Consider the following 56,617-nt stretch of genomic DNA (forward strand, 5'->3'; position numbering starts at 1 on the left):
TACGGAAGTTAAGCTCTTCAGCGCCGATGATAATTGGGGGGCAACTCCCTGTGAAAGTAGGACGCTGCCAGGCGGTAAAAGCACCCATGTTGTGGGTGCTTTTTTGGGTTTTCAACAATGTAATGGCTATAGAGAAAACATTATACCCTTGTATCTGGCTGCTGCCCCAGGGTGATCACAACAAGAACCAGGGGTAAGGGCTTCGGCAGGTAATATGAAACGCACTTGGCTGACCTGGTTTTATTAAAAAGTAAAAAACGGAAACCAGCAAACAAAAGAGCCCCTTCAGAAGCTGGGCTCGTGTCTTTTCTCTACTCTAACGTTCTATTCATTTCATCGACTGAAAATGGCTTGTCTGGTTCGGGGGTCTCATCCATGCTGAATACCCCATCTCCTCCGCACACGGTACAATGGTATTGCCATTCTTCATCATCCATAAGAAGGCCGGATCCATCGCAGGCTTTGCAAATACTGTCTCTGTTCATTAGGGTCAGCTCCTTTTCACTCATTTCTTTTTACGAATCCAACGCTTTTTGTGTTTAGGTGGTAACTTCTTTCATTTTTACTTTTGCTCTTTCCTTCACCCAGTTAATAAGACCGCCTTTGAGTATAATTTCAATTTGGCGAGGAGATAGGGCATGTTTTACTTCTATTTTTTTATTTTGTCCTTCAATCACGCCATAGAGAGGCTTGTTATTTTTCAGGGAATCAATGATATTGGAAAAGCGAATGACATCACCTTGTTCAATATTGTTGTGGTCCTCTTCATGCACAAAGGTCAACGGTAAAATACCAAAATTTACAAGGTTTTGCCAGTGGATTCTGGCAAAGTCTTTCACTAAGGCAACACGCATGCCAAGATACCTAGGGGCGAGAGCAGCATGTTCCCGGCTTGACCCTTGCCCATAATTAAATCCCCCAATGATCATGTGTCCTCCTTGAGGTTTTACTCCCTTAGCCCGGTTATAATAGGTATCATCTACAATCTCAAATGTAAATTTGCTGATTTCAGGAAGATTGCTTCGATAAGGGAGAACTCGTGCACCTCCAGCCAATATTTCATCAGTAGAAATATTGTCTCCCATTTTTAGCAAAACGGGGAGTACCAGCTCATCTGGCATCGGATCCATTTCAGGAATGGAGGCAATGTTAGGGCCTTTGTGAAGCTCAACTTCTCTTGCTTCTTCAATAGGAATAGGTTCTTGAAGTCCCGCGTCTTGAGAAGGGTGTCGAGGTTCTTTGATTTTGGGATATTTTTCTTCCAGTGTCCTCGGATCAGTAATCTCTCCTTTTAAGGCTGAGGCTGCAGCTGTTTCAGGACTGCATAAAAAGACACTGTCCTCACGTGTTCCTGAACGGCCAGGAAAATTCCTTGGTGTGGTTCTTAGGCTGTTGCGTCCTGTGGCTGGTGCTTGGCCCATGCCTATACAGCCATTACAGCCAGCTTGATGAAGGCGGGCTCCAGCTGATAATAAACTTGCAATGTGCCCCTCATTAACCAGGTCGGTTAATATTTGCCGGGAAGAAGGATTAATATCAAAGGAAACCCCTCTAGCGATTTGTTTGTCTTTCACAATTTCAGCAACCACTGCAAAGTCCCGGTAACCCGGATTTGCAGAGGAGCCAATATAGGATTGGTAAATCGGTTCTCCAGCGATATCGCTGACAGGCACCACTTTCCCCGGGCTTGAGGCTTAGCGATCAATGGTTCAATCTCAGACAAATTTATCTTCTCGTGAATGTCATAGTTTGCTTTTGAATCTGCTGATAATTCAACCCAATCGCCCTGTCTGTTTTGTGTCTTTAAGTAACGCTTAATTTCTTGATCCGAAGGGAAAACGGTGGAGGTGGCACCAAGCTCAGCCCCCATGTTTGCAATAACATGGCGATCCATTGCTGTTAAATTCTTTAAGCCGGAACCGTGAAACTCAATGATTTTCCCGACTCCCCCTTTCACATCATGGCGGCGCAGCAGTTCAAGGATCACATCTTTGGCACTGACCCAGTCTCTAAGTTCTCCAGTTACTTCAATCCCCCAAATTAAAGGCATTTTTAAATAGAAAGGTTCCCCGGCAATGGCCATTGCCACATCAATTCCGCCAGCTCCCATAGCAAGCATGCCCATGGAGCCGTTTGCACAAGTATGGCTGTCTGAGCCCAAGAGTGTTTTTCCCGGTTTGGCAAGCCGCTGCATGTGAACAGGGTGACTGATCCCATTGCCAGGCCGGCTGAAATAAAGACCGAATCTGCGAGCGGCGCTTTCTAAAAATAAATGATCATCAGGGTTTTTACTGTCTTCTTGGATTACGTTATGGTCAACATATTGAGCGGAAGCTTCGGTTTGTGCCCGGTCCAGATTCATTGCTTCTAATTCAAGCATGACCATTGTACCGGTTGCATCCTGTGTGAGTGTCTGGTCGATTTTCAGGCCAATTTCCTCTCCTGCTTTCATCGTACCTGAAACAAGGTGAGCTTTGATTAATTTTTCTGCAGCCGTCATAGCCATAAAAATACCCTCCTGCCAAGTAATAAGATAGATCATATTACTTCATATATTTAGCAGAAGGTGTGGAATTATACTTTGGTAATCAGACGCAGAAGTGAATATATACAAAAACTATATCCTTTAAGGTTATCTTTTGGTTAAGTGGAGGTTTTTGAAATGCATCCAGCTTTTCTGCATCAAAGCAGCAATATCTCCTTCATATTTGTTTTTCTCTTGGAGGGTACAAGAAGTATTTACTTTTTCCCTAAGCTTTATTATCGTGGAAATATCTGAATGACTTAAATGATCAAATGGTCTAAATTTCATATACTTCTCTTCCTTTCCCGCAATGCAGTGTGGTAAATATCCCATTCTTTTTCTTCTAGAGAGTAGAGTTCTACCATGCTTCTGGCGTTTTCTTTTTGTTTTTGTATGGTTTGCAAAGCGTGTATTTCCTCATTTGTAAATAGTCCTTTATCAGCTTTCATCCTTAATACTCCTTTCAAAACAGGAATGAATAATGCTTTTGCTGTCAGGATAGGCATTTGAGAAGGCGTATATACATAATGGAGTCATAATAGGAAATAACTGGGTGGTGATGATAGAGGAAAATCGTGAAAGCTAAAAAGAGGAGGTGAAAAAAGTGAAAAAAGCCAAGAAGAAGTTTAAGCTTCCAACCCAGGCAGATGCAAAGGGGGAAATTGGAGTAAGAACCGGATCAAGCAGTAATCAGCCTTTTACTCGCACAGAAGAGATAACCGGGGATTCAGTCGATGCACACCGGGAGATCGAAGTGGCAAATGAGGATATTGCGAAAGATGAGATTATGCAGGTTTATAATAATTCATAGGACCTGAAGGGACACCGGCAATCGCGCCGGTGTTTTATTTGTATTATCAGTGAACAAAATAAAAACTGCTTCCGTAAAGAAGCAGTTTTACAATTATTTATTTGATGTGTTTTTTTCCGGTTTGTTATCCCAGCTTTCAATATTTTTAAGCCCTTCAATGCTGTTTCGGTAAAAGACAGGATCATCTCCTTGGTCTCGCTGGGTTTGGTAATCTTTCAGTGCTTTAAAAGCAATTCTTCCCAGGATAGCGATGGCAATAAGGTTAACAGTAGCCATCATTCCCATAAATAAATCAGCCATGGACCAGATTAATTCTAATTCACTCATCGCACCGACCATAACCATAATAAGAAACGCAATTCGGAAAAGAAGAAGATAAATCGGCTTTTCTGATATAAACTCCACGTTTGTTTCTCCGTAGTAGTAGTTACCAAGCAGTGAACTAAAAGCAAAGAAAAAGATTGCTATTGTGACAAACAGTGAAGCCCAATCCCCAATGTGGCTGTCATGGCTGCTTGTGTCAGCTGTATGCCTTCCATTTCGCCCACAGTATAGATATCGGTAAGGAGAATAAGGAAAGCAGTAGCACTGCAAATAACGAGAGTATCAATTAATACACTGAGAGACTGAATGAGTCCTTGTTTGACTGGGTGAGAAACATAAACGGTAGCTGCAGCGTTTGGCGCACTTCCCATCCCGGCTTCATTAGAGAAAAGGCCGCGCTGTACTCCGTTCATAATAGCTGCTCCCAAACCACCTCCGACAACTTCCTGAAGACCGAAAGCATTGCTGAAGATCAAGGAAAACACAGCAGGAAGCTCAGTAATATTAATGATCATAATGATTAACGAAACAAGAATATAAGCGATGGCGAATACAGGAACAATCACTTCTGCGACAACTGCAATCCGCCTGATCCCGCCAAAAATTATGATACCAATTAAGAGGGCGACGATCATTCCAACCCATACAGGACTAATCCCATAGGCGCCGACAAAAGCATCTGTAATCGTATGTGTTTGAACGGCGTTAAAAATAAGCCCAAAGCAAAGAGTGATTAAAACGGCAAAAAATAGACCAAGCCATCTTGCTCCCAAGGCCTTTTCTATGTAATAAGCCGGCCCGCCGCGAAATCCGTCTTTGTCTTTTACTTTATAAATCTGAGCCAACGTACTTTCAATAAATCCTGTAGCAGCACCAATTAAGGCGATGAGCCACATCCAAAAGATAGCCCCTGGCCCACCTAATGAAATGGCAACAGCTACCCCGGCCAGGTTTCCTGTACCTACTTGCAGCCGTGCTTATGGCAAATGCCTGAAATGGCGTGGTTCCTTTGCGTTCTTTGAACGCTGTACGGTCTGTTCCTTTAAAGAGCTGGCGAAACATTTCACCTAGCAAACGAAACTGAACAAATTTTGTGGCAAAGGTAAAATAAAAACCTAGAATAAGAAGAAGGGCTATAAGTATGTAAGTCCAAAGGAGATCGTTTCCCAGCCCTACAAGCTCTCCAAGCCACGTATCATTCCTGAATAAATTTTCCATCTGATCAACCTTTCCTAATATAGTAGACAACCATTCTTCCAAAATCACCCGGAATTGACAAGGTTTATTAGGATAAGAGGAATACAGGCTGAGCGGAGCAAGAACTGTTTTTAGAAATCATCTATTAAATTCCCCTTATTTTGAGCAAATAAACCATATATCATAATTTAAAATCGTAGGTATTGACAAAAAAGTGTTGCTTTTGACTAGGAATTTGGATAGAGTAAAAAAGTGACTGAAACAGAAAACTGGTCAGTTAAGAGGAGTCTGTCCTTATGCTACAAAACAAAAGAGAGATGATTGTGAAAGCTGCTGCTTCCTCTTTTTCCATGTTTGGTTACAAGAAAACGACAATAGATCAAGTGGCTAAGTTGGCTAACATAGGAAAAGGAACAGTTTACACTTCATTTGAAAGTAAGGAAAACTTGTTTGAAGCCGTGCTCGAACAAATACTGCAAGAAATTCAGCATGTATTTGATAATTCCATTGACCCTGAGAAGGAAGTAGAGGAGAACATTTCCGTTGCACTATATGAAATTCTTACCTATAGAAAACAGCATCAGCTGCTGTTGAAGCTAAGCCAGGAAGTATCAACGATTGGTTCAGCAAATGCGAAACAGGCTTTGGAAAAAGTGGAGAAATTCATTATTGAGTGTATTCAAAGGCTGCTTGAAACAGCGAAAAACAATGGAAAGATCAATGTAGATGATCCTCACATCACGGCGTTTGTAATTTACAAGCTGTATATGGCTGTGACTGTGGAATACTCTGAAATTTATGAGCCATTAGGAAAAGATGAAATTGTACGGTTATTTAATAAACATTTAACAAGAGGCATTTTAAGTAAGAACAGATCACAAAGTCTATCATCAAAGCAATAGGGCATTAAGATCTTCCTGTTGCTTTTCCTTTCTTTGGATAAGAAAACGAAGTGAAATTTTTTTAGACTAAAAATGACCAATTGAATGAAATGGTCAAAAATGGAGTGGGGAATTATGAAAGGGTACACTGGAGAACTCAAAGGCATCATTACATCTAAGAAATTGTTCATTGCAATCATTGGCATTATTCTAATGCCTTTGTTATATGGAGGGCTTCTCATTTGGTCGTTTTGGGATCCATATGGTCAATTAGAAAATTTACCTGTAGCTGTTGTTAATGAGGACACAGGAGCGGAGGTTAACGGAGAAAAAATAGAAGCTGGGAATGATTTTGTTAAAGAATTATCCAAGGATTCTTCTCTTGCCTTTGACTTTGTATCAAAGGAAGAGGCCCAAAGAGGATTAAAAGACCATTCCTATTATTTTTACGTGGAAATACCGAAAACATTTTCTGAAGAAATTGGCTCGGTTACAGAAACATACCCAGCCCAGGCAAACATTTATTATGATATTAATGAAGATTATAACTATGTATCTTCTCAAATTGCCGAAACGGCTATTGAAGAAATTGAGCAGGAATTGTCTGGAGCCTTAACAGCAGCCTATGTTGAAATTGCAAACGATGCTTTTAGTGAGCTTACTCAAGCTGTTTCTGCCTTACAAAAAGGGTCACTTGATGTTGCGGAAGGGAACCAAAAAGCCGAAGAAAATATAAGATTACTAAATGAGGGCCTGGTTTCTTTGACGAAAGGTTCAGAAGAGGTCGATAAGGGAGTTTATGAAGCAGCTTCGGGAAGTAATCAGCTTCTGACTGGAGCAGAGGAGGTGCATTACTACCTCCATGAGTCAGAGGAAGGAAAAGAAATAAAGGAAGTATTTGAATTAGCAGCAGAGAAAACAGAAAAAGGTATTGTTCTGCTTGAAGACTCAGATGCTGAAGAAATAGGTGACTCCTTTAAAAAGGTAAACAATCATCTGGGGGAGATCCATGGGCTCCTTGCACAGGCAGATGACTCTATTCATGATATCACTGTAAAGGCAAGCGAGGTTCAGCAAAGGACAGAGGAGATTTATGAGGAGATAGATAAGGTACTTTATACCGTGGAAGGTCATGCGTCCAGTCTTACTTCCTCAATTGATGAAATCTCGACAGCACTACTAGAATGGGAGGAGTTTACTAAAAAGATTGAAGGAAAGATGGAGGACCCACTGAATGCACTGGAGGATATTCATTATCTGCTGAAAGAGTTACCATCTCTCCTGGATGAGGAGTACCCGGAATGGAGAGAAAGCGAGGAGTTAACAGCATGGTACAACAATATTACCATGCTTTTACCTGAACATGAGGGAGAGGAAATACAGCAGGCGTTCCAATCGATGCAGGAGCAAGTGCGAGAAATTGAGGAAGGCATGGCGACAAAAAAGGAAGAAGTAAATCAAGTATTAGCTTCAGTTGAAGAGGATGCTGCTGAGTACCGTAATACGATCAGTCATTTTAATAAAGAAATCCAGCAAATGAGTGACGAACTGATTTTATACCTTGAAGATGTCCAGGGAGTTATTCAATCAGCTCAATCTTCACTGCCCCACAGTTTAAATGAAGGACAGATGGAAGAAGAATTGGAGGTCATGAATGATTCAGTGCTGGAAGTACTATATGATGTGCACCATGGGTTGTCAGATATTGAATCCTTTTATGAAGGGGTTGTTGTAGCGGAAGAAGAAGCGTATGAAGGAATAAAAGCTTTAAACAATGGTTTACAGGCTCTTGAGACAGGTTCAACAGAGCTATCGAACGGGCTTGGGGAGGCAGAAGAGGGTGGCATTGAACTCGCAGAGGGTCTCAATGAGTTACGTGATGGATCTGAAGATTTAAATGCCAGCTTAACAAATTTAAGTGACATGTTGATGGATTATACACCTTCTGAAAACCAGGAAAAAATGGTAGCAAATCCTGTCCAGTCAAAAAGCCCCTCTCCAGCTGCTGATTATTCTTATGGAGAAGGTCTCACTCCTTACTTTTTGTCTATTGGCCTGTATGTGGGCGGTCTCACACTTTCTATTATTTACCCTTTTCGTACCCCGTTGGCTTCTCATGAAAATGGGTGGCAGTGGTTTCGCGGGAAGTTTGGAGTTGCTGTAACAGTCGGTATTTTACAATCTATGCTAGTGGCTGTATTCTTGCTTTTTATTATTGGCCTGTCTGTTGAAAATACTGCTGGGTTTATTTTATTTAGCCTTTTTACAAGTATTGTATTTGTTTCGATCGTCTTTTGTCTCGTGGGTATACTGGATAACCCAGGTCGTTTTATAGCTATCATTCTCCTGATTCTTCAGCTTGGCGGAAGTGCAGGGAGCTTCCCGGTTGAACTGCTTGCCTCTCCCTTGCAGAGTCTTCACGGTTGGCTTCCCATGACCTATTCCGTACTGGGGTTTCGAGCGTCTATCTTTATGGATTCTACTCCGCTGTTAGTAGAAAGTGTCTGGAGGCTTTCTATAATGATGGGAGCTGTTCTTCTTGCTTCCACCTTCTTTTATCTAAAAAATACAAAAAACTTTGCTTGCCATTTTTGCCCCATGAAGATAAATCATTTGATAGAGCTGCCTGATTCAAGGCGGCTTTATTTTTTGACTAGCAAGGTATTTGGAGAGGGGGCCTGCATAATCTGAACCTTCTAAAAAAGAACAGCAATAGCTGTACTCATTTCACTCCTTTTGTGGGGAGACATGAAATAGGGAGAATAATGATATAAGTCATAGGAAGCAAGGAGTGCCATAGTCTTAAATCATACAAATGTCATAGTTTGAGTTTGATCGACAGGATGTAATGGTATAAGGAGGATGTAATAAGAATGAGGGCCTAAAGGAAAAGGGAGCAGGCTGATATAAGAGGGCCTGGTTCTATAGATTTGAGGCGTCAATGGGACCTCATTCTTAATTTTCGACCTAGCTCAGGTAAAACCAAGGAGCTGGATACTCCTTGATTTTATAAACTAGTAACTTCAAACCAAAGGAGGTCATAAAATGGGTGCAGTACAAAAAACAGCCTTAGTGCTGGTCATCATTGGTGCAGTCAATTGGGGACTTGTTGGATTCTTTGGATTTGATCTTGTAGCTGCAATATTTGGCGGCCAGGAAGCTATTCTATCCCGCATAGTGTATGCGGTTGTCGGTTTGGCTGGGTTGTACAGTATTTCTATACTATTTACTGAAAAATCCTTTGAAAAAAGCCCGCAAACGCAAAATAATTAAGTAGTTTGTATGAGGAGAACGTTCCCGTGTTAAGGGACGTTCTTTTTACGTAATTGATATTCTACCTATTATATTGTCTATTTACATAAAAGTTAAAAAGAAGTAGATAGCACTAATAATCAGTCCCAAGGCAGCAAGACATCTCGCAATAATTTTTAAGTTGTACTGAGCAGGGTCATTAATTTTCCCAGTAATAAAAAGGGCAAGAACAGCTGAAATGACTGCAAACACCACTGGAATAATAAGAGAGAGTACACTTAAAATTACGGCCATAACAGCAAGGCCTTTTTGGCTCGAGGTTGTTTCCATCATACTGTTCCTCCTTTCAAAGTATTTAGGAAGAAATTTACAAATTGAAGGGTGTGTGGGGAAGGTTTGAAATAAAAACACAACACCCAAGCATACATATAAAAGAGCAAAAGTATGATATTTAGTAAGAAGAACATGATCGCAGTGTGAAAATCCTGTGATCACCTGGGAGCAATTACATTTCATTAAAAAAGCTAGTGTTACTCTATCATATTTGTCCATTGATAGAAACAAGAATCCCCTCTAAGAAAGCAAGGGACAGAGAGGGGAGGATTTTTTTAGAAGATAATAGGTGACAAGCATAAAAAAGATTCTTCTGCCAGTCTTATAGATAAAGGAGGAGATTTAGTGAATCACGGTAAAAATAAGATGATGAAAGAGATCTATGAGAAGGTTGATGATCTATGGGAAGAGGAGGTCAGATTTCTTCAGCATATAGGCCGTTTTCCAAGCACCTTAGGGAATGAAGGAGCCTTGCAATCATTTTTCGCCAATTATTTTAAAAATGAACTGAAGCTTGAAGTGGATTCATTTGTCCCTGATGTTAAGGAGCTTTCTGTTCATCCTGCTTTTTCTGTGCCGGAGTGGTCTTATGAAGGGCGGCCGGTAGTGATAGGCAGCAAAAAAGGAAAAAGGAAGAAGACAGGGAAAAGTTTAATACTTCAAGGACATGTAGACGTAGTCAGTCCTGAGCCTTCTTCAGCCTGGGATTACGATCCGTGGGGAGCAACCATTGTCGGGGACAAAATGTATGGCCGGGGAATACAGGATATGAAATCAGGAATTGCTGCTATGATCTTTGCCTACAGAGCGGTAAAAGAAGCGGGTTATGAGCTTGGAGCAGATCTGAGTTTTCAAACGGTCATAGAAGAGGAGTGCACAGGAAATGGGGCACTGGCAGCCTTAATGAGAGGATACAAGGCAGACGGAGCTCTTATTCCGGAACCCTTTGCTCAAAAGGCCGTTATTTCACAAATTGGAGTAATTTGGCTTCGAGTAAAAGTAAAAGGTTCAGGTGCCCATACCGAACGAGCCTACCAGGCTGTGAATGCCATCGAAAAGGGATATATAATAATCAAAGCACTTGAAACATACAGAAACTATATAAATAATCGACGTAAACATAAAGATTATAAGGATCATCCTCATCCCTTAAATGTTAACGTCGGAACATTTCATTCAGGTGACTGGCCTTCAAGTGTGCCCTCTGAATGTGTATTAGAAGCCAGGGTAGGTTTTTACCCTGATGAAAACCCGGCTGATATAAAACAAGAAGTTAAGAGGTGGCTGCTGGAAGCCGCCGTAAAAGACAGCTGGCTGAAAAAAAATCCACCGGAGATAACCTTTTACGGCTTCCACGCTGATGGTGTCTCACTCGATCAATCCTTGGAATTGTTTGAAGTGTTAAGAAAAAGCCATGAAGAGACTTCCCACACACCTTTTGAAACAACCTCTATTACTTGTACAACGGATATAAGGTTTTTTAATTTATATTTTGGAATTCCGGCTACATGTTACGGTCCTGCCGGGGGCAATATGCATGGTAGTAATGAGTGGGTGGATCTGAGAAGCATGAAAGAAGTGACAAAAGTGTATTCCCGCTTTCTCACTCATTGGTGCAATGCAGAAAAAGAAAATAAACAGGCGTGAAGAGGGCATTTATGTATCCAGCTTTCCACTTTTTCTTGCTTCTTTGAATGCTTATCTATTTATCATCTTGCAACTTGTAATTATTTTCATATAAACCTTATAATGGAAGAAACGGAAGGAGGTAAAGATGTGATCAATCTCTTTAAGAATGGAGAGTTATTATATGAAGTACAAGTGGTGCGGAGAACAAAACCACGCAGAGTTCGTCCAAGAATGCAAAAAGCAATGAGTGTCACCTACCCCTTAGGCAAAGGAAAGCTGATCCCCGGACAAATCGAGTTTATGACTCTCGATCCTCTTCCAGAATATCCTCGTTACAGTATTGAAATGGGTGGAAACGATTATCAAATTGAAATCATACATCAGGACAAAAAGAGAAAAGTCTATACTGCGAATTATTATCCAGCCGCTAATCAGGTTCTTGAAGGCCCGTAAGCAACTTCCTCTGTTTTACAAACAAATTTTTCTCTTACTCTAAGATTAAAAACACACGATGAAATCAATTCTTTCATCTGATAAGGCCCTTATTCAACACAATAAGGAGGGATTATTATGGAAAAGACTATCCTTCGCTTTTTTGAAAAACACCGTCCAAAGTTTTACCCACTTGGAGATGAATGGTGGTATGTTGAGCGCAAAAAAAGTGCAATAGCGTCTTTTGTGTTTTCCTTTAAACGATACATGGATCCTTCTACTCTTCCAAAGATAACTGGTTTTTCTGTTGTTATTGATGCGGGGAGTGCAAGAGAGTATAGGTTTGGATCCGTTGATTACGAATACACGAATGAAGATGGTGAGACTATACAAGTTGAGTTATTTAGCGGGAACTTGCATAAATAATCCTTCTTTACCAAGTTCAATGGAAAAAGCGGAACACAGGCAGCTGGGTTTATTTCACAGGAAGATAAGAAAAGGAAATAACATAAGCAAGGATTTGTTTTATAGACCTGAGGTGCTGTAACAGCGGCGTAGGTCTTTTTATTTTGGGTCATAGCAAATAACTGTACAAGAACATCACTCTTCTAACAGCAAAATGTAGTAAAATAAATCTCGGAACCTTATTAGAATAAGAAAGGATCAGGTTATGCACCAGGTAAATAATAGAATGCCTTTTTCTAATAGAATCCCTGCCTACCGGTTTACATTATTAAAGAAAATGATCATATTAATCTGCTCCTTGATCATCTTCATGCTGGTTATCCTAGGATTTTATACAAATGCAAAACACTCAGATACGGTGTCAGAGCAAATTGGCATTCGAGCGCTGAGTGTGGCTCAATCTGTGGCAGAAATACCAGAAGTACAGGAAGCGTTCTCATCATCTTCTCCTTCCGAAGTAATTCAACCGATTGCAGAGGCCATACGCACTCAGACAGATTCTGAATTCATTGTTGTTGGAAATAGAGATGGAGAACGATATTCTCATCCTAATGAAGATCGAATTGGACAGACAATGGTAGGTGATGATAATGACCGGGCTCTATACTCTGGTGAGTCTTATGTTTCTGAAGCAACAGGCTCTCTAGGCCCCTCGATCCGTGGGAAAGCCCTATCATAACAGCTGAGGGTGAAATAATCGGTGTCGTTTCTGTTGGTTTTTTACTTGACGATGTTGAAATGACGATCGGAAACTATGTAACAGAAACGTGGTATTGGATTTTTCTTTTTATGCTAATTGGAATCATTGGCGCTACTTTAATTTCTCTTCACGTGAAAAGGTCAATCCTGGGTCTTGAACCAGAAGAAATTGGACGTCTTTTCCAGGAAAGAGAATCGGTATTCCAATCGATTCACGAAGCGATGATTGCTGTAGACCGCCGGGGCATCGTTACGATGTGTAATAACCAGGCGGGAAAACTCCTTCAGGTGGAAAGTGATAAGGTCGTTGGAAAATATATAGAGGACGTAATCCCTCACACTCAACTGGCAGAGGTTTTGGAAACGGGAGAGAGACAATTCAATAAAGAATTGTGGGTCAATGAAGAGCGGTTTATCGTTAACAGAGTTCCCATATACTATGAAAATAGATTAATGGGGGCTGTGTCAACCTTCCGAAATCGTACGGAAGTGGAAAAGCTGGCTGAAGAGCTTTCAAACGTTAAACAATATTCAGAAGCTGCGGGTTCAAACCCATGAGTTTTCAAATAAATTAAATACAATATCAGGCTTTCTTCAGCTGAATCAAACAAAAAAAGCTGTTGAATATATAAACAAAGAAAGTAAAGAGCAGCAAGAATGGATTCATTTCTTCATTCGCAATGTCAGTGATTCCTATGTAAGTGCTGTTTTATTAGGTAAATTAAATCGAGCCCATGAACTGGGTATTAAAACGGAAATTCATCCACACAGTGAATTAGTAACACAGCTTACAGAAAAACAAAGAGATGGGTTAGTAACAGTGATCGGGAATTTGTTTGAAAATGCATTTGATGCTGTGTTAGAAGGAGAAAATGACCCTGTTATCCATGTGTTTTTTACTGATATGGGCCATGACATTCTTTTTGAAATTGAAGACAGCGGCCCGGGTATTGCAAAAAAGCATATAGAAAAGGTTTTTCAGAAAGGATTTACAACGAAGGAAGGCACTCACAGGGGAATAGGCCTCGCCTTAGTACAGCAGATTTTAGAAGAAGCAGGGGGAGAATTATCTTTAGAGACGAGTGAGCTGGGCGGTGCCTGTTTTATTTTTACAGTCCCTAAAGAGTTGAAAGCAGAGGGTGGTCAATATGAGCAACTCGTTAACTAAGAAGAATATATACAATGTATTTATCATTGAGGATGACTTTCGTGTAGCCAATATAAATAAACAGTTCGTAGAAAAGATCTCAGGATTTCAGGTGGCCGGCATTGCAAATACCGGAAAAGAAACACTAGAGTATCTGGAAGAAACAAGTGTGCTCCCTGATATCATATTATTGGATGTTTATATACCTGATGTCGTGGGATTGGAATTGATGTGGAAGATCAGGAAACAATACGCCGGCATTGAAATAATTATGGTAACGGCAGCCAAAGAAGCAGATACCATTAAACAGACAATGCTAGGGGGAATCTTTGATTACATTATTAAGCCAGTTGATTTTAACCGGCTCAGCCAGACCTTTGAACGGTACGTTGAAAAGCAGAAACTACTTGATAGGAAACAGGAAATCACACAAGAAGAGCTGGATGCGATTAGAGGAATTAAGGCTTCGCCTGAAGAGAGAGAAGGTGGAGACGAGAAGCTTCCCAAAGGAATTGACCCCTTGACCTTGGAAAAAGTGGTAGTAGTCCTTGAAGAGAGCAGAAACAATGGATGTACAGCTGTGCAAGTAGGTCAACATATTGGAACAAGCCGATCGACGGCCAGAAGATATTTAGAGTACCTGGTTGTCACAAATCGCGCAAAAACGGAGTTAATTTATGGGGAGGTAGGAAGACCAGAAAGAAGGTACATTAAAACCTAAACAAATAAGGAGAGTGAAAAACGCCCCGCAACTTTTGCAGGGCGTTTTTCCTTATATAGAAATGATACCAATCATGATAGCTGCGGCCATTAAGACCAGGCTGAAGCCCCACACCCAGAATATAGAATACCTGATATGTTTCCCCATTTCACAGCCGGCAAGCCCGAGAGCAAGCCATAGGCAGGGGCAAAAGGACTTACAAATGTTCCAATGATATTTCCAATAATCATGGCGTAAGCAGCAGAAAAAGTGTCTACTCCGTAACCTGTTACAATTTGTTCCACCACAGGAAGGAGTGCGAAATAGTAGGCATCAGTGTTTAGAATCAATTCAAAAGGAACACCAAACGCTCCAATGACAAGATGTAGATAAGGAACGATAAACGCGGGTAAAATAGCTACCATGTCGACAGCAATTGAATCCAGCATCCCGGTTCCGCCTAATATTCCCAGGAAAGAGCCTGCAGCGAGGATAATGCTGGCCATGAGAAGAGCATTTGGTGCATGTGCTCTTATGCGATCCATCTGGTCGCTTACTTTCGGGTAATTAAGCGGCAGAGCAATACTTAAAGCGATCATAAAGACAAAACCTGCTGGAATCTCTCCCCAGACCAGTGCTGCGATCATTCCTAATGTAAGTAAAAGGTTTAACCAGATTAGTTTCGGACGTGCCCACTCGTTTGTTTTTTCTTCCGCAGGCTCATTAATGTCGGCCGCTTCTTGGGCAGACGCTGCTTCTAAATGAGCTGACTCGGTTTCACTAAGTTTAGCAATGCGACGCTTTTCACGAATTCCTAAAATTACAGCCATTCCTATCAACAGCACAAGAGCAATACCCTGCAACGGAATGAGGGGTCTCCATAATTCAGTAGGATCCATTCCGAGTACTGCACTCGTACGACCCAGGGGACCAGCCCAAGGGAGCATATTTAAAATACTGGCTGCTGTACCTACCAATAAGAGAAGGAGGTACGGGCTCATTTTCAGACGTTTGTACAAAGGGAGCAAGGCAGGAATGGTAATAAGAAATGTAGAGGCTCCTGAACCGTCCAAATGGGCGACAGCAGCGATGATAACGGTTCCGACAGCCACTGCAATTACATTTCCTTTAGAGATTGCAATCATCTTATTTATAAAAGGGTCAAACAATCCAGCGTCTTGCATTATTCCAAAAAAGAGAATAGCAAAAATAAACATGATAACAACGTTAATAACGCTGTCAATTCCTTCACTAAAGAATTCTCCAATTTCAACTATCCCAAACCCGGCAAACAGGGCTCCAATGATCGGAACCATTACCAAAGCAATGATTGGTGATACTTTCCCTTTAAGAAGTAAGGCAACGATCGTGATTATTGTAGCAAATCCAATGATGCTTAACATGCAGATTTTTCTCCTTTCATAACTTACTAAAATTTCAAGAAAACGCTTTCACACATACAAGGAATATTCACTTTTTTCGAAGTTTCTGATATGTATAACAATTTATCATGCCTGTACAAAGAGAGAATAGATTATGTATCTAAGAAAAATAAGAGACAATAACCGTATTTTGTTCATATTGTTCACAGGGAGGAATAAGCTACCAAATGACCATTTACTACGCTCAGTCGGATGGAAGACTTATAATATTGAAATACATTTAATTAGTTGAAAATCATTTTCAATTAGGTTGACGTTTTTTATACTTTTGTTTACATTTAAACTGTTACAGAGTTCACACCAGAATTTCAGTCTATTCATCAAGTTAGTTGATAACGAAAAGCCATTGATATGGTAATCAAAGAATGTAGTCAAATGATTTGGATTGAAAGCTAGCTGTAAAAGAGGGAAAGCAGGAAAGGAAATGGTTAGTATGAACAGAATGAATGATTATATTGAGTCAGTATTTCTTACCGAGGATCCTTTGCTTGAAGAAGTGATTGCATCCATAAAAGATAACGGTATGCCAGACATTTCTGTCTCTGCCACCTCTGGTAAGTTTCTTACAATGCTCATTTCAATGTCTGGCGCTAAAAAGGTATTAGAAATAGGAGCGCTTGGAGGATACAGCGGTATTTGCCTTGCCAGGGGTTTTGGGTCAAAAGGAACATTGACATCCCTGGAACTAGAGGGAAAATATGCAAAGCTGGCAGAACGCAATCTTACTAAAGCGGGCTTTGGAGACCAGGTTACATATATAACAGGGGAAGCATTGAAATCTCTTGAACAGCTTGTAAAAGAAAAAGAAAAATTTGATTTTTTCTTTATTGATGCTGACAAAGAAAATTATAATAATTATTTAGATTACAGCCTAAGGCTCGCAGAACCTGGGGCATATATTGTGACAGATAATGTCCTTGCAGGCGGCAGTGTTGCAGACCAGAGTGTGAAACCTAGACGGTACACCGAAGTAATGAAGCAATTTAATCAAACAGTAGCTGAACATCCTTCGTTAGAGTCCCTGCTTATTCCACTTGGGGATGGGCTCACTGTTTCAAGAGTAAAGAATTAATAAAATATACCCTCCTTTTTAAGACGGAAAAAAGAATAACTTATTTTAGCTTTTTGAATAACAGAGAGTTACGATGGGTATTGAACTGTATAAAGTATGCTATTCACTTAACCCCAGGGCAAAGGACAAATATATATTACACCCTTAACAAAAGATCAACCACCAGATTAATTTTGGTGGTTTTTTATTGACTTTGTTACATTTTAGTTTCGATTTTGGTTAATAGAAGAGCACTTGTACCCTTCATGCTTCACTTTATTTTCATTAACAAGATTTTTTAATAAGGCGTTTTGCGTTTTTAATTTCAAACAAGTAACTATAAAAATTAACATTCACCTTTAACAGATTTCTTTTTGTTAATCATGTTTAGTCAACCTTAACAGCTAAAGGCAATAGAATAAAAGTTTGATGGATTTGTAAATGAAGTGTTAATTTTTTAATGATTTCGTATAAAAGAAAATGTACATACCAGTGATAGTAAAAATAAAGATAACATTCAGTTAACACAAGAGAGAGGATGAAAAACATGAAGAATACTTACCATATTAAAGTACGATGGGGCGACACCGATGCAGCAACTATTGTGTATTATCCTAACTTTTATAAATGGATGGATGAAGCAACGCATGAATTTTTTGAAGCAGCTGGTTATTCAACTCCTTCTCTGCAAGAAAATTACAAGATCCAACTCCCTTTACTCGAAGCTGCCTGCACATTTAACGCTCCATTAAAGCATAATGACAAGGTGCAGGTCATTACTTTTATCGAAGAGATAAATAGGAAGGTACTTAGATTTCGTCATGAATTTTTAAAAGATAATTCCGTTATTGCCAATGGATATGAAAAGCGAGCATGGACAACAGTGGAAAACGATCAGATGAAAGCCGTGCCAGTGCCGGATTTCATTAAAGAAGCTCTGATCACACAGTGAAAACATTCATCGATTGTTTTGCTTTTCTAAAGAAGAAAAATGCTAGCATCCCACATAGCAGAAAAACAGTAAGACGAACGTTTTATTATGATTACACTGGTAGTAGAAAGCGATTACATTAGTCGGTAAAGGGGAGAGAAAAATGAGCAACCATAGAGATGTGATTGTAGCTGGAGCTGGGCCTGTAGGTTTGACGGCAGCTCTCGCTTTAAAAAACAGGGGATTTCATCAGTAGTACTAGAAGCAGATCCGTTCGGGCATCCACGCCCTGGCAGTAGAGCAATTTATCTTCATAACCATAGTTAGAACTATTGGAAAAAACGTCCTCCGGACTTGGTTTCACACTAGCTCGTAACGGAATAGTATGGCCGGTAAAGAGAACTCTTTATAAGGGCAAGGAAGTATACAAGAAAAACTACGGAGTTACAGATACGAATGATTCGGACAAGCTACCTCCTTTTACAGCTTTACACCAAGATCAAATTGAAAAACATATTTATAATGCATGTATCGAAGCAGGAGTAGAATTTAAATGGGGAACACCTATTGAATCGTGTCAAACTTCCAAGGAAGGTGTCAAGCTAATTACTGCGGATGGAGAAGAATGGAATGCGAAATATTGTATTGGTGCAGATGGTGCTCGCTCTGTGATCCGCCAGTCTACAGGTCTGAAGTTTGAAGGTCCACGTACAGCAGATACATTTCTCGTAGTAGATATTGAAGAAGACCAGGATAATCCTTTGCCACTAGAACGTATTTTTCATTATCAGCACCCCGCTATGGGTGGTCGTAATGTGATGCATGTACCGTTTAAAGGTGGTTGGAGGTAGATCTTCAATTACTTCCAGAAGATGATCCAGAAGAATTTACAGAAATTGAGGGAGTTAAAAAATGGCTTCCTAAAGTCATGGATCCAAAATACGCAGAGCGAATTACATGGGTTTCTTCTTACCGCTTTAATCAAGTTGTTGTTGATTCATTTACTGATGAACACCGGCGTGTCTTACTTGCAGGAGAAGCAGCACATTTATTTGCCCCATTTGGAGCAAGGGGTTTAAACTCGGGGGTTCCTGATGCCCTGATAGCGGTAAGAGGGATTGATCAGGCTTTAAAGGAAGAAAACCAGGAGCAAGCAAGACTAAAATCTATTGATGCATCAGCTATTGAGCGTCGAATTGCTGCAAAATGGAACAGGGACGGCTCTTCTACCGCTCTTCATCATTTACAAGGAGACTCACCAGAAATGAATTTAAAAAGAGAGGTAGCAGCTTCCTTAACTGCGGTAGCTCCGAAGCTTGGCAGGTGGTTGGATGAGGGACCTTACGGGCCAAAGTTCGGGCCGCCAGAATTAACAACAAAATATTAAGCGAAAGGATGATAATGTTGCAGACGGTGAAAAATGAAACCTATGGCTTTAGGCCAAAAAGTGAGCAAGCCGCCGAGCTGGTTGATCGAATTCATCGTATAAACTGGTTTTCAGCCGTCGGCTCCCCAAATGCCGATGTGGAAAGAGAGATAAACCAGTTTACGAAGTTATTAAATGTGAAGCAACCAAACTTAGAGTGGGTCAGTTTGAAGGATTTACCCGAAACCATAAGTACATTCAATGTCTCAGGAAGTGACGTTTGGGAGGTATTATATCACCTGCCGGACCGTATAGCTGAAGAAAGTAAATGGACTAGAAGAATGGATATTATTGATGAACTTGTATACCATATACCTGAACTTGTCTACGTAAAAGCGTTTGATAAAGCATTTACAGTTTTTTAGATGAAAAAACTGTCGCTTTTGTCTCTACGCATGTGATGTATGTGAGTGTGTTGGCATGCCTGTGGGAAGCGTTATCTGATAGAAAAGGTTGGGCAGAAAACCCTTTTAATTCTATTATTGCGATATTAGAAGCGGGATATTTCCCGATTGGTCCTAATGGAAGTAAGTTTTTAATTTGTTAGATAAGGATGACTGATTTCAAAAGTAAACCTTTTGAAATCAGTCATTTTTTATATATTACCATAATATCCTAATGCTTCTGAAATTTCATAGGCTGTTAATCTTAATTGTTTCACATAATAGGAGTACTGTTTTTGTTTCAGACGATTTGTTTGAGAAACCAGTGTTAATGAAGAAACAACATTATAAGAATAATCTGATAGGGACGGAGATACTGGTGTATCCTTCAAAGTATTCCCCTTCACTAATAGCAACGCCTTCTGCTGCTATCGTTGAAAGCCTAGAACGGATTTTTTCGGGGTCTGTGATGGTGTAACGGGTGAAACGATAGAGTGGTTCAGATAGAACACGTTCTTGATAAGAGCTCTCTTGAAATGCAAGCAATAACAGCCCCTCGCTTGTACAATGAACCGGACTTTTTCGTCCTTCTTGGGTGACAAGGTGTTCAGGGGCTTTCCGATGCACCCGGTAATAATACACCACATGCTGCTCTTCAAGAAGGCAAATATGGCAAGTTTCATCTATCTTCCGAACAAGCTGTTCTACATAAGGAAACGCCTCTCGGTAAATTTCTTTATGAACAGAAATAACACCACCGAGTGTAAGCAAGGCTAAGCCTAAACGATATTTTCCTGTACGAGGGTTTTGAGATAGGAATCCTTCTTTTCTTAACGTTGTAATTAACCGATGAGCTGTGCTTTTTGGTACATTCGTTTGACTAGCAATGTCAGTAACACTCAGTTCCTTGTTTTTATTAATTTTAAATATATTTAGAATTCTCATGGCATTAGTGACTGAAGAAAGACGATATTTTTCGGAGGACATAACTCTCATCCTTTACGTAAACTTGCTGATTGTCTTTTCTTAATTATGGAAGACAAGGTCTGAACAGCTGTCATTGTATTTTCTATAAGCAGTTTTTTTCGTGGTTTCATACGTTGTGCTGGCCCAACAATAGTTATGGAGGCAACTACAGTATTGTTTTTATTATATACGGGAGCACTAACGGTAAATACATTGTCTTCATACTCCTGATTCGACACTGCATATCCGTCTTTTTTTATTTGTGCCAACTTTGCTTTTATTTGATTGGAATCGGTAAGAGTAAATCGAGTAAAAGATTCTAACGGTGGCGACAAAAATTGTTGAATCTCTTGTTCTGATTGATAAGCTAAAATAGTTTGACCGGCACTAGTACAATGTACGGGGGCTCTTTTTCCTAAATGGAACTCAAGTGAGTGATCATAGGGGCTTTCAATTTTTTGAAGACAAAAAACGTCCGTACTGTCAATGATATTAATCTGTGAACTTTCTCCCGTCTTATTCGTTAATTGTTGAAGTATGGGAAAAGATTCTCGAATGATGTGCATTTGTTCTGTTACTGTGTTTGTCAGTTCTAAAATAGATAAACCAAGTGTGTATTTATTGGTTTCTTTATTTTTTACCACAAAGCCCTCTTCTGCGAGCGAAATGAGTAAACGGTGGGTAGTACTGACACCTAACTGTAATTTTTCAGACAGTTCACTTACACCATACTCAGGCTGGCGATCAGAAAAGCTTTTTAAAATGCGAACAGCATTTTAAAGGCTGGTGTAACGATTGGTCATGTTTCCACTCCCAACTTTTTTTTGTTTTTTTTATCATACGTTCCGTATAAAAGAAAAGCAAGGTGGGTTTCGATGAAAAAAGTTCCTAGAATAGTAGTAGATAAAAGAAAAGATTAGACAGAGTTACTTGTCTATTACTCTATTACCGAGGTGATTGATGATGAAATTGATCCATTACAAACGAGGAAATGAGTCAAGACTTGCATGTATTCAAGAAAATAAAGTCATTGATTTACATGGAGCTTATGTCTCCTATTTGAAGGATAAAGGGGAACTACGGGCGGAATTGCTGGCAGAAGCAGAAGTACCCTCAAAAGCAGTTGGCTTTCTGCAGGGCGGTGAAAAAAGCATGTCTTTGGCACGTAAAGCAGTAGAGTATATAGAAAATAATGCATCTGAGGAAGAAAAAAAAGAATGGATCCTTCAAAAGAAGAAGTAAAGATTGAAGCGCCGGTGCAAAATCCCAGCAAGATTATCTGTGTCGGACATAACTATCAAGAACATATTCGTGAAATGGGTCGGGAACTTCCGACACATCCGGTGATTTTTGCTAAATTTGCAAACGCTATCATCGGGCCGCAGGATGATATCCCCTTAAAGTCTATTACCAATAAGCTGGACTATGAAGCCGAGTTTTCTTTCGTCATTGGGAAACGTGCAAAAGATGTAAAAGAGGAGGATGCTCTGGATTATGTCGCAGGTTACACGATTGTCAATGACATAAGTGCAAGGGATCTGCAAATGAGGACCTTACAATGGCTTCAAGGAAAAGGACTGGATGGCAGTGCTCCTATGGGACCGTGGCTGATCACAAAAGACGAAGTTCCAGACCCAGACTCTCTAGATATTTCTCTTAAAGTAAATGGGGAAGTAAGACAACAATCTAACACGAAAAACCTTGTATTTAATGTAAATCGCCTTGTAGCATTCCTATCAGAGATCATGACACTTGAGCCGGGGGACGTTATTTGCACCGGTACACCTGGGGGAGTGGGTGTAGCTCGTGATCCCCAAGTTTTTCTTCAGGACGGGGATACAGTCACAATCGACGTTGGTAATATTGGGACGTTAGAAAACACAGTAAGGCAAGTGTGAGGAGAGGTATACATGAAAAGTGGACAGGAATATGCAGATAAGATTGCAGGACAGCTCCAATTCTTTATTGATGAGTCTGCTTCCTTACAAGAAGAGCAAATCCGATGGAAACCCTCTGACCAAGAGTGGTCCATTATGGAGCTTCTCTGCCATGTAGAAGAATTCCCTCTATATTTTACGGGAGAGCTTGAAAATGTCCTGGCACATCATGCAGAAAAGTGGGGAAGAAATATGCAGCATCAAGGCCGGCTAGATGCAGTCGCTGCTGCAGATGATCGTCAGGTAGAAGATGTCATCAATGGTATCCATAACACGAAAAAACAACAATTGGTAGGTTACAAAACGTAAAAGAGCATGAGCTGAATATAGAGAGAGAACACAATATCCCTAAGTTTGGGACAAAGCCTATGTCTTTTCTTGTAGAGCATTTTTAGTAGAACATCTGGAAACTCACAAGAATCAATTTCAACGGATTATAACGCAGTATCAAAATAGACAAGAACATTAAAGGGGGATTCGGAAGTGGCTGAAAAACAAGCTTTCTTTGAAAGTGAACTTGTAAAAGATTTCAATAATAAAATTGAAAAAGATCATCTTGGCCCGCTATGGAGTGCAATACCTGAACTGGTTTCCAAAGAACCAAAGCCATTGGCTGTTCCTTATCTTTGGAAATGGGCTACCTTGAAGGAATACCTCTTGGAGGCGAAAGAGATATTCACACCTGAACGTGGAGGGGAAAGACGGGCAATTTACCTTCAGAATCCTGGCTTAAAAGAACGGGAGCCATGGGGATGGGGTGCTGCTACGCAAAATTTATACGCAGCAGTTCAGCTGATTCTCCCAGGGGAAGAAGCGCCTTCCCATCGGCATACCCAGAGTGCTTTGCGTTTTATTATGGATGGTGAAGGTGCCTACTCGGTTATTAACGGGGAACGGATGTTTATGAATGAAGGGGATTTTGTAGTCACCCCCCAGGGAATGTGGCATGGCCACGGTCATGAGGTACAGAACCGATGTTTTGGATGGATGTTCTTGATATTCCTTTTGTTTATGCGACCGGTGGGACTTTCTTTGAAGGACATCCTGATGGATTGGAGAAAGCCACTCACCCTGATAATTATTCCAGTAAGCAGTATCAAGGAGGACTCGTTCGTCCGAAAGCAGATCGTCAACCTAAAAAAGCACCGGTTGGACCTATACGTGGGCTCAGACAGAAAGTGCATTAAACGGGATGATGGAATATGAACCGGATGCCTACGATGGCTACACAGTGGAATTTATTAATCCCTCGACTGGAAAAACGGCAAACGCCAATATTGCTGCATGGATGCAAAGGCTGCCTAAAGGATTTCACTCCCAAGCTCACCGCCACACAAATTCGTCGATTTATTATGTTCATGAGGGTCGAGGCTATAGTGTGATTGATGGTGTTAAATTTGAGTGGGAGAAGGGAGATTTCTTTATCATTCCAAGCTGGTGTTGGCATGAACATGTGAATCTCGAAGATGGGCATTCCCATTTGTTTTCTGTTCATGATACACCTATAATGGAAAATTTTTCATGGCAACGTGAAGAAGAAGCGGACCATAAACAGGCTATTAAAAAAACATTCCAACCATATGGTTAAGGACAAAATGGATTTATATAAAGGGAGGAAATAGTTTTGGCTAATTATAAAGTGGGTGTGATAGGAGCCGGAAACATGGGGTCCGGGGTTGCTCAAAAATGGCCCAAGAGGGACTGGATGTTACCTTAGTAGATATAAATGAAGAAAAAGTCCAACGAGGAATAGACATCATCAGGGAAACCTTGCAAGAAGGGGTAGATCGAGGGATATTTAGTGATGACCAATTAACAGAGATTATGAATCGAGTTCATGCTTCTTCTTCCTATGAAGCATTAAAGGATGCAGATTTAGTAGTAGAGGCAGTCTTTGAAGATTTAAATATTAAAGGAAGTGTTTTCGAGAAGTTGGATAAAGTTTGTGAAAGCAAAACTATATTTGCTACGAATACTTCAAGTTTGTTTGTTAAAGATATTGCAGGGTATACATCACGGCCTGAAAAAGTAATAGGAATGCACTATTTCTATCATCCCGCTAAAAACAGGCTGGTTGAAGTGATTCCTCACGAACAAACCAGTGAAGATACAATAAAAACGACAATGTTAATTGGGAAGCTTCATAACAAAACGTGCATTCTTGTAAAAGATTCTCCAGGATTTGCTGTTAATCGCTATTTTGTACCATTCTTAAATGAATCTGTTCGTTTAGTAGAAGAGGGAGTAGCAAACATTCCGACAATTGATGAAGCAGCAAAAGAAGCATTTGAAATTGGGATGGGACCGTTTGAATTGATGAATGTTACTGGCCTGCCAATTGCTGAGCATTCTTGTTCCTATTTAGCAAAGGAAATTAGCGAATTTTATAAGCCTGCACCATTATTAAAAGAACAAGTCAATAAAAATGACATTTGGGACCTTAGTGGAAGTGTGATTGAAAAGGACTTTCCTTCTATCCAGAAACGCCTATATGCCACTGTTTTTGGTATTGCGGCAGCGCAAGTTGAAGAAGGAGTAGCAAGTATTGAAGATACAGATATCGGTGCTAAAGTGGGGTTGAAGTGGAAATTAGGTCCATTTGAATTAATAAACAAGGTTGGAGTACGTGAAGCTTATAAGCTAGTCAAAGAGTTAAATGGAAGCTATCCTGGTTTTCATAATCCAGCCTTATTAAAAGAACAGGCAGAAAAGGACCAACCTTTTACCTTCCAATTTATTAAGTCAGAGATAAAGAATGGAATAGCCTATCTAACGATTAACCGTCCGGAAGCAATGAATGCGTTAAACCCAGTAGTTGTTGAGCAATTAGAACAAGAGTTTGATAAAGTAGAAAAGCAGGCGGAAGTAAAGGGAATAGCTATACAAGGCTCAGGAAAAGCCTTTATCGCTGGAGCTGACATTCGATTCTTTATTGACTGTATTGAAAACAATCAAATAGAAAAGAACGTGGAGTTTACTAGAAAAGGTCATTCTCTGTTGCGAAGATTAGAAACCTCTGAAAAAGTAACCATTGCCGTATTAGATGGACTATCTCTTGGCGGTGGCAGTGAATTGGCATTGGCCTGTCAGAAAATCGTTGCTACTAGTCAGGGTTCGATGGCCTTTCCTGAAAGCGGTTTAGGGATTTACCCAGGACTTGGCGGAATGCTTCGAATGAATCATCATGTTGGTAAAGAACTAACAAAATATTTTGTTATGACAGGAAAATCAATACGTGCTGAAGATGCGGAAAACTTAAAAATTATAGCGAAACTAACTAACACGGAGAATCTTGAAGAAACCATTGAGACAGTAGTGGAAAAAGGACAAGACGATAAATATATAAGAAGAGAAATTCCATCTTCCTATGATAAATATATTCAAGCTTTTCTGATGAGAATGTCCAAAAAATGTTGAACGGTGAAAAGCCAGATGCAGTAGAGGAAGCATTAGCAGATAAGCTGACAAAAATTCTTTCCAAAAAAGGTCCCATTGCCTTAAAGTTGATAAATCAGCTTATTAATGAGCAGTCGAAGTGTACAATTGATGAAGGGATCGAGCTAGAGCTTGATCATTTAACAACGATTTTTAAAACAAAAGATGCACTAAATGGATTGGTTTCTTCTCTTACGGGAAGTCGTCCTGTGTTTGTAGGGGAGTCTGATAATTATGAGCATGTTAAATAAAGCATATATCCCTTATGGGGGTTATTATGCGACACCATTTTGTAAATGGCAGGGTAGCTTTCAACATGAGAATTCCCTTGAACTTGGGGCTAAAAGCAGTAAAAAATGGTTTGAACAGCGCAATATTGACCCTAACAATGAGTTAGATTATATTTATTTAGGCATAACTGTTGGTCAAAAAAGCGTGTTTTATGGTGCTTCCTGGGCTTCTACATTGATGGGGCACCCGATATACCAGGACAGACGCTAATGCATGCCTGTGCCACATCAACAACTGCTCTTTATAATGCTGCAGCTTCTGTAGAAGTTGGGAATATGTCGGTGGGCTACTGTTTATTAACAGATAGATGTTCAAACGGACCACATACGATTTGGCCTCATCCTAATGGGCCTGGTGGTCAAGTGATAGCAGAGAACTGGAATTTAGATAACATGGCAGCCGATCCTTCCACTGGTAAAGGTATGCTGATGACAGCTGAGAAAGTAGCCAGGGACAATGAGTTTGGTAAAGAAGAAGCTGATGAACTCACCTGGCGAAGATATGAACAATATAGAGAGGCGCTTAAAGATGATCGTGCTTTTCAAAAGCGGTATATGTTACCCATTGAGGTTGCGGTAACGAAACGTCAATCCAAAACGATAGAAACAGATGAAGGGGTGACAGAGACCTCATTAGAATCTCTGCGTCGCCTGAATCCTACTATGGAAAATGGTATTGTCTCTTTTGGCGGACAGACGCACCCTGCAGATGGGAATGCTGGTATTATGGTAACAACTAAAGAGCATGCAAAACGATTAAGTACAGATCCAAATGTTTCTATTCAAGTTGTTTCTTACGGGTATGCTAGAGCGGATAAAGGGACTATGCCCGCTGCTCCGGTTCCTGCTGTAAAAATGGCGTTGGAAAAAGCTGAAGTAGGAATAGAAGAAATCTCCACAATAAAAAATCATAATCCATTCATAGTTAATGATTTATATTTAGCGAAAGCCTGGGTATAGATGCTTACGACTTCAATAATTACGGCAGCTCCTTAGTGTTTGGACACCCTCAAGCACCTACAGTCGGACGTCTTATAATAGAAGCAATTGAAGAAACGGTTGAAAAGGGCGGCGGATATGCATTAGTGACTGGGTGTGCCGCAGGAGACAATGGTGCTGCTATCATCTTAAAAATTGAGTAGTCACAAGGTGTTGTAAGATTGCTGTTGGGGATCCCTCAACAGCTTTTTTATTCTAAAAAAAATTAAAATTATTCACAGTTGTTCTACATACAAGAAAGTAGGTATAAAGTAATTTTTGCATTTATTTATACTGGTAGTAAGCGGTTCCAAAAGGAAAAAAGTAGTGTAAATCTTAATCTTGGATGAGACTTTAAAAGGCGGGTGTTATGAATGGTATGCGGACAAAAAGAACAAACCGTACACGATTTGTTAAATATTTCAGCAATGCAATACGGGGATAAGGAAATCGCTTTCGATCAAAAAAATCGACTTTCTTATAACGAGCTGGTAAAGGAAAGTGACAAGCTCGCAGAAGGGTTATTGGCATTAGGGGTACAAAAAGGAGACAGAGTAGGCGTTTGTCTGCCCAATTGGAATGAAACAGTCTGTATATTTTTCGCTGCTGCAAAAATTGGAGCCATACTCGTACCATTTAATCCACTGTACCGATCCCAAGAAATTGAATATATCTTAGAAAATGCAGAACCCAAAGTGCTGTTTGTAATGAAGAATTTTTTGAACAATGTAAATATGGATATTGTTTCTCAATTGGTACCAAAGGTTGTGTCTGTTCGCTTTGTAGAAGACAAGCTTATTTCTTATGAACATGTTGTATCCCATAACGGTAATATTGCAAGAAATGCAGTCATTGATCCATCAGAGGATATATTTTGTATTTTATATACTTCTGGGACAACCGGGGCACCAAAAGGGGTTATGATTTCCCATCTCAGCGTTGCGAAGTGTGCAGACGCAGTAGTAAAGGAAATGTCCTGCAATGATAGTGATGTGTTTGTGGTCCCGGCACCGTTATTTCATATTTTTGGCATTGCCTGTAATATGATTCCGGCAATAATTGCTGGAGCTCGCATGGTGCTTTTGGAAAAGTTTAACCCACAGCAGACCCTTGAAATAATTGAGCAGGAAAGGGTTACTGTACATCAAGGGGTTCCTACGATGTTTTTAAAAGAACTAGAAGTAGAAGGATTTGAAACCTATGATTTATCTTCATTGCGAACCGGAATGGTAGGTGCAGCACCGATTTCACCAGAACAAATGAAAAAAATACGGAAGAAAATGGATTTTAATTTGTGCCAATCATTTGGTTCGAGTGAAACGAGTGGCAGTGTGACGATCAATTCTATGGATGATAAAGAATCAGTGATACTAGAGACAGTTGGCAAACCTTTTAAGGGTGTAAAGCTAAAAATAGTAGATGAACATAGAGAAGAGCTTCCAGTTGGCCATACTGGAGAAATTGCCGTTCACAGCTTTGGGAACATGAAAGGCTATTATAAAAATGCCTGAAAAAACGAACGAAGTGCTTGATAAAGAAGGTTGGTACTATACAGGGGATTTAGGTGTACTAGATGAAGAAGGTAATCTTCGTTATGTAGGAAGAGAAAAAGAAATGATTGTACGCGGGGGTTTTAACATTTACCCTCAAGAAATAGAATCGCTTCTTCTTAAACATGAAAAAATTGCGGCTGCATCTATCATAGGTATGCCTGATGAAGTGCTTGGTGAGGTAGTATACGCTGTAGTTCAGCTTCGTTCAGGAGAAAAAATGACTGAACAAGAAGTGAAGGATTATGTAGCTGATCATATGGCGCTATATAAAACTCCAGCAACGATTATTTTACAGACAACATTCCGATGACAGCAAGCGGGAAAATTCAAAAGGGAAAACTTCGTGAGCAAATAAGTCAATAAGAAAATTGTAAGCGTTTAATTAAAACTTATTTAGTAGGAGGATTTCCATGGATAGAGAAACGAAAGGAAAAGTTCACCCTCATTGGAAGTTAGGGAAATATCAGGTGCGTCTTCCCTTTATTCACTATAGACTAGAAACACCAGAGCTAATTCAAGGAATTGTTATTTTTGCTATTGGGCTAAGTATGATTGAAATCATGACAGGTCCTTTAGGAATGTCTTATGGGGCGGCCATCACCATTGTTATGCTCGGTCAGTTTTTTATGTTAATACCTCCTATGTTTGGTGTACCATTTGTTCCAGGTTTTATTACACCATTAATTCCTGTTCTAATTGTTTTTTTAAGTGGTTTCGAGCCGGGAGCTGAAGCAATACAAGCACTCATTGCCCTGCAATTACTCGTAGCTTTAATCTTTCTTATATTTGGGGTAACGGGTTTAGGTAAAGTGTTTATCACAAAGCTTCCGGTCTCTTTAAAAGCAGGGATTTTAATAGGAGCTGGTATCGCTGCAATCATGACTGAAATTGAAGCAGGCGGAAGGCTGGCAGAGACGCCAATTACGTTGATAATCGGAGCTTTCTTATGCTTGTATATTATGTTTTCTAGATCATTTCGTCGACTCCACGAAAAAATCGTTTTATACGTTTTATAGCAAGTTATGGAATTATGCCTTCGATTGTCGTTGCAATCATTATTGGATGGCTTGTAGCTGAATACCCATCTCCACAAGTAGAATGGGGAATTACCATACCTTCGTTCAGTGAAACGTGGAATGTAACACCATTTGTTCTAGGCTTTCCTGCATGGGAAATATTTATGGCTGCTATTCCTACTGCTATTCTTGCTTACATTATAGCCTATGGTGATATCATAGTAGGAGATAAGCTCTTAGAAAGGTCAAGTTCTTATAGACAAGACGAAAAAATTGAATATGATTCAAACCAAATTCACTTCCTGACTTTTTTTAGAAATTTCATGCATGCATTATTTTTCCCGCACCCTGGTTTAGCAGGTCCTATTTTTACAGCAGGAACCGCTTCTGTCGCTGAAAGATATACTTTTGGAAAAAAAGCGATGCAATCCATTTTTTCAGGTACAAATTCTCTCATTATTTCTTTGTCATTGGTTATTTTTATACTGCCTTTAGTTACTTTATTTCAACCATTTTTACCTATTGCTCTTTCAATTACATTAATCTTAACCGGATATTTATGTATTACTGTAGGTATTCAGCAATTAAAAAACGAAACGGAAATTGGTGTTGCAGGTGTCATGGGTATTGTGCTGGCAGTATATGGAGCAGCTTACGGCCTTGTTGTTGGGCTTCTTCTATACTTTCTCTTGCAAAAAGAAGTATTTATCAGTAAAAGCAATGAACAAGTATATAGAAACGAGGGAAAAGATGTTGTTTAATAATTCAGATCATTCTAAATAGAAAGTTATATTTTAAAATTCAATCTTTTTTATGATTAAAGGAAAAATTCATTTTAAAAATGAAAAGTCCTCATAAGCTTCACCAACAAAGCCCACTTGAAGTGGGCTTTGTTGGTGAAGACCAAGTGGTGGTTTATTCTAAAACTATTTAGGGTTCTGTTACGTAGATCCTTTATTCTTTTGCTCTGCCTTTTTGATCGTTTCCCCGCTTACGGTCTGGTAGAGGCGGCTTTTCGGTTCATAAATGGTTTGAGAAGGCCAGAGTCCATGGTGTCCTGAAAAGATATAGCTGACCAGACAGGCCGTAAAGAAGTATTCAAGCCCTTTTCCATCAAACATTTCTACTGCTAAAAGAAAGGCAGCAATTGGTGTATTTGCCCCGCCGCAAAAACGGCAATCATCCCGAGCGCAGCAAGGAATGACATGGGGAGATCAAAGAATTGATAGAGAGTATTTCCTAAAGTAGCACCAATAAAAAACAAAGGAATGGCTTCTCCGCCCACAAAGCCTGTTCCTAACGTAACCGCAGTGAAAACCAGTTTAGCGAGGAAGGCAAAGGGAGGAACGTCGTGTGTAAATGACTGTTCAAGCATTTCCAACCCTCGTCCATTATACTCATAGGAACCAACAAGGTACGTTAAACCGACAATGATGATTCCCCCTACAAAGGCACGCAGCATATGGTTTTTCTTTGTATATTTTTCTGAAATCTGATGGATACCGTGTCTTAATTGACAGTAAAGCACACTTATAAAACTAAAAAGAACAGCAAGAAAAATGACTTTGGCAAATGCCAGAACTGATAACTCCGGTACGGATTGGATGATGAAGCTTTCGTGCTCCACCCCCCATACTTTTTCAGTTATAAAATGCCCTATAAAACTTGCTGCCAGGCATGGGACAATAGCTTCGTATTTCAGTTTTCCTAAAGCTGTCATTTCCATCCCGAATACTGCGCCAGTTACAGGGGTGCCAAAGGCTGCTCCAAAACCTGCACTTATGCCGCTCATGAGCAGGATTTTAGTATCGATTTCATTTATTTTAAAAAAGCGAATGACAGTTTCTGCAACACTTCCGCCCATTTGTATCGCAGCACCTTCTCTTCCGGTTGAGCCTCCAAATAGTACTGTGATAAATGTTCCTAAGTAAACAATTGGCCCCATTCTGCGAAGGACTTTTCCTTTCCCCTGAACGCCTTCAATTACCAGGTTATTTCCTTTATATAAATCCACTCCCCCACTGGCCCAAAAGTCATATACATATATCCAATCAACAAGCCTCCAAAAGGAAGAAAAAGAATAAGCCAGGAGGTTTGTTTGCGTAATTCTCCAAGAAAGTCGTTCGTATGGAGCAGCAGGGCCGTGGTTGAACCTATAATCAGGCCAATGATTCCTCCTATTAATACCCACCTTGTGACGATAAGCAAAAAGTGCTTAGAGAGCATAGGAACACTCCTCTCTTCCTTAGCTTATACCCCCTGTAGAGCGTCTTCGTATTAATTATGTAATACAGATAAGGAAAGCCAGCATTCCTTTCTGGCAGACTCTCAACGCCCATCTACTGTTTCATTGGTCCCTTCCTTTTATCTTTTACTGAGTATGGATTATTTATGTAACAGAGAGGAAGTATGTAAATGTACTAAGGGACCTGACTGGTCAGCAAATTAATTGATTACACGTGGTCTTGTTGATATTCTTTACTTTAAAGACCTTCAGTACCTAATCAAATTTTAAAGAAGTTACAGACTGAAACAGGGTCTTTTCGGATTGGAGTCATCAGGCAATGGGGAAAATTTAGATGGAAATCATAGAAAGGATGATATAAATGAAAGTTCTTGTTGTAGGTGCAAACGGCCAAATTGGAAAACACCTGGTTTCTTTTATTCAGGAAAATGAAAGCCTGGAAGCCAGAGCCATGATCCGTAAAGAGGAGCAAGCTTCTTATTTTGAAAGCCTCGGGGCTGAAACTGCGGTAGTGGATTTGGAAGAGGATATCGAAGCAATAGCGAAAGCAGCAGAGGGAGTCGATGCCATTGTCTTCACTGCAGGTCCGGGCCACATACAGGCAAAGACAAAACCATAATGATTGATTTGGATGGTGCTGTAAAAACAATCGAGGCAGCCAAAACTGCCGGGGTAAAACGTTTTATCATGATTAGTTCCTTTGATACCCGCCGTCAAGCGATACAAGAGGCGCCTGCTTCCTTTGCCCCATATGTCGCAGCGAAGCATTATGCGGATGAATGGTTACGAGCGGCAGATTTAGATTATACAATTATTCATCCCGGCTTGCTTACAAATGATAAGGGAACGGGTCAAATAAAGGCAGCTGCCGACATTAAGATAGATGAAATTCCAAGGGAGGACGTGGCAAAAGTCATTGTTGCCACATTAGAAAATGAGGAAACGGTTGGAAAAGAATTCCAGATAGTTCACGGAGATAAACCTGTAGAAGAAGCAATACATTCAATCTAAGTATAAAAAGATACTCTTGGTCGATTCATGGAAGACAATTTGCCAGCAAGGTGAATTGTCTTTTTTTAGGATACTCTTTACTGCTCCTGTACTAGTAACACTTCGGATCATATTAAAAGAGGGTAAATACAAAGGATGAGATAATATAAAAGTGAAATTCTTCCACTTTTCAGCTTTTAAATAACACCGGGCTATTATATAATAGTGTTAGAAAATTTTAATCTATCATATAATAGTAAATATTTTAATCTTTTACCAATAGTGATACACTATAAACAGGTTATAATTGATTCAGAAAAGATGTGTGACGAGTCGCGCCCTGACTTGTTAGATGTTGGCGCCTAAAAAAGGACGCATACATCCTTTTCTGTAAATTTATGCGTATGAGGGTGGTAAACATGAGCAACAATCAAACGGATACAGACGTTATATTAATTGGTGCCGGAATTATGAGTGCAACATTAGGTGCACTGCTGAAGGAATTAGTCCCCGACTGGAAAATAACTGTGTTTGAAAAGCTCGACAATGCAGGAGAGGAAAGCTCCAATGAATGGAATAATGCAGGAACCGGACATGCGGCCCTGTGCGAGCTTAACTACACAGCTGAAAAGCCAGATGGGTCTGTAGATATTAGTAAAGCGATAAAAATAAATGAACAGTTCCAGCTTTCCATGCAATTTTGGTCCTATCTAGTTAACAGAAAGCTTATAAAAAGTCCCCAGGATTTTATTATGCCATTGCCTCATATGAGTTTTGTACAAGGGGAACAAAATGTTAAGTTTCTAAAGAATCGTTTTAAAGCGCTTTCGGATAATCCTTTATTTGAAGGCATGGAATACTCCGATAATCCAGAAAAACTGAAGGAATGGATCCCGCTTGTGATGGAAGAGCGAGATTCAAATGAACCAATAGCAGCGACAAAGATTGACACGGGAACTGACGTTAACTTTGGTGCATTAACGAACATGTTATTCGATCACTTGGAAAGCACGGATGTGGAAGTGAAGTATAGACGAAGCGTAAATGATATTAAGCGCAGAAGCGATGGTTCGTGGGAGTTAAAAGTGAAGAATCTTTATGATGGTTCTGTTGAACGCCGCACTGCTAAGTTTGTCTTTATTGGAAGCGGGGGAGGTAGTATCCATCTGCTCCAGAAATCAGGTATTCCTGAAGGAAGAAATATCGGTGGGTTCCCGGTCAGTGGTATATTTATGGTTTGTAATAACCCGGACGTTATAGAGCAGCATAATGCAAAAGTATACGGCAAAGCAAGGTTGGCGCTCCGCCAATGTCAGTTCCTCATCTGGATACAAGATATATTGATAATAAAAAATCATTGTTGTTTGGACCGTTTGCCGGCTTTTCACCTAAGTTCCTAAAAGGTGGTTCAATGTTCGATCTGGTAAATTCAGTAAAGCCTAATAATGTCTTAACGATGCTTGCTGCAGGAGCAAAAGAGATGTCTTTAACTAAATACCTGATGCAGCAAGTGATGCTGTCAAAAGAACAGCGCTTGGAAGAGCTTCGTGATTTTATCCCTAATGCTAAGAGCGAGGATTGGGATTTGGTCATAGCTGGACAACGGGTACAGGTGATTAAAGATACAGAAGAAGGCGGAAAAGGAACACTTCAATTCGGTACGGAAGTAATTAGTTCTGAAGATGGTTCTATTGCAGCCTTATTGGGTGCGTCACCGGGTGCTTCTACAGCTGTTCACGTTATGCTTGAAGTTCTAAAAAATGTTTCCCGGATCATCTTACAGAGTGGGAACCGAAACTAAAAGAAATGATCCCCTCTTATGGCTTGTCGTTAATGGAAAACCCTGAGCTTTTGAAAGAAATTCATACTTCTACGGCAAAGTCCCTTGGATTTGAAGAGGAAACTACCCAAGAAAAAAGCGAGGATAAGGCCCGTATATTACAGGAAGCATAGATTTATGCTTCCTGTATTTTTTTGCAAGGAGTTCTCTTTATATATCCTTAGCATCCCTAACGAAGATTATTTGTTTTACTGGTGAAGAAAGGTCAATGGTGTCACGAATCCATTTCTTTACTCATCTGTTTTATTTATCTCAATTACTTTCTCGCTGGTACTTTTTTTGGGGACAGTAATCCGCAGTACCTCATTTTCAAAGATTGCGTTGATTTCGTTTTCCGAGATCGGAAAAGAAAATGGAATAAGTCGCTGCATTCTTTGAAAAGACTGTTCTCGTTTCTGGTACATGGTAAGATCATTCTTTTCTTCAATGATGGAAGAGTGGTTCACAGACAATTTTAAAAAATTGTCTATAACCTCAAGTTGAATTTGGTCACTGCTGCATCCGGGAGATAGAATTTCAAAAAGTAATGATCTTCGGTTTCCTCTATTTCTCCCTCAACAAATCTACTCTCGGGAAAAGATTGAAAGTGCTTAAAAGCTTCATCAATATAAGAATCCATGTATTGTATAAGATCCCTCATTACACCTTCAGTAAAAAGGCCTGGAAGTTTTTTATGATTCATATCCACTCAATTTCACCTCTTTTTCTTACAATATGATTTGAAAGCTTTCCATAATAGCCCTTCTTATTTATACGTCTTGAAACATGAGGTGTGTGGGCTCGTAACATAGGCATCGAACAGTTATGTCAGCTCTGAAAGCCCCTCGAACAATAAAGTAGAAAAAGGGCGACATCAAAACCTCAGTCTCGATGTCGCCCTTTTTTTTAATTGTCTTTATTCTCTCTTCCTGATTTTGAGATGGTTGTTCTATCTCCGGTTTGTGGTTGAACCGCATCTTTCCCTTTAATTATGTTTCGTTTTGATTTTGATTGTTTTCCCATATAGATCCCTCCTTATTATTAGTATTTTCAACACTTGTAGGCACAATTATGTAATAACTTATTATTGGTGTACAACTTATTTTTGGCTCAATCAAAGATGTAAGGCTAAAAAAGCGCTTTACTCTTATTATAGTACGATTACTAAGAAGGAATTTCTGTGAAGAAAGAACGATGACCTGTTCACGACATAGGAACTCTTGTGAAGGGAAACGTGAAGAAGCTATGTGGAATCGAGAATGCATAAACATTAAAAAACTACCACTAAAAGCAGCCATGCTTTCAAAAGTGGTAGTTTATTGGTTTAAATCCTTAAGAAGGTAATCTAACTAACCAGCAACAAAGCTGATCATCAGAAAGAGGATGGAGGGGACAAGAAGGCATCCAAGCCCGGTAAAAAATGTTGCGGTCATTGCTCCGTACGGTACTAATTTTGGATCTGTGGCAGCAAGCCTCCTGCTACGCCGCTTGTCGTGCCCATCAGACCGCCATACACCACCGCTGCACGAGGGTTGTCCAATCCAATATATTTTGCAACAAAAGGAGTACCGACCATTACGATGATAGATTTCACAAGTCCTGCAGCGATGCTTAACGTAATTACTTCAGAACTTGCACCAACTGCGGTACCTGCTACAGGACCAACAATATAAGTAGTAGCTCCGCCGCCAATAGTTGTTAAACTTGCTGCGTCCGTATATCCAAAAGAAAGTGCAACCAGGACTCCGACAAAAAAAGAAATGAAGACACCGACAAAGAGAGAAAGGATTCCAGCAAAGCCTGCTTTCTTAAATTCTGAAAAGCTGGCTCCAAATGCTGTGGAAACAATTGCCAGGTCTCGAAGCATAGCACCGCCCATCATCCCTATCCCGGAAAACATTGACAGGTCAGCCAAACCATTTTCACCGCCGGTGTATACGCCGCCAATATAAGCGAGGACTAAGCCGAGAATGATAGCAATAGCGGAGCCGTGGAGACGCCCTTTCGTGAGTTTATCAGAAAGGAAATAAGAGATATACATCGTAACGCCCACAACTGCAAAAGCGGTAACAAGACTGTTTGCTTCAAGGATCTCTAAAATAACTTCCATAAATGGTTACCCTCCTTAATTTGCTTTTTTAAACTCTTCTTCCTGTTTCAAGCTGTCGTACTTGTCCTTTCCAATACGGCTTAAGAGGGGAACAAGGGCAAAGCTTACAAGAGTTGCACTGATACCAGCTAAAATAGCAAGAGGACCTCCTTCGATAGCACCGACTACATTTTGCTGAGCAGTCATGGCAACGACTATCGGGATATACATCGCACTCCAAAATGCCATTCCCTGTTCTGATTTAGGATTCAACATTCCTTTTTTCTTTAAATGGTCAATTAACAGGACCAGAAAAAGCATCGCGATTCCAACACCGCCGACATTGGCGTTAACACCCATCAAAATACCAAGGTAATCTCCGAGCACTACACCAATAAGCATACAAACTGCTAAAATTGCCACTCCATAAATGACCAATGCATTCAACTCCTTTATAATAGAGATAACAAAGGACAGAGGACGATCAACATTACCACTCATAATCGTTGATGAGGAGGCATCACTCCCGTATAGTAGTGTAAACGGTTACAAAAAATACAAAGGAAACGGTCGACAATTGACTGTACTCTTATATTAGACATAATTTTTTGATAATTCAAGGTTTTTTAAAATTTAAAAAAGTTATTGCGGATTTGTTTTTTACGTATTATACTAAGTGAAACGACAGTCGACCAAATAGAAGAGAAAGGGGGCTGTCCTTGTGAGCATGAATTTAACAAAGGATAACGCCTTGTCAAGCGTCATTGCTAAACACATCACTGAACAAATTATGACGGGGGAACTGAAGCCTGGCCAGAAATTAGTCGAGCATTTATATGCGGAGGAATACGGCACAAGCAGAGCGCCAGTCCGAGAAGCCATCTACTTGCTGACAATTGAGGGCCTGGTTGAACGGATTCCACGAAAAGGAGCGATTGTAAAAGGGTATACCGAGTCTGAAGTATATGACCTTCTTGAAATCCGTATTATGCTTGAAGCACTTGCGATGAAAAGAATCCAGGAAAATGGAATCAATGCTGATTCCTTGAAAGAGATGGAATCTATTTTAGCTGAAATGGAAAAAGAAACAAACCACACGAATTATACTCAATTAAATCATTCCTTTCATACTGCACTTATTAAAATGAGCCAAAGTGAAGTGATTAAAAATAACTATGTAAGAATCGAACAGCCATTGTTAACCATACAAAATCTTTCCTTCTCAGTCGAAGGAAACATAGATAAGTCAGTAAAAGAACACAAAATGCTGGTGAAACTTTTAAAAACGGGTAAGTTTAAGGAAGCCGATAGTCTTCTTCACAAGCATAATCATGATGTTATAGTTAGCATTCAAAATCAACTGTTAAAAGATAAAGAGGAAGAATAACTCTTCCTCTCTTTTCAAGAATTCATTGTATGCGCTTACAAATTATTCGGTCGACTATCGACTGATGGAGGTGAGAAGATGAGTATTGTTTTTCTTTTTCCAGGACAAGGATCGCAAAAGCCTTACATGCTTCAGTCATTACCAAAAGAACCTGAAGTAAAACGAACGATCGAGGAAGCAAGCAATGCAATAAATGAAGATATAACATTGAGGGACTCCCCTGATGCCTTAGCCTCCACAACCTCTGTACAGCTTTCTATTCTAGTTGCCAGTATGGCGCTATACCGTTTGCTCACAAAAGAGATCGCCCTGCCGGAGATGGGAGCAGGTCACTCCGTCGGGGCATTTACGGCAGCTGCAGCGGCAGAAGCGCTTTCTTTTCCTGACGCTGTGAAGCTTGTAAAAAAAAGAGGGGAGTACATGGAAGCCTCTCTTCAAAGTAATGAGTATGGCATGGGAGTGATAACCGGCTTACCGAAAGGCCAGATAGAGCAAATCATTAAAGCGATCTACTCGGATAGCTATCCTGTGTATGTAACGAATGAAAATGCTCCTGATCAGTTTGCCATTTCAGGTCACAAAAAGGCAATCAAGCAAGTCGTCGCAGAGGCAGGAAGGCGGGGCGCCAGAAAGGCAGATGCTCTTCAAGTAAGCGTCCCCTCCCATTGTCCTTTGTTAACAGAGGTTAGTAGAAAGATGGAGAAGGCTCTCGAGGGCGTGAAGTTCAGTCCTCCAAAATTCCCCCTGGCAGGCAACTCGTCAGCCAGATTGCTCACCGCTGGTCCAAAGCTTAAAAAGGATTTGTCATTAAGTATATCTCAGCCTGTGAAATGGCATGAATCCACAGAGATTATTTTTGAGAAGGGGGGACGTTTATTTGTTGAATGCTCTGCCAGTACGATATTAAAGGACCTTGCAGAAAGGGCGTTTCCTTCTGCCAGAGCGGTTTCAGCCATGCAAAGCGGAATCCGTTCAACAAGGCTCCTAATGGAAAGAAACAGAACCGCTGGTGTCTAAGTATTTTTTAAAGTTGAAAGGAGAGAAATCAATATGAATATGATTCCTAAAACCCCGACGGCTCGAAAGTGGACTAGACGAAGAGATGCTAAACAAAAAAGAATACAGTCTATTAAGAACATAGCTGAAAATAAGGTCATACCAACAGCCAATATTGTTGAAGCGATGGAATCACTGATATCCCCCGGGGACCGTGTAGTATTAGAAGGCAATAATCAAAAGCAGGCTTCTTTTCTTTCCTATGCGTTATCACACGTAAACCCTGACCAAGTAAACAAGCTTCATATGATTATGTCCAGTCTTTCAAGACCAGAGCACTTGGATATTTTTGAAAAGGGAATTGCCGAGAAAGTTGATTTTGCCTATGCTGGGCCGCAGAGCCGTCGTATGGCTCAAATGGTGGAAGACGGCGACCTGAAAATGGGGGATATCCATACGTACATTGAATTATATGGAAGGCTTTTTATCGACTTGATTCCATCCGTTGCTTTAGTAGCTGCTGAAAAAGCAGACAGTAACGGAAATTTATATACTGGTCCTAATACAGAAGAAACTCCAACGCTCGTTGAAGCTGCTGCTTTTCGGGATGGGATTGTCATTGCCCAGGTAAACGAAATTACCGATGATCTGCCCCGTGTGGACATTCCGGGATCCTGGATTGATTTCATAGTGGAAGCAGACAAGCCGTTCCAGCTTGAACCTTTGTTCACAAGGGACCCGCGCCACATCTCAGAAATACAGATTTTAATGGCTATGCTGACCATTAGAGGTGTCTACGAAAAGCACAATGTGCAGTCATTAAATCATGGAATTGGGTTTAATACTGCAGCCATAGAGCTTCTTCTCCCTACTTATGGTGAGTCACTTGGTTTGAAAGGGGAAATTTGCCAGCACTGGCCCTGAACCCTCACCCAACCATGATACCTGCTATCGAAAGTGGATGGGTGGACAGCATTCATTGCTTTGGAAGTGAGGTAGGGATGGAAAATTATATAGCGGCACGTCCTGATGTGTTCTTTACTGGACCAGATGGAAGTCTCCGTTCTAACCGTACATTCTGTCAGCTTGCTGGTCAGTACGCGGTTGACATCTTTGTGGGTTCGACCTTCAGATGGACCGGGAAGGAAATTCCTCCACTGTAACCTCTGGAAGCTTGCTGGTTTTGGTGGAGCGCCAAATATGGGTCATGACCCGGGAGGCGTCGCCATTCTACTCCTGCATGGATGAATATGGTAAACAGTGACGATCCTCTTGCCAAGGGTAAAAAGCTTGTTGTTCAAATGGTAGAAACCTTCCAGCTGGAAACCGGCCTGTGTTTGTGGAATCTTTGGATGCGATAGAGGTAGCCAAAGATGCTAACCTCGCAGTTACTCCGGTTATGATTTACGGTAACGATGTGACCCATTTGGTAACAGAAGAAGGAATCGCCTATTTGTACAAAACTGACAGCATTGAAGAAAGGAGAGAAGCAATAGCTTCTGTTGCAGGTGTGACTCCAATCGGCTGGAGACAACCAGGAAGAAAACGGCCAAGTTAAGGGAGAGAGGGATTATCTCATATCCGGAGGACCTTAACATCAACCGAACAGAAGCAAAAAGGTCACTTCTGGCTGCAAAAAGTGTAGAGGAACTAGTGGAATGGTCCGAAGGTTTGTATGAGCCGCCGGCAAAATTTAGAAGCTGGTAAGGAAGGAGAATTATGAAAAATATAACAATGGTTGATAGATCAAAATATTTAGCAGATAAAGCGGTAGAAGCTTTGATGGAAGAAGCCTTGCTTACACCAAAGCCCGGCCTGGTAGATCGACGTGATACTGGCTCTCATTCCGATATGAATCTCGATCTTATGCTGAAATCAGCAGCCTCACTTCAAGAGACTTTTTATAAGATTGGGGAAGCCGCCTGGAGTGAAAAACCAACACAAAAGCTGAGAGAAAAGATTGCAAGAATTGGTCGAAAAGGCGAGTACGATATGCTGAAAGAGACGAAAGGCGTCAATACCCATAAAGGTGCGATATGGGCTATTGGATTGTTGACTGCTGCATCGGCTATTAAAGGCCCTGAAGCGGATGCTGGTTCCATCACTGATACTGCAGCACAGATTGCCCGGTTTGATGACCGCTATGCGCCCGTAAAGGAAACAAATGGGGAAAAAGCAATTAAAAAATATCAGGTGCGTGGAGCAAAAGGGCAGGCTCAGCAAGGTTTCCCTCATGTTATAGATATAGGGCTTCCAGCTTTGCTCCAGTACAGAGAGGCAGGCCATCCTGAGGAACAGGCAAGACTTTATTCCCTGATCTCAATGATGGCTTATCTGGACGACACCTGTCTTTTACACCGCGGCGGCAGTCAAGTACTTGAACAGACAAAAGAAAGATGTCGTAAAATTCTTTTAGCGGGTGGTCCTGCTTCTGGTCAGGGATGGCGTCACTTACTTCAATTAAACAACTATTTAATAGAAGAAAATGCTTCGCCTGGAGGGAGTGCTGATCTGCTTGCAGCTGTGTTATTCATCGATAGTATACAAATAAGACTTTCTAGATACAAAACAGAGTTACAGCTCCAAAAATTATAACAAGGAGAGGTTTTAAATGGATACATTGCGATTTGAGTTTCCAGCAACAACCCCTGTTTCTAGTTCAGCGCATGTTGGGGTAGTAGGATCCGGGGACCTTGAAATACTGCTTCAGCCGACTGACCAGCCCAGAACCTCCATTCAAGTAAGGACAAGTATTAATGGGTTTAATGAAACATGGGAAAACGTTCTGGAGCGATTTCTTTCTTCTCATGATATTTGTGCCGATGTAATCATTAATGATTTTGGAGCCACTCCTGGAGTTGTTTCCATGAGACTTGCACAATTAATGGAGGTGAGCAGGCAATATGCTTAAGCTAAGAGAAAGTCTGACAGAATTAAAAGCAAGAGAGCGTGTTAAAGCATTATTGGATGAAGGGACATTTAGAGAGTTAATACCACCCCATGAACAGCTTGAATCACCCCATCTTGCACATCAAGGAGTAGTTCCTCAAAGTGATGACGGAGTTATTGTAGGAAGAGGTCTCCTTGGCGGGGAAAATGCAGTTGTTGTGGCCATTGAAGGAGATTTTCAAGGAGGCGGGATTGGTGAAGTGGCTGGCTCCAAAATCGCAGGTGCTTTCGAGAGGGCATTAAAGGATCATGAGAATGGTATTCCCACCCGGCCGGTGCTGATTTTTGACACAGGGGGAGTGCGGCTGCAAGAAGCAAACTATGGACTATTAACCATAGCAGAAATCCAGGCGTCCATTGTTGCTCTTCGCGAAAAAACCCCAGTAATAGGAATTATTCCCGGTAAAATAGGGTCGTTTGGCGGAATGTCTATTGCAGCAGGATTGTTCAGCAAGCTTTTGATTACGAAAGAAGGCAGACTAGGGTTAAATGGACCAGAAGTTATTGAGCAAGAAGCGGGAATTGAAGAATTTGATGCCGGTGACAGGCAGCTTGTCTGGAGAACAGTAGGAGGCGAGCAACGACAGAAAACAGATCATACTGATACACTGATAGAGGATGATATTCAAAGTATACGTTCTCAAGTGATGAAACACTTTGAAGAACCTGGTAATGAAGAACCAAGGTGTGAACAAATCAGCTCATTTCTTCATTTGCTTCATTCTTTTGACCCTTCAGAATCACTTACTCCGGAAAAGTATTTGGCGCTTTGGAAGGAAAGCAAGGGAGCGATTACGATAGAAGATGAAACAGCTGGCATGTCCATTTCAGCTGACAGCAACGGAAGCAAGTGGTTTACCGAACTGATGGCGATAGACGGGGCGGTCGAATCTTCCCAAATAAAGACTGTTCGCTGCGGTGATACCATTATCAATGGGAAAGATGCCCGTGTCCTTGCCGTCGTCCCTGATAAAGAAAATAAGTTTCCAAGAGTCCGAGGTGGAGAAGTAGGTTTAGAAGAAGGATGGACGATTGCTTATCACATACATCAAGCAATAGAAGAAGACAAAAATAAGGATCAAAAAAGGGCGATCGTAGCGGTTGTAGATGTCCCAAGTCAGGCCTATGTATAATGAAGAATTGATAGGAATTCACCTGGCATGTGCCGCTGCGGCGAATGCTTACGCAAAAGCTCGTTTAGCAGGACACCCGGTTGTTTCTTTAGTGGTCGGCAAAGCGATTTCCGGAGCCTTTTTGGCTCACGGTCTTCAGGCAAATCGCATCCTGGCAGTTGACGATTCATCTGTACAGGTTCAAGTGATGTCGAAGGAGTCTAATGCAAGAATTACAAGACGTTCTCTTGAACAATTAGAACAATCGGCAAAAACCGTTCCTTCCACAGCTTATGACATTCGTTCCTTTCAAACTCTGGGTGCACTCCACAAATTAATTACGGATGTAAATGCGTCCTCACCTTTAAAGGATGACATCGAAAAAATAATGAAAGAAATCGATCAGGCAATCGATGATTCCAGGCTGGGAAAAAACCATAATCTACAAAATAGACTTACTTCCAAAGAAGCCGTTGCAGGCGGTAGAAAAGCTTCTTTAGAAGTAAGGAAGAGACTGAATGAACAATGGAACTAAGGCCGCATGATTTGGTTGAAATGAAAGATGGGGAGGAAGCACCGAGCATGGCCCAAAACATTTCATGGCTTGAAGAAACTCTTCGTTATCCATGTTGGACGGTCGTTCGCCGAGCTCCACAAACAGAAGACAGTTTCCCGGCGGGTTTTCGAGGAAGATCAAGAGGTGAACGATTTGCCTGTTATTTATCAAAGAAAAATATAAAAAAAGTTGTTACTCCTGAATCAATAGTTACAGAAAAGAGATGGAAAAAGCACAGAAGCTTAGTCAACCAGGGGCTTTTTGAATCCTTAGAGATGGTAGATCAAATAATGAGTAAAAACCATCTTTGCTGGGGGCCTGGTGGAAGCTCAGGGTTTGAGTTGGCAACTGGCCTTCCTTCTGTCTCTGAAACAAGCGATATTGATATCATTATTCGGGCACCATATCCTTTAGATAAATATTTGGCAGCAAGTATTGTTGATGAGTTGTCTACTATTGAGACACGTATTGATGCTCAAGTAGAAACACCTGAAGGAGCTTTTTCCCTCATAGAGTTTGCGAGGGAAGATAGTAGAATCTTGTTGCGAACGAGTGAAGGACCCATGCTTACTGAAAGTCCCTGGGGTAAAAGGCAGGTCGTAGATCCGTAGAACGAAATCAGGCTCAGTATGTTCTCTTAGGAACGCTGAGCCTGTTTGTCTTTGTTTAAAAACTAATAGCAAGTTTACCTATAAGGAGGGGAGAATATACCACCTCTTCAAGAAAGGATAGGAGGTCCTTATTTGCAAATGAAGTCTTTTTTCAGCTAGTCTTTTGGTAAATCTTTACGTACTTCCCGGATGACATGGGTAATTTCAGGGAGAATGATTCGATTCATTGCCAGTCGCACAGCTCCTGAAGACCCAGGCATGGAAAAGACCGCAGTATGTTGATATACACCTGCTACTGCCCGGCTTAATATCGAAGCGGTTCCGATATCTTCTGCAAAGCTTAAATAACGGAACAATTCTCCAAAACCAGGCATTTCCTTTTGCAATAGTGACCCAACAGCTTCATAGGTTGTATCACGGAGAGCTATTCCCGTACCGCCATTTAACAAAATAGAATCGATGTTCTTGTCTTTGGCAGAACGTTTAATTAATTCCTGGATGCCTTGATAATCATCCTGTACAATCTCATAACGGACGATGTTGTGACCTTCACCCTCTAATAATTCTTTAATGAGTTTACCGCTTTTATCCGTTTCTTTTGTTCTGGTGTCTGAAACGGTAATAATCATGCAATTTACCGAGGAAGGGGCCTCGTTACGGTGTTCAGTGACAGACATTTCATATGTACCTCCTTTTCGTAATGATAACGATTTATATTCTACCATACTATAGATTCTGTACCAATTTTTTAGTTAGGAGGCGTAAAGGTTTTCAGAATTTGAATTTTTTAGCACACATCGAGAATCACCGTTTTAATAACAAATAAATAAAGTACGGGGCTCCTATCAAAGCCACAATAATCCCAGCAGGTATCCCATCAGGCTCTACAAGGTTTCTTCCGATTGTATCAGCAAGTAATAAAAGCCATCCGCCTGTCAAAACTGCTACAGGAAGAAACAACTGGTGTCTGGGTCCTACTAATGCTTTTGCTATATGAGGAGCCATCAGGCCGACAAAAGCAATTCCACCTGTAACAGAAACTGCAGAAGCGGCAAGGGCTGTAGCGGTAAGTAATAAAAGGACTCGTTCCTTCCCTATGGATACGCCGACTCCTGCTGCTGCTTCCTCACTGAGACTTAGAAGGTTTAACCGGTTTGCTTTGTACAATGTAAAAGGAACCAGGATAACCAGCCAAGCAAAAGAGCCCATATAAATACCCAGTCCGTTCCCCAGATGCTTCCTGCCAGCCACTTGGCAATAAAGTCTACTTTCTGGCGGTCTGCCGAAGAAATTAGAATAATCATTAACCCGGAAAGAGCCGTAGAAAAACCTACGCCTACAAGAATAAGGCGGATTGGCTGAAGTCCAGTGTGCCGCTGATAAGAGAAGAAATAAATAAAACAAACAGTAATAAGAGAACCAATAAAGGCCGTCACAGGAAGCAGTAAAACAAAGGTTCCGGCCTGGACAGGAAAAAATAAAAAGAAGACAGCGACAGCTGCACCCGCTCCTGCATTAATGCCTATAATCCCAGGGTCTGCTAAATCATTTCTTGTAATACTCTGAAGAATCGCTCCAGACAAGGCAAGCGCCATACCAGCCAGAAAGGTTATCCCTATACGCGGCAGTCTAATAGAAAAGAGAACAAATTCTTCTTTAAACGTTCCTTGTCCTAAAATAACAGGAATAATTCTATGAATAGACAAGGAAGAGTAGCCTAATACAGTGGACATGAAAATTGTCGTCACACTTAAAAAAAGGAGAATAATAAGTACTATAGTTTGCTTCCGATACAGGCCTGGATGAATCATGAGAATCTATTTCCCCCTTTCCGGACAATTAAGAGGAAAAAAGGCAGGCCAATGATAGCCACGATTGCGGCTGCCGGTGTTTCATAGGGGGCATGAATAACACGGCCGGCCGTATCAGCAAACAGCATAAATGCTCCTCCCATAATTGCTGACATGGGGATAATGAACCGGTAATCAGTGCCGACCATCCAGCGGACGACATGAGGAATCATCAGGCCCAGAAAAGCCAGATTGCCAACCAGTGCTACTGAAGATCCGGCTAGAATGATGATAATAATAAAAAGGAGAACTTTTACTTGCATGGTTCGCTGGCCGAGACCGACTGCTAATTCTTCATGTAGGCTTAGAACGGTGAGCTGTCTTGAAAGTAGAATAGAGAGCACGATGCCGCCCGTAATAAAAGGAACAATGAGCTGCAACTGTCCCCAGGTCGTGCCGATTAATCCCCCTGCTGTCCACATCGAGATATCCTGAGAAATGCGAAAATAAATTCCAACCCCTTCTGCTAAGGCAAACAAGAAAGCAGATATGGCTGCTCCTGCTAAAACAATCCGAAAGGGGGAATAACCGCCTTTTTTACTGCGCCAATGCCAAATACCATGGCTGCACCTGCAGCAGCACCGATAAAACAGGAAATCATGATTCCAAAGTAATTAATCCCAGGAAAAAAAGCCATCGTTACTGCAAGACCTGCGTTAGCCCCTGCCGTTAAGCCTAATAGGCCGGGATCTGCCAAAGGGTTCCTTGTCAGTCCCTGCATTACTCCCCCTGCCACTGCCAATGCTGCCCCTGTAAATAAGGCCCCAATTTCCCTTGGGAGGCGAATCTCCTGAATGAGAAGCACTTGTTCATTTCTAATATCAGAAATAAGAGCCAGCCATACATCGTAAGCAGTGGTTTCAGCGGCACCCATAAGCAGAGAAGCCGTGAACATCCCAATGAGAAGAATGAGTGAAACTATTAATTTATATGTATAACTAACTTTGGGTAGGAACTTTCTATTCATCGTGATTCCCATCTTTTCTAAAGTGAAATAGAAAGGGGCAGTCCTATGTCAATTCAGCTTGATTTGGTAGATAACTTCAGCGGAAAGAAAAAGAAACCGCATGGCCCGCCCCTTTAAAAATTTTTATTTATCGTCAAGAAAAAATTCCTTGAATTCTTCAAGCTGAAGTTCAAGCATTAAAGGATCATTAAAATAAAATTCTTTCGCATTTACCTCCAGCATTTGATCATTCTTCACTGCGGGTATTTCCTGGAAGGTTTTTGTTTCTTGAAAAGAATTATCAGCATCTGAATATTTACTAAAGACAAGGTAATCCCCTGAAAATTCAGGCAAGGCCTCAGCTGAAAGGGCATAGTATCCTTCTTCCAAGGCGAGATCTTCCACCTTTTCAGGCATCTCCAGATTCATTTCCTGATAAAGAATTTCTGTACCGCGGCCCCAATTGTCACCAAAGACATAAAGCTGCTTATCAAAGCTTTCTATCACTGAAACAGTGGCGTCTTCACCGATCTCTTCCCTGATTTCATTCCCTGCAGTCTGTGCTCTTTCCTGAAAATCATCGACCCATTCCTTTGCTTCTTCTTCCTTGTTTAACAGCTTGCCAATTTCAATATGCTGAGTTAAATAATCAACGTTCCCGTAGGTGTAGGTAACAGTGGGAGCAATTTCATTTAATTTATCAACGTTATTAATATTTGAAAGTCCAATGATCAGGTCAGGGTCAAGCTCAATAATCTTCTCCAGGCTCTCATCTGTTACTTCTTCAACGTTTTCTAGTTTTTCTTGAAATCTTGGATTATCCAGGGACCAGGAGTCTGCCCCGACTACATCTACATCCAGGGCCATTACATTTCCGGCAAAGGAAGAGAGGACCACCACGCGCTCTGGGTCGGCAGGTACTTCAACTGGCCCGTTTTCAGATACATAAGTGATCGTTTCAGAAGATGAGGAAACATCCTCTTCAGCCGATGAACCAGACTGGCTGCCGCATGCGCTAATAAGAAATGCTCCTAGTGTAAGTTGAGTAATCAATAGTTGTTTGTTCATTTTCTTGTTCTCCTTTAATGAGGTTATAAGTAATACACAGAGGTTTATTTGTCCGTGGGTCCCTGCCGATCTCTGCATCAATTTGAAATACTTCTTGTAATATGGAAGGAGAGATAATTTCATCAGCGGAACCTGATTTAATGATTTCTCCGTCTTTTAAAGCAATAATATAGTCAGCAAACCGTGCTGCCTGGTTAATGTCATGAAGGACCATTACAATTGTTCGCCCCTGCTTTTTATTCAGACTTTCCAGTAGTTCTAATACTTCAAGCTGGTGGGCCATGTCCAAATAGGTAGTTGGTTCGTCCAGGAAAATCATATCTGTTTCCTGAGCTAATGCCATGCAATCCAGACCCTCTGACGCTGACCACCTGACAGAGAATCTACTGGCCGATATACAAAATCTCTAGTACCTGTGACCTCAAGAGCCCAGCTAATAGCTTCACGATCCTTTTTTGTTAAACGCCCAAAACCATTTTGGTGAGGAAAACGCCCGTAAGAAACAAGTTCTCCCGCCGTTAACCCGCTTGCACTTTCCGGTGATTGGGGAAGAGCGGACACCTTTTTAGCTAACGTTTTCGTCTTTTCCTTTGTTATATCTTTGCCATCCAAGATGATGGAGCCTGACTGATGGGGAATGATACGTGTCATGGCTTTAAGTAAAGTAGACTTTCCACATCCATTAGAGCCGATAATGACCGTAATCTTACCATCAGGAATGGCGGTACTTACTCCTTTAACGATTATTTCTTCCCCGTAGCCAACATAAAGGCCGGATGCAAAAAGTCGTTCCATAAAATTACCTCCAGCTCTACATAACTTTTGTTGAAAATGATTATCAATATCACTACAACAACACTATAATTCTGCCCACAATGATTGTCAACACTATTTTGTATTGTAAAAACAGTTAAAAACGAGTAAGTTTAATTGATAATGATAATCATTTATGATTGAGAAGGCAGGAGTGAGTAATGATGAACCAGTCTCCGCTCTATGATGTAACGATTATTGGAGGAGGGCCAGCCGGGCTTTACTCAGCTTTTTACAGTGGTTTGCGGGAAATGAAAACTAAATTGATAGAATATCAGCCAACGCTTGGCGGAAAATTAAACGTCTATCCAGAAAAGTTGATTTGGGATGTCGGGGGAGTTACCCCCATTACCGGAGCAAAGCTAATGGAGCAGCTGATAGAACAAGGCATGACATTTAATCCAGAGGTTGTCTTGAATGAAAAAGTTGAAAATATCATAAAAAATGATGAGGGTCATTATCTCCTTTATGGCTCGTCAGGTGCTCTTCACCGATCAAAAACGGTGATTGTGGCTGTGGGAGGAGGAATACTGAACCCTAAAAAGCTTGACATAGAAGGAGCTGATAGATTTGAAATCACTAACCTTCACTATACAGTGAAATCGTTAGAAGCATTTAAAGGGAAAAGGATACTGATTTCGGGGGGAGGAAACTCAGCAATAGACTGGGCAAACGAGCTGGAACCTCTTGCTGAAAAAGTATTTGTTACTTATCGTAATGGTGAATTAAAAGGCCATGAATCACAGGTAAGCCAGATGTTAAATAGTTCTGTCACATGCTACTTCCAAACCTTCATTTCCAAACTTATAGCTGCTGTAAATAAAGAAACTATTGACCAAGTAGAGTTAACATATATTGAGACCGGGGAAAAAATAAGTTTACCAGTGGATGAGGTGATGATAAATCACGGATATGAAAGGGACTCGGATTTGCTTCAGAAAAGCAGCCTTACTCTTACTTTAAAAAATAATAAGCTTATTGCGGGAAATGCGGCCAGTGAAACTTCTGAGCCAGGTCTTTTCGGAGCAGGAGATGTCCTTTCCCATAACGGAAAACTGAATTTAATTGCCGGTACCTTTCAGGATGCAGTAAACGCTGTAAATAAAGCAAAGCAATTTATCCAGCCACAAGCTGAAGAAAAAGGTAGAGTTTCCTCTCACAATGAGATCTTTAAGGAGAAAAATAGAAAGAGAGTAAGAGAGTAAGGCAAAGAAAAAAGTTACATAGATGAAGAGCCGAAGCCGGTGGTGATGAAGATTTCGAATGAACACAAAAAAAGAGAAAGAAAAACAAAAACTGCTTTTTGTTTTTTCTTTCTCAGACAAATAATTCTGCATAAATCAATAAGTATTTGTGAGCCATTAAACTAATGATGGTTCTTTAGAGGGGATCTTTAGTTCCTGATATTGATTAAGCAGCAGATCAAGTTCCTGGCTGCATTGAATCGTCTTCGGATCATTAATCCAAATTGCTTGGCTTTATGATACATTTCCTTCTTTTTACTCTTTATCTGCCTGTTCAGCACGATTAGTTCCATTTTTCCAGCTGGCCTCCCATGAATAATATTTACGTGGGTCTGAGCTGAGTTCTCTAAGGTGGTTGATCAAACACTTTCTTAATCATAAGATATCAGATATGTAGAAGTTTGTTGAAATTTGTTTTGTAAAGTAAAAAAAGTTAAAAAAGTAAAAAGTGATTGAATATTCATAGTAATAGATGAAAAATGTAAATAATACAAGTTTAAGTGAGAAAAAGAGAAATCTATAGAGGACGAATCTAGTTGTTGTGCATTCAGGCCCGGTGATACAATTTAAGCAGGGACAAGGGAGGGATGCCATTGAAGAAAGTTGCGGCAGTGACGGCTGGTACGGTGCTTGCAGGATTATTATTAGGTTTCATAATGGTAGAGTGGCTGGTAAAGACTGATCCCCCTGAAACACAGGTTGAAGTGATAGAAAGAGCAGAGTTAAATCCTACGATAGTCAATACAATTGCTGAAAACATGGAGCCGCCGGTAGAAGAATTGATAGAAGATGAGCTACTGGAGGATGAAGAAGAAGGAGAAGAATCAGAGTAATAAAAACAGACTGCTGTTGAACTGCTTCTACATGGGGCTATGCTTCTCATGTATGGTTCAGTTCTTCTGCAGTCTTATTATATTTAGGCGGTTTGTTTCGGTGGTTGTGCTTCATCTTTCCTTGGTTTCTTTCTTTTTAAGAGTAAGACTGCTATACCTCCCAATAGAATAGCAATAATCCCGGCAATTAAGAGCATTGAAGTACTGCTTCCTGTTTCGTATTCAGCATGGACTTCGGTTCCCTCCGCGACATCAATATACCAGGTAAGAGTCTGCCCATCTTCAGAATGAGCATTATGACTTACAGGGACAGAAGGAAAATGTACCACCAAAGAAGAGTCAAGCATAGCCGCTGCCATTTCATCTTCTTCACCGGTAAACTGGATATTCAGAACTCTTGTGTGATCATCAAGAGCTTGGACCTCTATGAATTCCGCTGCGTCATCAAGCAGATCATCAGCCTCTAATTGTGTGACGTCCTCAATCGTTCTTGAAACTATGAGCCCTGCTTCAGTTTCTTCATCAATAACTTGAACGGTGAAGCCTTCCTCCTCTGCTTCCTGGGAAGCTTCAGCGATTTCTCTTCTCAGTTCAGATTCACCAAACGGTACCTGAGTAGTATCCACTGAGACGCTCATCTCAAATTGAGCACTGTCATCCTCCTTGAGGTCCAGAACCATTTCATGCTTTGCGCATCCCGAAAGCAAAAGGATTAGCAGAGCAAAAGGAAACAAGATATGTACCTTCATCAAAACACTCCAATCTATCGTATGAGTCAAAATACCTACTAATGGTAGCATGAATTTCCTGTATCGTCTATTTTTATTAGAGAGGACATTTAGGTAAATAATCTTAAATAGGGATTATTTTTAGAAAAAAACTTGTATTGTATAATGAAAAAATTAAAGAATAAATATCGAAGCGGGAAGGAGAAGAATAATCAGGTGAAATCCAAGATTCCTTTTTTTGTTTATGGAACTCTCCGGCCAGGTCTTTACAATTATGAATCCTTTATTCGAGGCAAAACGATAGATGAAGTTCCAGCCGTGGCGAAGGGCGTGCTTTATTCGGTATTAGGTGGTGCCTTTCCTTGCATGCGCAAGGGGGAAGAGAAAATCAAAGGAGATTTATTATATATAAGCCCTGAGTATTATGAAGAAGTCCAAAAAAATCTTGATTTATTAGAAGGATATGATCCCGAACAACCAGAGGGCAGTGATTATATAAGAAGAACCATTATTGTCGAATCTTCATCTGGAAAGAAAACCAAAGCTTATACTTATTATTGGAACCATCCAGCCGGGACGGCTGAACATGTTTCATCCGGATGCTGGATTACTCATATTCATGATAGAGAGAAATAAATGTACCGGGGGTTGGCAGTGAATTAGCAGCACACTTCCATTATTATTTTTATCAAAACTTAACCACATAGAAACGTAGGAAAGAAAGGAGTCCACATGAAGTTAGGCATTCTTGACCAATCTCCTATTTCTAAGGGTGAAAGTGCCGGTCAAGCACTAAATCATTCTGTTTTCCTGGCTCAACGAGCTGAACAATTAGGATACAGCCGCTACTGGGTCGCTGAACACCATAGCACAGCAGGCTTGGCAAGCTCCTCTCCAGAAATCTTGATGACCCACATTGCTTCAAATACCAATCATATACGGGTAGGGTCAGGAGGAGTACTTCTTCCCCAGTACAGCCCTTACAAAGTAGCGGAAAATTTCAAAACAATGGAAGCTCTTTTTCCTGGCCGAATTGATTTAGGGGTAGGGCGTTCACCTGGAGGGGGGCCATCGATACGCTTAGCCCTTACTGACGGAGTAAAAAAGAACTTGATTGATTTTCCCCGCCAGCTCTTTGATTTGCAAGGCTTTTTAGACTCAAATCTTCCTCATGACCATCCTTATAAAGGAATTAACACCAACCCAGTCACTTCAACGCTGCCTGAAACCTGGGTTCTTGGACTTTCGGAAAGAGGGGCCAAAGTAGCAGGGAGGAATAGTGCCGGATTTACGTACGGCCATTTTATTAATCCATATAACGGGGCAGAAGCAGTGAACAGTTATTTGAAATCTTTCACGCCATCTCCAAGAATGGAGAATCCCAAGGTAAATGCCTGTGTATTCGTAGTCTGTGCAGAAAGCAAAGAGGAAGCTGAGGAGCTTGCTGTCAGTCAGGATCACTGGCTGCTAGCTGTAGAAAAAGGAGGCAACACCCAAATTATTTCTGTTGAAGAGGCTAAAGCCAGGTTATTGAGTGATAATGACAAGGAAAGAATCATAGAAAACAGAAAAAGAGCAGTTATCGGAACCCCTGAACAGGTTAAAGAAGAGCTTTTAGTCCTGAGCCGCCGTTACCAGACAGATGAATTGTTGATTATAACAAATATATATGACAAGGCAAAAAGAATACGGTCTTATGAGCTTCTTTCTAAAGCCTTTCATTTACAAGGCAAGAATAAATAGACATGTCAGAAAGGAGGAGTTTCATGGAAGACGTTGTGGTGATTACACCCTTTGCTGAGCTTGCGGAACGGTTTGAAGGACTTCGGCTGAAGACTGATGTTCCATTTTCGCTGATTTCCCTGGAAAAAGACCTAAAGGATGAGAGGGACTTGCCGGAAAAGGTGAGGGGAGCAAAAGTTCTTATTTCCCGCGGAGGCACAGCTCGCTTATTGAGAGAGAAGGGAAGTGTGCCAGTCATTGATATCCCTGTCTCGGTTAAGGACGTTCTTCGTTCAGTGAGCAGCACAGTAAATAAAGGGTTTACCGATGTTGCCGTGGTCACTCCTGAGAACCTGTTGACCTTCACAGAAAATCTTTCCTTGTCAAAGGATGCTAAAATTACATTTGAAAGCTATCAAAACAAAAAACAGATAAAGAAAAAAATAGAAAGTCTGATAGAAAAGAATAACGTGAAAGCTGTCATTGGCGATAAAGCGGCTGTAAAAGCGGCGACAAAGCTAGGTGTTTTCAGTGAACTGTTGTTATCAGGTGAAGAAGCTCTTCACACTGCTTTAGATACCGCACAGCATTTACTGTCCATTCAGCGAAATGAGCAAGCAAAGAGAAAAGAGCTTGAAGCCGTTATTCATTATGTAAATGAAGGCGTCATTACAGTAAATGAAGAAGGGAGAATTACTGTTTTTAATGAAGCGGCAAAGCATATTTTTAAAAAGGAAAATGAAGAGGTAACAGGCCGCGATGTGAGAAAAGCAATCCCTGAGGCTAAGGATATTAATATAAAAAAAGAACAAAGAAATAAATTACTTCAAGGCAAAAGAATTATATACACTACCCTGCCCATATACATAGATGGCAATTTTCAAGGCTCAGTCCTTATTTTTGAAGAAACAAAAAAACTGCAAAAGCTCGAACTTGAAATCCGAAAGGAACTAAATAAGAAAGGACTCACAGCAAAGCATCGATTTACAGATATCGTAACAAAAAATAAAGAAATGAAAGAGGCATTAGAGGAGGCAGCACTGTTTGCCGCATCAGAAGGGACCGTGGTGATATACGGGGAAAGCGGAACAGGCAAGGAACTTGTTGCCCAGAGTATTCATAATGCAAGTGAGCGCGAAGAGAAACCATTTGTTTCGATAAACTGTGCTTCTCTTTCACCAACTCTTCTTGAAAGTGAGCTGTTTGGTTATGAGGAAGGTGCTTTTACCGGAGCTGTAAAAGGGGGAAAACCAGGCCTGTTTGAATTAGCACACAGGGGCACGTTATTTCTGGACGAAATAGGTGAAATCTCTCTTGAGTTTCAGGCAAAGCTTCTTCGTGTCCTTCAGGAAAAAGAGGTCAAGAGAATTGGCGGCGGCCGTATTACTCCAGTGGATGTACGAGTGATATGTGCAACCAATCAAAGGCTGTCCCAGCTTGTAGAAGAGGAGAAATTCAGGGAAGACCTTTATTACCGACTCGCTATACTAGAGGTTGAACTTCTTCCTCTTCGTGAGAGAAAAGAGGATATTGTTCCGTTAGCGCTTTCTTTTCTTGAAAAAGAGAAGAAGTCGGGTCGCAAACCTCTCCGCTGGCAAAGCGAGGATGTATTTTCTCCTCTTCTCGCTCATAAATGGAAAGGTAATGCAAGGGAGCTTGAAAATTTTGTTCACCGCTTAGTTTTGTTATCACCAGCTGAAGATATTTCAAAGGGGTTTGTTGAAAAACAGTTAAACAAGAGGCCGCTCACGAAATCAGCAAAAGTTGAGCTCTCAGTGACCCAGGACATTAAGCTGATGGAAAAAGAACTTTGGGAAAAAATCCTGGATCAGTATGACGGCGATAAAGAAGAAGTCTGCAGACAATACAGGATCAGTAAATCAACGTTATGGAGGAAGTTGAGTTTCAATAATGAAAAGTGATATTTCAAATATGAAATATATAGGCAAATGAAAGTGCAGACACAATGCTTGGATGTATTGTGTCTGCACTTTTTTCATGGTTTTAAAAATGTTGGCACAAATATTGCATATTTAATTAGGCAGCTCTTCGTGACTACAAGAGACAATAAACACAGAGGTGAAAGAAAAATGAAAATTGTAGATATTAAAGAAAAGGCAGTACCCATTAAATCTGACATAAGCAATGCCTATATTGATTTTAGTAAAATGACTGCTTCTGTCGTGGCTGTTGTGACTGATGTTGAAAGAGATGGCAAACCAGTAATCGGATATGGCTTTAATTCCAATGGAAGATATGCACCAAGCGGGATACTAAGAGAGCGATTTATCCCCAGGCTGTTAGATGCATCACCTGGTGACATCTTAAATGAAGAAGAAACAAACCTTGATCCACACAAAATTTGGAATGTTCTTATGACAGGAGAGAAGCCTGGAGGACATGGCGAGCGTTCAGTTGCCGTAGGAACGTTGGATATGGCTGTATGGGATGCCGTGGCAAAAATAGAAGAAAAGCCGTTATACCAGGTGCTTGCTGACAGATACCGAAACGGACAGGTTGATGAGAAGGTTTTTGTTTATGCAGCGGGCGGATATTATCAGCCTGATAAAGGACTGGATAAGCTTCAGGAAGAAATGAAAAGCTACCTGGATCTTGGCTACAATGTCGTAAAGATGAAAATAGGAGGAGATTCTTTAAAGGAAGATATAAAGAGAATTGAAGCGGTGCTTGACGTAGTGCCATCAGGGAAGAATCTGGCTGTTGATGCTAACGGCCGTTTTGATTTAGGAACGGCAATTGAATATGCCAAAGAACTGGAGCCGTATGATCTGTTTTGGTATGAAGAAGCAGGTGATCCCCTTGACTACGAATTACAGGCTGAGCTTGCAAAGTATTA

55 protein-coding genes and 14 pseudogenes (1 of these 69 cut by a window edge) are annotated in these 56,617 nt (G+C 40.8%); 45 read left to right on the plus strand and 24 right to left on the minus strand.

What is annotated here, in order from left to right; translation table 11 throughout:
* The coding region (locus JCM19033_RS25185; RefSeq protein WP_269758016.1) for a hypothetical protein at positions 1-197 on the plus strand (197 nt) is incomplete at its 5' end.
* Positions 198-311: 114 nt separating this feature from the next.
* Here JCM19033_RS25185 and JCM19033_RS24130 read toward each other — a convergent pair.
* The 4 genes and pseudogenes from JCM19033_RS24130 to JCM19033_RS23270 form a co-directional block, all read right to left on the minus strand.
* A complete protein-coding gene (locus JCM19033_RS24130; protein ID WP_198153434.1) occupies positions 312-485 on the minus strand; it encodes a hypothetical protein in 174 nt (57 codons plus the stop codon).
* Between the two features lie 54 nt (positions 486-539).
* Positions 540-2,506: pseudogene (locus JCM19033_RS06935) on the minus strand (aconitate hydratase).
* Positions 2,507-2,632: 126 nt separating this feature from the next.
* Positions 2,633-2,812 carry a hypothetical protein gene (locus tag JCM19033_RS24135; RefSeq protein ID WP_054635778.1) on the minus strand — a complete coding sequence of 60 codons (180 nt, stop codon included), beginning with the start codon at positions 2,810-2,812 and terminating at the stop codon, positions 2,633-2,635.
* Complete coding sequence (locus JCM19033_RS23270; RefSeq protein ID WP_157049779.1) at positions 2,809-2,973, minus strand: hypothetical protein; 165 nt, start codon at positions 2,971-2,973, stop codon at positions 2,809-2,811. The genes JCM19033_RS24135 and JCM19033_RS23270 overlap by 4 nt, the downstream gene beginning before the upstream one ends.
* Before the next feature lie 155 nt (positions 2,974-3,128).
* On the opposite strand from JCM19033_RS23270, the gene JCM19033_RS06945 reads away from it, so the two are divergent.
* Positions 3,129-3,335: a hypothetical protein gene (locus JCM19033_RS06945; protein ID WP_054635779.1), complete on the plus strand. Its 207-nt coding sequence runs from the start codon at positions 3,129-3,131 to the stop codon at positions 3,333-3,335.
* A 93-nt stretch (positions 3,336-3,428) separates the two neighbouring features.
* Here JCM19033_RS06945 and JCM19033_RS06950 read toward each other — a convergent pair.
* Positions 3,429-4,877, minus strand: a pseudogene (locus JCM19033_RS06950) (alanine/glycine:cation symporter family protein).
* A 275-nt stretch (positions 4,878-5,152) separates the two neighbouring features.
* On the opposite strand from JCM19033_RS06950, the gene JCM19033_RS06955 reads away from it, so the two are divergent.
* From JCM19033_RS06955 to JCM19033_RS06965, 3 genes are all read left to right on the plus strand, one after another.
* Positions 5,153-5,758: a TetR/AcrR family transcriptional regulator gene (locus tag JCM19033_RS06955; RefSeq protein ID WP_054635780.1), complete on the plus strand. Its 606-nt coding sequence runs from the start codon at positions 5,153-5,155 to the stop codon at positions 5,756-5,758.
* A gap of 84 nt (positions 5,759-5,842) precedes the next feature.
* On the plus strand, positions 5,843-8,428 hold the full coding sequence (locus JCM19033_RS06960; protein WP_083465309.1) for a YhgE/Pip domain-containing protein: 2,586 nt from the start codon (positions 5,843-5,845) through the stop codon (positions 8,426-8,428).
* 354 nt (positions 8,429-8,782) lie between these two features.
* Positions 8,783-9,010 (plus strand): DUF378 domain-containing protein, encoded by a 228-nt coding sequence (locus JCM19033_RS06965; RefSeq protein WP_054635782.1) that lies wholly within the window; start codon positions 8,783-8,785, stop codon positions 9,008-9,010.
* Positions 9,011-9,091: 81 nt separating this feature from the next.
* Here JCM19033_RS06965 and JCM19033_RS06970 read toward each other — a convergent pair whose 3' ends face one another.
* Complete coding sequence (locus JCM19033_RS06970; RefSeq protein WP_054635783.1) at positions 9,092-9,322, minus strand: hypothetical protein; 231 nt, start codon at positions 9,320-9,322, stop codon at positions 9,092-9,094.
* A 345-nt stretch (positions 9,323-9,667) separates the two neighbouring features.
* Between JCM19033_RS06970 and JCM19033_RS06975 the strand changes: the two genes are divergently transcribed.
* The 7 genes from JCM19033_RS06975 to JCM19033_RS06995 all read left to right on the plus strand — a co-directional run bounded on the left by JCM19033_RS06975 (position 9,668) and on the right by JCM19033_RS06995 (position 14,415).
* Positions 9,668-10,969 (plus strand): ArgE/DapE family deacylase, encoded by a 1,302-nt coding sequence (locus JCM19033_RS06975; RefSeq protein WP_306301266.1) that lies wholly within the window; start codon positions 9,668-9,670, stop codon positions 10,967-10,969.
* A 129-nt stretch (positions 10,970-11,098) separates the two neighbouring features.
* Positions 11,099-11,404, plus strand: coding sequence for a hypothetical protein (locus tag JCM19033_RS06980; protein ID WP_054635784.1), 306 nt, complete (start codon positions 11,099-11,101; stop codon positions 11,402-11,404).
* Positions 11,405-11,521: 117 nt separating this feature from the next.
* Positions 11,522-11,809 carry a hypothetical protein gene (locus JCM19033_RS06985; protein WP_054635785.1) on the plus strand — a complete coding sequence of 96 codons (288 nt, stop codon included), beginning with the start codon at positions 11,522-11,524 and terminating at the stop codon, positions 11,807-11,809.
* Between the two features lie 265 nt (positions 11,810-12,074).
* Entirely contained in the window at positions 12,075-12,527 is a 453-nt protein-coding gene (locus JCM19033_RS25190; RefSeq protein WP_269758017.1) for a hypothetical protein, read from the plus strand.
* Between the two features lie 59 nt (positions 12,528-12,586).
* Positions 12,587-13,105, plus strand: coding sequence for a PAS domain-containing protein (locus JCM19033_RS25195; protein ID WP_269758018.1), 519 nt, complete (start codon positions 12,587-12,589; stop codon positions 13,103-13,105).
* A 22-nt stretch (positions 13,106-13,127) separates the two neighbouring features.
* The gene (locus JCM19033_RS25200) at positions 13,128-13,715 is read left to right on the plus strand and encodes a sensor histidine kinase (RefSeq protein WP_269758063.1); all 588 of its coding nucleotides are present in this window, start codon (positions 13,128-13,130) and stop codon (positions 13,713-13,715) included.
* Entirely contained in the window at positions 13,696-14,415 is a 720-nt protein-coding gene (locus JCM19033_RS06995; RefSeq protein WP_054635786.1) for a response regulator, read from the plus strand. The genes JCM19033_RS25200 and JCM19033_RS06995 overlap by 20 nt, the downstream gene beginning before the upstream one ends.
* A 51-nt stretch (positions 14,416-14,466) precedes the next feature.
* Here JCM19033_RS06995 and JCM19033_RS07000 read toward each other — a convergent pair.
* A pseudogene (locus JCM19033_RS07000) lies at positions 14,467-15,797 on the minus strand (CitMHS family transporter).
* Positions 15,798-16,269: 472 nt separating this feature from the next.
* On the opposite strand from JCM19033_RS07000, the gene JCM19033_RS07005 reads away from it, so the two are divergent.
* The 5 genes and pseudogenes from JCM19033_RS07005 (at position 16,270) to JCM19033_RS24140 (ending at position 19,791) form a co-directional block, all read left to right on the plus strand.
* Positions 16,270-16,908 carry an O-methyltransferase gene (locus JCM19033_RS07005; RefSeq protein ID WP_054635787.1) on the plus strand — a complete coding sequence of 213 codons (639 nt, stop codon included), beginning with the start codon at positions 16,270-16,272 and terminating at the stop codon, positions 16,906-16,908.
* A gap of 526 nt (positions 16,909-17,434) precedes the next feature.
* Positions 17,435-17,839 (plus strand): thioesterase family protein, encoded by a 405-nt coding sequence (locus JCM19033_RS07010; RefSeq protein ID WP_269758019.1) that lies wholly within the window; start codon positions 17,435-17,437, stop codon positions 17,837-17,839.
* A 142-nt stretch (positions 17,840-17,981) separates the two neighbouring features.
* Positions 17,982-19,205, plus strand: a pseudogene (locus tag JCM19033_RS07015) (FAD-dependent monooxygenase).
* 8 nt (positions 19,206-19,213) lie between these two features.
* Positions 19,214-19,609 (plus strand): hypothetical protein, encoded by a 396-nt coding sequence (locus JCM19033_RS07020; protein ID WP_157049780.1) that lies wholly within the window; start codon positions 19,214-19,216, stop codon positions 19,607-19,609.
* A 41-nt stretch (positions 19,610-19,650) separates the two neighbouring features.
* Positions 19,651-19,791 (plus strand): hypothetical protein, encoded by a 141-nt coding sequence (locus tag JCM19033_RS24140; protein ID WP_198153435.1) that lies wholly within the window; start codon positions 19,651-19,653, stop codon positions 19,789-19,791.
* 181 nt (positions 19,792-19,972) lie between these two features.
* On the opposite strand, the gene JCM19033_RS07025 is transcribed toward JCM19033_RS24140, so the two are convergent.
* The 3 genes and pseudogenes from JCM19033_RS07025 to JCM19033_RS28010 all read right to left on the minus strand — a co-directional run.
* Entirely contained in the window at positions 19,973-20,614 is a 642-nt protein-coding gene (locus tag JCM19033_RS07025) for an IclR family transcriptional regulator (protein WP_054635790.1), read from the minus strand.
* 5 nt (positions 20,615-20,619) lie between these two features.
* Positions 20,620-21,237: an IclR family transcriptional regulator gene (locus tag JCM19033_RS07030; RefSeq protein ID WP_054635791.1), complete on the minus strand. Its 618-nt coding sequence runs from the start codon at positions 21,235-21,237 to the stop codon at positions 20,620-20,622.
* A pseudogene (locus tag JCM19033_RS28010) lies at positions 21,238-21,357 on the minus strand (helix-turn-helix domain-containing protein); the annotation flags it as partial.
* A 199-nt stretch (positions 21,358-21,556) separates the two neighbouring features.
* Here JCM19033_RS28010 and JCM19033_RS07035 point away from each other — a divergent pair.
* The 12 genes and pseudogenes from JCM19033_RS07035 to JCM19033_RS25235 all read left to right on the plus strand — a co-directional run bounded on the left by JCM19033_RS07035 (position 21,557) and on the right by JCM19033_RS25235 (position 30,563).
* Positions 21,557-22,491 (plus strand): annotated as a pseudogene (locus JCM19033_RS07035) (fumarylacetoacetate hydrolase family protein).
* Positions 22,492-22,503: 12 nt separating this feature from the next.
* Positions 22,504-22,839: a hypothetical protein gene (locus JCM19033_RS07040; protein ID WP_054635792.1), complete on the plus strand. Its 336-nt coding sequence runs from the start codon at positions 22,504-22,506 to the stop codon at positions 22,837-22,839.
* A 174-nt stretch (positions 22,840-23,013) separates the two neighbouring features.
* A pseudogene (locus JCM19033_RS07045) lies at positions 23,014-24,118 on the plus strand (cupin domain-containing protein).
* Between the two features lie 98 nt (positions 24,119-24,216).
* Positions 24,217-25,947: a 3-hydroxyacyl-CoA dehydrogenase/enoyl-CoA hydratase family protein gene (locus JCM19033_RS07050; protein ID WP_269758020.1), complete on the plus strand. Its 1,731-nt coding sequence runs from the start codon at positions 24,217-24,219 to the stop codon at positions 25,945-25,947.
* Positions 25,941-26,216: a hypothetical protein gene (locus tag JCM19033_RS25205; protein WP_269758021.1), complete on the plus strand. Its 276-nt coding sequence runs from the start codon at positions 25,941-25,943 to the stop codon at positions 26,214-26,216. The genes JCM19033_RS07050 and JCM19033_RS25205 overlap by 7 nt, the downstream gene beginning before the upstream one ends.
* Positions 26,200-26,466 (plus strand): hypothetical protein, encoded by a 267-nt coding sequence (locus tag JCM19033_RS25210; RefSeq protein ID WP_269758022.1) that lies wholly within the window; start codon positions 26,200-26,202, stop codon positions 26,464-26,466. The genes JCM19033_RS25205 and JCM19033_RS25210 overlap by 17 nt, the downstream gene beginning before the upstream one ends.
* Complete coding sequence (locus JCM19033_RS25215) at positions 26,466-27,215, plus strand: hypothetical protein (RefSeq protein WP_269758023.1); 750 nt, start codon at positions 26,466-26,468, stop codon at positions 27,213-27,215. The genes JCM19033_RS25210 and JCM19033_RS25215 overlap by 1 nt, the downstream gene beginning before the upstream one ends.
* A gap of 35 nt (positions 27,216-27,250) precedes the next feature.
* Positions 27,251-27,397 carry a hypothetical protein gene (locus tag JCM19033_RS25220; RefSeq protein WP_269758024.1) on the plus strand — a complete coding sequence of 49 codons (147 nt, stop codon included), beginning with the start codon at positions 27,251-27,253 and terminating at the stop codon, positions 27,395-27,397.
* A 210-nt stretch (positions 27,398-27,607) separates the two neighbouring features.
* Positions 27,608-28,744: a class I adenylate-forming enzyme family protein gene (locus JCM19033_RS07060; protein ID WP_269758025.1), complete on the plus strand. Its 1,137-nt coding sequence runs from the start codon at positions 27,608-27,610 to the stop codon at positions 28,742-28,744.
* Positions 28,737-29,096 carry a class I adenylate-forming enzyme family protein gene (locus JCM19033_RS25225; protein ID WP_269758026.1) on the plus strand — a complete coding sequence of 120 codons (360 nt, stop codon included), beginning with the start codon at positions 28,737-28,739 and terminating at the stop codon, positions 29,094-29,096. The genes JCM19033_RS07060 and JCM19033_RS25225 overlap by 8 nt, the downstream gene beginning before the upstream one ends.
* A 100-nt stretch (positions 29,097-29,196) precedes the next feature.
* Entirely contained in the window at positions 29,197-29,802 is a 606-nt protein-coding gene (locus JCM19033_RS25230) for a hypothetical protein (protein WP_269758027.1), read from the plus strand.
* A gap of 14 nt (positions 29,803-29,816) precedes the next feature.
* The gene (locus JCM19033_RS25235) at positions 29,817-30,563 is read left to right on the plus strand and encodes a hypothetical protein (RefSeq protein ID WP_269758028.1); all 747 of its coding nucleotides are present in this window, start codon (positions 29,817-29,819) and stop codon (positions 30,561-30,563) included.
* A 180-nt stretch (positions 30,564-30,743) separates the two neighbouring features.
* Here the strand turns inward: JCM19033_RS25235 and JCM19033_RS25240 are convergent, their stop codons facing one another.
* From JCM19033_RS25240 to JCM19033_RS25245, 3 genes are read right to left on the minus strand one after another with little or no spacing between them, the layout of a single operon-like run.
* Complete coding sequence (locus JCM19033_RS25240; protein WP_269758029.1) at positions 30,744-30,923, minus strand: hypothetical protein; 180 nt, start codon at positions 30,921-30,923, stop codon at positions 30,744-30,746.
* A gap of 8 nt (positions 30,924-30,931) precedes the next feature.
* Positions 30,932-31,816 (minus strand): chloride channel protein, encoded by an 885-nt coding sequence (locus tag JCM19033_RS07070; protein WP_269758030.1) that lies wholly within the window; start codon positions 31,814-31,816, stop codon positions 30,932-30,934.
* On the minus strand, positions 31,786-32,028 hold the full coding sequence (locus tag JCM19033_RS25245; protein ID WP_269758031.1) for a hypothetical protein: 243 nt from the start codon (positions 32,026-32,028) through the stop codon (positions 31,786-31,788). The genes JCM19033_RS07070 and JCM19033_RS25245 overlap by 31 nt, the downstream gene beginning before the upstream one ends.
* Positions 32,029-32,408: 380 nt before the next feature.
* Here JCM19033_RS25245 and JCM19033_RS07075 point away from each other — a divergent pair.
* A pseudogene (locus tag JCM19033_RS07075) lies at positions 32,409-33,058 on the plus strand (SDR family oxidoreductase).
* A 398-nt stretch (positions 33,059-33,456) separates the two neighbouring features.
* A pseudogene (locus tag JCM19033_RS07080) lies at positions 33,457-34,990 on the plus strand (malate:quinone oxidoreductase).
* A 117-nt stretch (positions 34,991-35,107) separates the two neighbouring features.
* Here the strand turns inward: JCM19033_RS07080 and JCM19033_RS07085 are convergent.
* The 4 genes and pseudogenes from JCM19033_RS07085 to madL all read right to left on the minus strand — a co-directional run bounded on the left by JCM19033_RS07085 (position 35,108) and on the right by madL (position 37,383).
* Positions 35,108-35,329, minus strand: coding sequence for a hypothetical protein (locus tag JCM19033_RS07085; protein WP_374701209.1), 222 nt, complete (start codon positions 35,327-35,329; stop codon positions 35,108-35,110).
* Between the two features lie 14 nt (positions 35,330-35,343).
* Positions 35,344-35,559 carry a hypothetical protein gene (locus JCM19033_RS07090; RefSeq protein ID WP_157049781.1) on the minus strand — a complete coding sequence of 72 codons (216 nt, stop codon included), beginning with the start codon at positions 35,557-35,559 and terminating at the stop codon, positions 35,344-35,346.
* Between the two features lie 646 nt (positions 35,560-36,205).
* Positions 36,206-36,966 (minus strand): annotated as a pseudogene (madM, locus tag JCM19033_RS07095) (malonate transporter subunit MadM).
* A 15-nt stretch (positions 36,967-36,981) separates the two neighbouring features.
* Positions 36,982-37,383, minus strand: a complete 402-nt coding sequence (gene madL, locus JCM19033_RS07100) for a malonate transporter subunit MadL (RefSeq protein WP_054635795.1) — start codon at positions 37,381-37,383, stop codon at positions 36,982-36,984.
* 289 nt (positions 37,384-37,672) lie between these two features.
* On the opposite strand from madL, the gene JCM19033_RS07105 reads away from it, so the two are divergent.
* The 8 genes and pseudogenes from JCM19033_RS07105 (at position 37,673) to JCM19033_RS07135 (ending at position 44,556) form a co-directional block, all read left to right on the plus strand.
* Positions 37,673-38,332, plus strand: a complete 660-nt coding sequence (locus tag JCM19033_RS07105) for a GntR family transcriptional regulator (protein WP_054635897.1) — start codon at positions 37,673-37,675, stop codon at positions 38,330-38,332.
* A 78-nt stretch (positions 38,333-38,410) separates the two neighbouring features.
* Positions 38,411-39,349 (plus strand): ACP S-malonyltransferase, encoded by a 939-nt coding sequence (locus JCM19033_RS07110; protein WP_054635796.1) that lies wholly within the window; start codon positions 38,411-38,413, stop codon positions 39,347-39,349.
* A 39-nt stretch (positions 39,350-39,388) separates the two neighbouring features.
* A pseudogene (gene mdcA / locus JCM19033_RS07115) lies at positions 39,389-41,035 on the plus strand (malonate decarboxylase subunit alpha).
* 12 nt (positions 41,036-41,047) lie between these two features.
* Positions 41,048-41,923 carry a triphosphoribosyl-dephospho-CoA synthase gene (locus JCM19033_RS07120; protein WP_054635797.1) on the plus strand — a complete coding sequence of 292 codons (876 nt, stop codon included), beginning with the start codon at positions 41,048-41,050 and terminating at the stop codon, positions 41,921-41,923.
* Between the two features lie 16 nt (positions 41,924-41,939).
* Positions 41,940-42,239, plus strand: a complete 300-nt coding sequence (locus JCM19033_RS07125; protein WP_054635798.1) for a malonate decarboxylase subunit delta — start codon at positions 41,940-41,942, stop codon at positions 42,237-42,239.
* The gene (gene mdcD / locus JCM19033_RS07130; protein WP_306301267.1) at positions 42,232-43,410 is read left to right on the plus strand and encodes a biotin-independent malonate decarboxylase subunit beta; all 1,179 of its coding nucleotides are present in this window, start codon (positions 42,232-42,234) and stop codon (positions 43,408-43,410) included. The genes JCM19033_RS07125 and mdcD overlap by 8 nt, the downstream gene beginning before the upstream one ends.
* A complete protein-coding gene (locus JCM19033_RS27260; protein WP_306301268.1) occupies positions 43,385-43,924 on the plus strand; it encodes a biotin-independent malonate decarboxylase subunit gamma in 540 nt (179 codons plus the stop codon). The genes mdcD and JCM19033_RS27260 overlap by 26 nt, the downstream gene beginning before the upstream one ends.
* Entirely contained in the window at positions 43,915-44,556 is a 642-nt protein-coding gene (locus JCM19033_RS07135) for a malonate decarboxylase holo-ACP synthase (RefSeq protein WP_054635799.1), read from the plus strand. Before JCM19033_RS27260 ends, JCM19033_RS07135 begins: the two co-directional genes overlap by 10 nt.
* A gap of 155 nt (positions 44,557-44,711) precedes the next feature.
* Here the strand turns inward: JCM19033_RS07135 and JCM19033_RS07140 are convergent, their stop codons facing one another.
* The 5 genes and pseudogenes from JCM19033_RS07140 to JCM19033_RS07160 form a co-directional block, all read right to left on the minus strand.
* Complete coding sequence (locus tag JCM19033_RS07140) at positions 44,712-45,233, minus strand: molybdenum cofactor biosynthesis protein B (RefSeq protein ID WP_054635800.1); 522 nt, start codon at positions 45,231-45,233, stop codon at positions 44,712-44,714.
* 127 nt (positions 45,234-45,360) lie between these two features.
* A pseudogene (locus tag JCM19033_RS07145) lies at positions 45,361-46,367 on the minus strand (FecCD family ABC transporter permease).
* Positions 46,364-47,373: pseudogene (locus JCM19033_RS07150) on the minus strand (FecCD family ABC transporter permease). Before JCM19033_RS07150 ends, JCM19033_RS07145 begins: the two co-directional pseudogenes overlap by 4 nt.
* A 123-nt stretch (positions 47,374-47,496) precedes the next feature.
* Positions 47,497-48,420, minus strand: a complete 924-nt coding sequence (locus tag JCM19033_RS07155) for an iron-hydroxamate ABC transporter substrate-binding protein (protein WP_054635801.1) — start codon at positions 48,418-48,420, stop codon at positions 47,497-47,499.
* A pseudogene (locus tag JCM19033_RS07160) lies at positions 48,368-49,215 on the minus strand (ABC transporter ATP-binding protein). Before JCM19033_RS07160 ends, JCM19033_RS07155 begins: the two are co-directional and overlap by 53 nt.
* 182 nt (positions 49,216-49,397) lie before the next feature.
* Here JCM19033_RS07160 and JCM19033_RS07165 point away from each other — a divergent pair.
* Complete coding sequence (locus JCM19033_RS07165; protein ID WP_054635802.1) at positions 49,398-50,438, plus strand: NAD(P)/FAD-dependent oxidoreductase; 1,041 nt, start codon at positions 49,398-49,400, stop codon at positions 50,436-50,438.
* 156 nt (positions 50,439-50,594) lie between these two features.
* Here the strand turns inward: JCM19033_RS07165 and JCM19033_RS25250 are convergent, their stop codons facing one another.
* A complete protein-coding gene (locus JCM19033_RS25250) occupies positions 50,595-50,702 on the minus strand; it encodes an aspartyl-phosphate phosphatase Spo0E family protein (RefSeq protein ID WP_083465331.1) in 108 nt (35 codons plus the stop codon).
* Between the two features lie 368 nt (positions 50,703-51,070).
* On the opposite strand from JCM19033_RS25250, the gene JCM19033_RS07170 reads away from it, so the two are divergent.
* A complete protein-coding gene (locus JCM19033_RS07170) occupies positions 51,071-51,310 on the plus strand; it encodes a hypothetical protein (RefSeq protein WP_054635803.1) in 240 nt (79 codons plus the stop codon).
* 83 nt (positions 51,311-51,393) lie between these two features.
* On the opposite strand, the gene JCM19033_RS07175 is transcribed toward JCM19033_RS07170, so the two are convergent.
* Positions 51,394-52,110 carry an LPXTG cell wall anchor domain-containing protein gene (locus JCM19033_RS07175; RefSeq protein ID WP_083465312.1) on the minus strand — a complete coding sequence of 239 codons (717 nt, stop codon included), beginning with the start codon at positions 52,108-52,110 and terminating at the stop codon, positions 51,394-51,396.
* A 93-nt stretch (positions 52,111-52,203) separates the two neighbouring features.
* On the opposite strand from JCM19033_RS07175, the gene JCM19033_RS07180 reads away from it, so the two are divergent.
* The 4 genes from JCM19033_RS07180 to JCM19033_RS07195 form a co-directional block, all read left to right on the plus strand.
* On the plus strand, positions 52,204-52,674 hold the full coding sequence (locus tag JCM19033_RS07180) for a gamma-glutamylcyclotransferase (RefSeq protein ID WP_083465313.1): 471 nt from the start codon (positions 52,204-52,206) through the stop codon (positions 52,672-52,674).
* 96 nt (positions 52,675-52,770) lie between these two features.
* Positions 52,771-53,781, plus strand: coding sequence for an LLM class flavin-dependent oxidoreductase (locus JCM19033_RS07185; RefSeq protein WP_054635806.1), 1,011 nt, complete (start codon positions 52,771-52,773; stop codon positions 53,779-53,781).
* 23 nt (positions 53,782-53,804) lie between these two features.
* The gene (locus JCM19033_RS07190) at positions 53,805-55,682 is read left to right on the plus strand and encodes a sigma 54-interacting transcriptional regulator (RefSeq protein ID WP_054635807.1); all 1,878 of its coding nucleotides are present in this window, start codon (positions 53,805-53,807) and stop codon (positions 55,680-55,682) included.
* A gap of 168 nt (positions 55,683-55,850) precedes the next feature.
* Positions 55,851-56,617, plus strand: partial view of a mandelate racemase/muconate lactonizing enzyme family protein gene (locus JCM19033_RS07195; protein WP_054635808.1) — the 5' portion only. The gene runs 400 nt beyond the window's last position; the window shows 767 of its 1,167 coding nt (coding positions 1-767); its start codon is at positions 55,851-55,853; the stop codon falls past the right edge of the window.

It is taken from the genome of Thalassobacillus sp. C254 (assembly GCF_001310615.1).

Excerpts from the sequence above, each read along its gene's own strand:
- JCM19033_RS07050 (WP_269758020.1), top strand. The coding sequence starts at position 24,217 with ATGGCCCAAGAGGGACTGGATGTTACCTTAGTAGATATAAATGAAGAA.
- JCM19033_RS25190 (WP_269758017.1), top strand. The coding sequence starts at position 12,075 with ATGCCTTTTTCTAATAGAATCCCTGCCTACCGGTTTACATTATTAAAG.
- JCM19033_RS24135 (WP_054635778.1), bottom strand. The coding sequence starts at position 2,812 with ATGAAATTTAGACCATTTGATCATTTAAGTCATTCAGATATTTCCACG.
- JCM19033_RS07190 (WP_054635807.1), top strand. The coding sequence starts at position 53,805 with ATGGAAGACGTTGTGGTGATTACACCCTTTGCTGAGCTTGCGGAACGG.
- JCM19033_RS25195 (WP_269758018.1), top strand. The coding sequence starts at position 12,587 with ATGACGATCGGAAACTATGTAACAGAAACGTGGTATTGGATTTTTCTT.
- JCM19033_RS07155 (WP_054635801.1), bottom strand. The coding sequence starts at position 48,420 with ATGAACAAACAACTATTGATTACTCAACTTACACTAGGAGCATTTCTT.
- JCM19033_RS07105 (WP_054635897.1), top strand. The coding sequence starts at position 37,673 with ATGAATTTAACAAAGGATAACGCCTTGTCAAGCGTCATTGCTAAACAC.
- JCM19033_RS25235 (WP_269758028.1), top strand. The coding sequence starts at position 29,817 with ATGCCTTCGATTGTCGTTGCAATCATTATTGGATGGCTTGTAGCTGAA.
- JCM19033_RS07175 (WP_083465312.1), bottom strand. The coding sequence starts at position 52,110 with ATGCTACCATTAGTAGGTATTTTGACTCATACGATAGATTGGAGTGTT.
- JCM19033_RS25230 (WP_269758027.1), top strand. The coding sequence starts at position 29,197 with ATGGATAGAGAAACGAAAGGAAAAGTTCACCCTCATTGGAAGTTAGGG.
- JCM19033_RS06995 (WP_054635786.1), top strand. The coding sequence starts at position 13,696 with ATGAGCAACTCGTTAACTAAGAAGAATATATACAATGTATTTATCATT.
- JCM19033_RS07135 (WP_054635799.1), top strand. The coding sequence starts at position 43,915 with ATGGAACTAAGGCCGCATGATTTGGTTGAAATGAAAGATGGGGAGGAA.
- JCM19033_RS25205 (WP_269758021.1), top strand. The coding sequence starts at position 25,941 with ATGTTGAACGGTGAAAAGCCAGATGCAGTAGAGGAAGCATTAGCAGAT.
- JCM19033_RS07060 (WP_269758025.1), top strand. The coding sequence starts at position 27,608 with ATGGTATGCGGACAAAAAGAACAAACCGTACACGATTTGTTAAATATT.
- JCM19033_RS25215 (WP_269758023.1), top strand. The coding sequence starts at position 26,466 with ATGCATGCCTGTGCCACATCAACAACTGCTCTTTATAATGCTGCAGCT.
- JCM19033_RS07180 (WP_083465313.1), top strand. The coding sequence starts at position 52,204 with ATGAAAAAATTAAAGAATAAATATCGAAGCGGGAAGGAGAAGAATAAT.
- JCM19033_RS07165 (WP_054635802.1), top strand. The coding sequence starts at position 49,398 with ATGAACCAGTCTCCGCTCTATGATGTAACGATTATTGGAGGAGGGCCA.
- JCM19033_RS25210 (WP_269758022.1), top strand. The coding sequence starts at position 26,200 with ATGAGCATGTTAAATAAAGCATATATCCCTTATGGGGGTTATTATGCG.
- JCM19033_RS07020 (WP_157049780.1), top strand. The coding sequence starts at position 19,214 with ATGATAATGTTGCAGACGGTGAAAAATGAAACCTATGGCTTTAGGCCA.
- JCM19033_RS07185 (WP_054635806.1), top strand. The coding sequence starts at position 52,771 with ATGAAGTTAGGCATTCTTGACCAATCTCCTATTTCTAAGGGTGAAAGT.
- JCM19033_RS07090 (WP_157049781.1), bottom strand. The coding sequence starts at position 35,559 with ATGAATCATAAAAAACTTCCAGGCCTTTTTACTGAAGGTGTAATGAGG.
- JCM19033_RS25240 (WP_269758029.1), bottom strand. The coding sequence starts at position 30,923 with ATGTTTGATGGAAAAGGGCTTGAATACTTCTTTACGGCCTGTCTGGTC.
- JCM19033_RS24130 (WP_198153434.1), bottom strand. The coding sequence starts at position 485 with ATGAACAGAGACAGTATTTGCAAAGCCTGCGATGGATCCGGCCTTCTT.
- JCM19033_RS07120 (WP_054635797.1), top strand. The coding sequence starts at position 41,048 with ATGAAAAATATAACAATGGTTGATAGATCAAAATATTTAGCAGATAAA.
- JCM19033_RS06985 (WP_054635785.1), top strand. The coding sequence starts at position 11,522 with ATGGAAAAGACTATCCTTCGCTTTTTTGAAAAACACCGTCCAAAGTTT.
- JCM19033_RS27260 (WP_306301268.1), top strand. The coding sequence starts at position 43,385 with ATGTCCCAAGTCAGGCCTATGTATAATGAAGAATTGATAGGAATTCAC.
- JCM19033_RS23270 (WP_157049779.1), bottom strand. The coding sequence starts at position 2,973 with ATGAAAGCTGATAAAGGACTATTTACAAATGAGGAAATACACGCTTTG.
- JCM19033_RS25225 (WP_269758026.1), top strand. The coding sequence starts at position 28,737 with ATGCCTGAAAAAACGAACGAAGTGCTTGATAAAGAAGGTTGGTACTAT.
- JCM19033_RS07025 (WP_054635790.1), bottom strand. The coding sequence starts at position 20,614 with ATGTCCTCCGAAAAATATCGTCTTTCTTCAGTCACTAATGCCATGAGA.
- mdcD (WP_306301267.1), top strand. The coding sequence starts at position 42,232 with ATGCTTAAGCTAAGAGAAAGTCTGACAGAATTAAAAGCAAGAGAGCGT.
- JCM19033_RS07040 (WP_054635792.1), top strand. The coding sequence starts at position 22,504 with ATGAAAAGTGGACAGGAATATGCAGATAAGATTGCAGGACAGCTCCAA.
- JCM19033_RS07110 (WP_054635796.1), top strand. The coding sequence starts at position 38,411 with ATGAGTATTGTTTTTCTTTTTCCAGGACAAGGATCGCAAAAGCCTTAC.
- JCM19033_RS06960 (WP_083465309.1), top strand. The coding sequence starts at position 5,843 with ATGAAATGGTCAAAAATGGAGTGGGGAATTATGAAAGGGTACACTGGA.
- JCM19033_RS06965 (WP_054635782.1), top strand. The coding sequence starts at position 8,783 with ATGGGTGCAGTACAAAAAACAGCCTTAGTGCTGGTCATCATTGGTGCA.
- JCM19033_RS07125 (WP_054635798.1), top strand. The coding sequence starts at position 41,940 with ATGGATACATTGCGATTTGAGTTTCCAGCAACAACCCCTGTTTCTAGT.
- JCM19033_RS25245 (WP_269758031.1), bottom strand. The coding sequence starts at position 32,028 with ATGCTCTCTAAGCACTTTTTGCTTATCGTCACAAGGTGGGTATTAATA.
- JCM19033_RS07005 (WP_054635787.1), top strand. The coding sequence starts at position 16,270 with ATGAACAGAATGAATGATTATATTGAGTCAGTATTTCTTACCGAGGAT.
- JCM19033_RS06955 (WP_054635780.1), top strand. The coding sequence starts at position 5,153 with ATGCTACAAAACAAAAGAGAGATGATTGTGAAAGCTGCTGCTTCCTCT.
- JCM19033_RS07010 (WP_269758019.1), top strand. The coding sequence starts at position 17,435 with ATGAAGAATACTTACCATATTAAAGTACGATGGGGCGACACCGATGCA.
- JCM19033_RS06970 (WP_054635783.1), bottom strand. The coding sequence starts at position 9,322 with ATGATGGAAACAACCTCGAGCCAAAAAGGCCTTGCTGTTATGGCCGTA.
- JCM19033_RS07140 (WP_054635800.1), bottom strand. The coding sequence starts at position 45,233 with ATGTCTGTCACTGAACACCGTAACGAGGCCCCTTCCTCGGTAAATTGC.